This window comes from Promicromonospora vindobonensis (assembly GCF_042685865.1).
Classification (GTDB): Bacteria; Actinomycetota; Actinomycetes; order Actinomycetales; family Cellulomonadaceae; genus Promicromonospora; species Promicromonospora vindobonensis.
Genome location: NZ_JBHUOG010000002.1, coordinates 3,646,787 through 3,704,457 on the forward strand (window position 1 = coordinate 3,646,787; position 57,671 = coordinate 3,704,457).

Sequence of the window (57,671 nt, forward strand, 5' to 3'; positions counted from 1 at the left end):
CGACATGTTCGCGCGCCGCCGGGTCGTCGATCTTGCGGTATCCCGGGAGCTGGTCGGCCTTCTGGCCGTGCTCGCGGCCGCCCTGCCCGTTGCCCTGCCCCGTGATGGCGCCGTACCCGGAGCCGATCCGGCCCGGCAGGCCGAGGGCGAGCGCCAGGTTGATCGACGCGGTGACCGTCGCGGTGCCCTGCGTGGACTGCTCGACGCCCCTGCCGGTCAGCACGTACACGCCGCCTCCGCCGTGCACCGGGGCGGCGGCGGCCAGCAGCCGGGCCACCCGCCGCAGCTCGCCGGCGGCGACGCCCGACACGGACTCGACCCGCTCCGGCCACCAGGCGGCGACGGACCGGGCGACGTCGTCGAACCCGGTGGTGCGCTCCTCGAGGTACTCGCGGTCGGCGAGGCCTTCCGCGAGCACCACGTGCAGGAGCCCGAGCAGCACCGCGAGGTCCGTGCCGGGGACGGGGGCGAGGTGCACGCCCTCGGCGGGCTGCGCCGAGGCGGGACGCTGTCCCGAGCCTGTCGAAGGGTCCCCCGTGAGCCGTGCCGTCGCAGACCGCCGCGGGTCGACGACGACGAGCCCGCCCGCTGCCCGCGCCCCGGCGAGGTGCTGCACGGCCGGCGGCATGGTCTCGGCGAGGTTGGAGCCGAGCAGCAGCACCGCCTGCGCGCCCCCGACGTCGGACAACGGGAAGGGCAGGCCGCGGTCGACGCCGAAGGACCGGTTCATCCCGGCCGCCGCGGAGGCCATGCAGAACCGGCCGTTGTAGTCGATGTTCGGGGTGCGCAGCACCGTGCGCGTGAACTTGCCGAGCGCGTAGGCCTTCTCGTTGGTGAGCCCGCCCCCGCCGAACACCGCGACCGACCCGGGCCCGTGCTCGGCGGCCAGGGCGGCGAGCCGTGACGCGACCAGGTCGAGCGCCACGTCCCAGCTCACCGGCCCCAGCTCGCCGGACTCGGCCCGGACCAGCGGGGTGACGAGCCGGTCCGACGCCCCGAGCACCGCCGCCGACGTCCACCCCTTCTGGCACAGCCCGCCCCGGTTGGTCGGGAAGTCGCGGGGCTGCACCTCGGGTGCGCCCGCCACGTCCGCTCGGGGCCGCGTCAGCGACATCCCGCACTGCAGGGCGCAGTAGGGGCAGTGCGAGTCGACGGTGGTTCCGGGGGAAGCGAGCATGCTCAGACCCGAGCCTCTGCCATGGCACCGCGTCCGTAGACGAACCAGCAGACGAAGGCCATCACGGCGTACACCCCGATGAACAGCCACAGCGCGGGCACGAGCGACCCGGCCACCGTGGTGGACAGCGCGAACCCGCGGGGGATGAGGAACCCTCCGAACGCGCCGATCGCGCCGGCGATGCCGATGCACCCGGCGGCGGCCTTCACCGTCCCGCCGCTCACCCGGAAGACCGCGGGGATCATCCGGTAGACGGAGCCGTTGCCCACGCCCGTGGCCACGAACAGGATGAGGAAGGAGCCGAAGAACACGGGGAAGCTGCCGGACCCGAGGGCCCAGATCGCGCCAAGGGCGCCGAGCGCCATCACACCGAACGAGGCGATGGTCATGATCATGCCGCCCACCCGGTCGGCGAGGATGCCGCCGAGCGGCCGGGCGACCGACCCGACGAGGGCGCCCAGGAAGGCCAGCGGCAGCGCGACGTCCGGGAACTCGCCCTTGAGCAGCGTCGGGAAGGCGCCCGCGTACCCGATGAACGAGCCGAACGTGCCGATGTAGATGAAGCTGATGATCCACGTGTGCTTGTCGTGGACCGCCACACCGAACGAGCGTGGGTCCGCCTTGGCGGTGCTGAGGTTGTCCATCCAGCGCCAGGCGAGGAACGCGGCGAGCAGGATGAACGGGATGAAGATGAGCCCGGCCCGGTCGAGCGCGACGCCCGCACCGGTCACGATGACGAGCGGGACCGCAAGCTGGACGGCCGCCGTGCCGATGTTGCCGCCGGCGGCGTTCCAACCGAGGGCCGCACCCTTCTCCTTCTCGGGGAAGAAGAACGAGATGTTCGCCATCGAGGACGCGAAGTTGCCGCCGCCCAGACCCGCGAGCGCCGCCGCACCGAGCAGCACGGGGAACGGGGTGGTCGGGTCACCGACCGTGAGGATCAGCGCGCCGATGGGCAGCAGGAGCAGCAGCGCCGAGACGATCGTCCAGTTGCGGCCGCCGAACACGGGGACGGCGAACGTGTAGGGGATGCGGAGCGTGGCGCCGACGAGAGCGGGCACCGAGATGAGCCAGAACATCTGGTCGACCGTCAGGTCGAAGCCCGCAGCGGGCAGCTGCGGCACGACGATCGACCACAGGGCCCAGGCACCGAAGCCGAGGAACTCGGCGAAGATCGAGAGCACGAGGTTGCGGCGGGCGGTCCGGCGTCCGCCGTCCTCCCACAGGGTCTTGTCCTCGGGGTCCCAGTGGTCGATCCAGCGTCCGGTGTGCCGCTGGACGGCCGATCGTGATGCCGTCCCGGGGGTGCCTGCCGTGGTGCCGGTGGGGGTCGAGCCGGCGGGCTCGCTCGCGGCCTGGGCCTGGTCGTCGCGTGTTGTCGGAGTGGACACGTCGTCCTCCCTGCATGGGCGAATGCCCGACGACGCCGGGCGCACCCGGACCGGCAGGTGCCGGGTCCGGGACCGGCCCGACGTCGGACCGACGCCATGAACCTAGGGAGGCGGTGTTTCATCGCCTGACAAAGAGCAGTTAATCGACCGTAAGGAAGAACGCACAGGGCGGCACTTCACAGTGTGAGAGGTTGCCCCGTCATCCCGGTCGCGATCTCACCGCACCCAGGCGAAACTGAAAAATATGGCCAGCGAGGACGCTCTCATCAGCCTGGGTCGGTACCTCCGCCGCGGGGAGGTGTCCGAGGACCTGCGTCGCCTCTATCTGGAGGGCGGCCGGGGCGGTGACTCGTTCTACCGGGACCGGTGGTCGCACGACAAGGTGGTCCGGTCGACGCACGGCGTGAACTGCACCGGTTCGTGCTCCTGGAAGGTGTACGTCAAGGACGGCATCATCACGTGGGAGACCCAGCAGACCGACTACCCGTCGGTCGGCCCGGACTCCCCCGAGTACGAGCCCCGCGGCTGCCCGCGCGGTGCGGCGTTCAGCTGGTACACCTACTCGCCCACCCGGGTCCGCTACCCGTACGTGCGCGGCGCGCTGCTGGAGGCCTACCGCGCCGCACGTCGGCAGGGGAACGACCCTGTCGAGGCGTGGGCCGAGCTCACCGCGGACCCGGTGACCGCCGACGCCTACAAACGAGCACGCGGCAAGGGCGGGCTGGTCCGGGCCTCGTGGGAGGAAGCGGCGGAGATCGTCGCCGCCGCTCACGTCCACACGATCAGGAAGTACGGCCCGGACCGGGTCGCAGGGTTCTCGCCCATCCCCGCGATGTCGATGGTGTCCCACGGGGTCGGAGCCCGGTTCGTGCAGCTGCTCGGCGGCACGATGCTCAGCTTCTACGACTGGTACGCGGACCTCCCCGTCGCGTCACCGCAGGTCTTCGGGGACCAGACCGACGTGCCGGAGTCCGCGGACTGGTGGAACGCGGCCTACCTGATCATGTGGGGCTCCAACGTCCCCGTGACACGCACGCCGGACGCTCACTTCATGACCGAGGCGCGGTACCGCGGTCAGAAGGTGGTGGTGGTCTCCCCCGACTACGCGGACAACACGAAGTTCGCCGACGCCTGGCTCGCCCCGCAGCCCGGCACGGACGGCGCGCTCGCCCTGGCGATGGGGCACGTGATCCTGCGCGAGTACCTGGTGGATCAGCGCACCGAGCGCTTCGAGCGATACCTGAAGCAGTACAGCGACTCCCCGTTCCTGGTCCGCCTGGAGCCGGCGCCCCGGTCCTCGGCCGGCTCAGAGCACGCCGGCACGTACGTCCCCGGCAAGTTCCTGACGGCGGCGGACCTGGCCGACGACGTCCTGCCCGGTGCGGCCGACGAGGCGAACCCGCACTTCAAACCCGTGCTGCTGGACTCGGACGGGCGGCCGGTCGTGCCCAACGGAACGCTGGGCCACCGCTACGGCGAGGCTGACGAGGGACGCTGGAACCTGGACCTCGGTGACGTGGACCCGGCGCTGAGCATCGCGGACGCCGCGTCGGTCGAGCCCGTCGAGGCCGCCACCGTCGCCCTGCCGCGGTTCGACGTCGTCCCGGGGGACCCGGCGGGCCGGCCCGACGGGCCGGGCTCGCCCGGCGGGACGGGTGATCTGCACACCGGCGGCAAGGGCGTCGTCGTGCGCGGGGTCCCCGTGCGGCGGGTCGGCGGGCACCTGGTGACCACCGTGTTCGACCTCATGCTGGCGCAGTACGGGGTGGCTCGTCCCGGGCTCCCTGGTGAATGGCCCGACGGGTACGACGACCCGGCGCCGGGCACCCCGGCCTGGCAGGAGGAGATCACCGGCGTGCCCGCTGCAGCCGCCGCACGGATCGGGCGGGAGTTCGCGCAGAACGCCGTCGACTCCGGCGGCCGCTCGATGATCATCATGGGCGCGGGGACGAACCACTGGTTCCACTCGGACACGATCTACCGCGCGTTCCTCGCGCTCACGACCATGACCGGCTGTCAGGGTGTGAACGGTGGCGGCTGGGCCCACTACGTGGGGCAGGAGAAGTGCCGCCCGGTCACGGGCTGGGCACAGTACGCGGGCGGCCTGGACTGGGTGCGTCCGCCGCGGCAGATGATCGGCACGGCCTTCTGGTACCTCGCCACCGACCAGTGGCGGTACGACGGCCTGCCCGCCGACACCCTCGCCTCGCCTCTGGCGCCCGGGACGTTCGCCGGCCGCACCACGGCGGACACGCTCGTCGATTCGGCCCAGCGTGGCTGGATGCCGAGCTATCCCACGTTCGACCGCAACCCGCTCGACCTCGCCGACGAGGCACGGGCCGCCGGCCGGAAGCCGGCCGAGCACGTGGTGGACGAGCTCAAGGCCGGGCGGCTGCGGTTCGCCGTCGAGGACCCGGACGATCCCGCCAACTTCCCGCGCGTCCTGACGGTGTGGCGGGCCAACATCCTCGGGTCGAGCGGCAAGGGGAACGAGTACTTCCTCAAGCACCTGCTGGGGACCGACTCGGCGGTGTTCGCGGAGGAGTCCGCCCCGGACCGGCGGCCGCGGAGCATGACCTGGCGGGAAGAGGCCCCGCGCGGCAAGCTCGACCTGCTCGTCACGATGGACTTCCGGATGACGAGCACGACGCTGTTCTCCGACGTCGTGCTGCCCGCCGCGACCTGGTACGAGAAGCACGACCTGTCCTCGACGGACATGCACCCGTTCGTGCACGCCTTCAACCCGGCCATCGACCCGCCCTGGCAGACCAGGACCGACTTCGCGGCGTTCCACGCGATCGCGCGAAAGATCTCCGCGATGGCGGTGCACCACCTGGGCGTGCGGCACGACGTCGTCGCGTCACCGCTTGCGCACGACACCCCCGACGAGATGGCAGTGCCCCACGGCACGCTGACCGACGCCGACGTCCCCTTCCGGGAGCGCCACCTGGTCCCGGGCAGCAACCTGCCCAAGATCGTGGAGGTCGAGCGCGACTACCCGGCCTTCGCGGCCCGGATGTCCGCCCTCGGCCCGCTGACCGAGGGCGCAGGCATGGTCACCAAGGGAGTCTCCTTCTCGCCCGGCGACGAGGTGCGACGGCTCGGCGAGATCAACGGGCTGGTCCCCGACGGGCCGGCGGCAGGACGTCCACGGCTCGACCGGGACACGCACGTGTGCGAGGCGATCCTCGCGCTGAGCGGAACCACGAACGGCCGCCTGTCGGTCCAGGGCTTCGAGCACCTGGAGCGCCGTACCGGAAGACCCCTTGCTGACCTCGCCCGCGGGGAGGAGGGCAGGCGGATCACCTTCGCCGACGTCCAGGCCCGACCCACGCCGGTGATCACGTCGCCGGAGTGGTCGGGCAGCGAGCACGGCGGACGCCGGTACAGCGCGTTCGTCGTGAACGTCGAACGGCTCAAGCCCTGGCACACGCTGACGGGGCGCCAGCACTTCTACCTGGACCACGACTGGCTGGTGGAGCTCGGCGAGCAGCTACCGGTGTACCGGCCGCCGCTGGACCTGCACCGGCTGTTCCCGGACTCGCCCGCGCTGAGGTCCGGCGGGTCGCGGACCGAGCAGGCGGGGACGACGGAGGCCGAGGTCGTCGTCCGGTACCTCACGCCACACTCCAAGTGGTCCATCCACTCCGAGTACCAGGACAACCTGTTCATGCTGTCGCTCTCGCGCGGCGGCCCCAACATCTGGATGTCCCCTGCCGACGCCGCCCGGATCGGCGTGGTGGACAACGAGTGGGTGGAGGCCGTGAACCGCAACGGCGTCGTGGTCGCGCGGGCGGTGGTGAGCCACCGCATGCCGGAGGGCACGGTCTACATGCACCACGCCACCGACCGCACGGTGGACGTGCCGATCGCGGAGGCGTCGGGCCTGCGCGGCGGCATCCACAACTCGCTGACGCGGATCCTGCTCAAGCCCTCCCACCTGGCCGGCGGGTACGCCCAGCTGTCCTACGCCTTCAACTACCTGGGGCCGACGGGCAACCAGCGCGACGAGGTGACGGTGGTCCGGCGGCGGTCCCAGGAGGTGCGCTACTCATGACCGAGCGGCGCAGACGAAGGCGCGCCAGCGCCTATGGCACGAGCCCGCAGAGGAGCGCGACCACATGAAGGTCATGGCCCAGATGTCGATGGTGATGAACCTCGACAAGTGCATCGGCTGCCACACGTGCTCGGTGACCTGCAAGCAGGCGTGGACCAACCGGTCCGGCACCGAGTACGTCTGGTTCAACAACGTCGAGACCCGCCCCGGCCTTGGCTACCCCCGCACCTATCAGGACCAGGACACGTGGCAGGGCGGTTGGGTACGCACCGGGCGGGGCAAGCTCAAGCTCCGCGCCGGCGGGCGGCTCAAGAAGCTCGCGACCATCTTCGCCAACCCCAAGATGCCGTCCATCCAGGACTACTACGAGCCCTGGACGTACGAGTACGACATGCTGCTGTCCGCCCCGCAGGGCGCGCACACCCCGGTCGCCCGGCCGAGGTCCCTGCTCACGGGCAAGGACATGAACATCGAGTGGTCGGCCAACTGGGACGACAACCTCGCAGGCTCGACGGCCACGATGCAGGACGACCCGATCCTCAAGCACATGAGCGAGCACGTCGCCGAGGAGCTCGAGCAGACGTTCATGTTCTACCTGCCCCGGATCTGCGAGCACTGCCTCAACCCCTCGTGCGTCGCGTCGTGCCCGTCCGGCGCGATGTACAAACGCACGGAGGACGGCATCGTGCTCGTGGACCAGGAGGCCTGCCGTGGCTGGCGCATGTGCATCACCGGCTGTCCGTACAAGAAGGTCTACTTCAACCACAAGACGGGCAAGGCGGAGAAGTGCACGCTCTGCTACCCGCGCATCGAGGTAGGCCTGCCCACCGTCTGCTCCGAGACGTGCGTGGGGCGCCTGCGCTACCTCGGCCTCGTGCTGTACGACGCCGACCGGGTCAGCGAGGCGGCGGCCGTCGAGGACGAGCACGACCTGCTGGCCGCGCAGCGCGCCGTCTTCCTCGACCCGAACGATCCCGAGGTCATCGCAGCGGCCCGGAGCGAGGGCATCCCGGAGGACTGGATCGACGCCGCGCAGGCCTCCCCGATCTGGAGGCTGATCAACGACTACGAGGTGGCGCTCCCGCTGCACCCCGAGTACCGGACGCTGCCCATGGTCTGGTACATCCCTCCGCTGTCCCCCGTGGTCGACGTCGTCGCGAGCTCCGGGAACGACGGCGAGGACCCCCGGACCCTGTTCGCCGCGATCTCACAGCTGCGCATCCCACTGGAGTACCTCGCAGGGCTGTTCACCGCCGGCGACACCCGCCCTGTCGAAAAGGTGCTGCGCCGGCTCGCCGCCATGCGCTCCTACATGCGCGACGTGAACCTGGGCAACGCCCCGAACGAGGACGCGGCAGGCGCCGTCGGCATGACCGGCACCCAGATCGAGGAGATGTACCGCCTGCTCGCCATCGCGAAGTACCAGGACCGGTACGTGATCCCGACGGCGCACGCCGAGCAGGCCCGCGACCTGGAAGAGATCGCCTGCTCCCTGGACTACGAGGGCGGGCCCGGGATGGGCGGCGCCGGTCCGCTCGGCGAGTCCTCGGGCCAGCCGGTGCCGGTAGCCGTGGAGAACTTCCACGCGCTGTCGTCCAGGCAGACCGCCGACACGCCCAACGGGCCCTCCACGCCGGGCCGCGTGAACCTCCTGAACTGGGACGGGAACGGCCGCCCGGCGGGGCTGTTCCCGCCGTCGGGCGACTCCGACAGGCCTGGCGCCTCTGCCGAGGAGACCTCATGACGCCCTCCTTCCTGCCCTGGCCAGGGTTGCGCGGGTCGCGAAGGCCTCGACCGCCGAACGCCCCGGCCGGGAGTCCGGAGCCCCTCGCTTCCGTCCCGCTCTCCGACGCCGATCGCCGGCTCGCCCACATGGCCGCGTCGATCCTGCTCACCTACCCGGACGAGGAGACGGTGACGGCCGCGCGCGAGGTGCGCTCCGCCGTCGGGCAGCTGCCGGAGCCCGTGGCACAGCGGCTCGTACGCCTCGCCACCACCCTGGTCGACGGCGACCCGCACGACCTCCGGGCCGCCTACGTCGCCACCTTCGACCTCAAGAGACGCTGCACGCTGTACCTGTCGTACTACGCGGCCGGCGACACCCGGCGGCGGGGCGCCGCCCTGCTGCGGTTCGCGGAGGCGTACCGCGCCGTCGGGTGGGAGATCAACGGGGGCGAGCTGCCCGACCACCTGGCGAGCGTCCTGGAGCTGTCCGCACGGGCCGACGCCGGCGGAGCGCGCATCGCCGGGGCGCTCCTGACCGCCCACCGCGACGGGATCGAGGTGCTGCGGGCGGCGCTCGCCGCCGAGAGCTCGCCGTGGGCAGCCGCCGTCGAGGCCGTCCGTCTCACGCTGGCGCCCGTCGACGCACGCACGCTCGACCGGGTGGCCACCCTCGTGGCGGAGGGACCGCCCGCCGAGCTGGTCGGCCTGTCGGGCCTGCCAGGGCTGCCCGGTTTCGGGGGCGACACAGGAGGAAGGGCTGTGCCATGGACGTGATGCTCTGGGTGGTGCTGCCCTACGTGACCTTTGCCGTGCTGGCCGTCGGGTCCCTCTGGCGCTACCGGTACGACCGGTTCGGCTGGACCACCCGCTCCTCGGAGCTGTACGAGAAGAAGCTGCTGCGCCTCGGCTCGCCGCTGTTCCACCTTGGTCTCCTCGTGGTGATCCTCGGACACGTCGCCGGGCTGGCGGTCCCGGCGACCTGGACCGCTGCGGTCGGTATCTCCGAGGAGGTGTATCACCTGGTGGCGGCGCTGGCCGGCGCCGCAGCATCCGCGGTGCTGGTGCTCGGCCTGCTCATCCTCATCTACCGCCGACGGGTCTCCAGCGCGGTGTTTCTCGCGACCACCGTGATGGACAAGGTCATGTACGCGATGCTCGCGGTGTCCGTGCTGTCCGGGGCATGGGCCACCACGGCCACCCAGCTCGTGACCGCGCACGGGTACGACTACCGGCAGTCCATCTCGCCCTGGTTCCGCTCGCTCTGGTACCTGCAACCGCAGCCCGATCTGATGGCCGGGGTGCCGGTGTCCTTCCAGGTGCACATCGTCGCGGCGTTCCTGCTGTTCGCGCTCTGGCCGTTCACACGGCTGGTGCACGCGTTCTCCGCGCCGGTCGGGTACCTGTTCCGGCCGTACGTCGTCTACCGCTCGCGCGACGCGACGAGCCCGGGCGCCACCTCGGGCGGGTCCGGCTCGCACAGCCCGCGACCCGGCTGGGAACCGTCCTCCGGACCCCGGAAGAGGAGCTGACATGGAGCAGGCACTACCCGTCCCGCCAGGCCGACGCACCGGGGTCGCCGGGACGTCGTCGAGCATCCAGCTGGCGCTGGCCACCGTGGGCTTCGCGATGAACTTCTGGGCGTGGGCCCTGATCAGCCCGCTCGGAAAGGCGTACGGCGTCGAGTACGGGCTGTCGGAGATCGAGCAGTCGGTGCTCGTGGCCGTGCCCGTGATCGTCGGGTCCGTGGGCCGGATCCCGGTGGGCGCTCTCACGGACCGGCTCGGGGCCAGGGTGATGTTCCCGGTCGTGAGCGCGCTGACGATCATCCCGGTCCTGTTCGTCGGGCTGCTGGCCGACTCGTACGCCGCGCTCCTCGTCGGTGGGTTCCTGCTGGGGCTCGGCGGCACGACGTTCGCGGTGGGCGTCCCGTTCGTCAACGCCTGGTTCGCGCCCGAGCGTCGGGGCACGGCGCTGGGAATCTTCGGGGTCGGCATGGGCGGCACCGCCGTCTCGTCGTTCACCACGGTGCCCCTGGCCGACGCCCTCGGCCGCTGGGCACCGTTCGTGCTGGTCGCGGTGCTGCTCGCGGTCTTCGCGATCAGCTCGTGGTTCCTGCTGCGGGACGCCCCTGGACACACTCAAGGGGAGGCAGGCGGGATGTGGGCGCGCACGTGGTCGATCCTCACGATTCCCGCGACCCTGCAGCTGTCGTGGCTGTACACGGTCGGGTTCGGCGGGTTCGTCGCGTTCAGCGTGTACCTGCCGACGTTCCTCGCGAACGCCTATGACCTGGCGGCCTCCGACGCGGCGGCCCGCACCGCCGGGTTCGTGGTGCTCGCCGTGGTGATGCGACCCGTCGGCGGGGTGCTGTCCGACCGGCTCGGGCCGGTGAACGTGTCTCTCTGGTGCTTCGCGGTGGTCACGCTGCTGGCCGCTGTCGTCGCGTTCCAGCCAGGGCTCGTCCCCGTGGGCACGATCGCGTTCCTCGGCCTGGCAGCGGCACTGGGCGCGTCGTCGGGTGCCACGTTCGCGCTGGTGGCGAAGGTCGCGCCCGCCGAAAAGGTCGGGGCGGTGACCGGCGTCGTCGGCGCCGCCGGCGGGCTCGGCGGGTTCGTGCCGCCCCTCGTCATGGGCGCGGTGTACCAGTTCGAGGGCGACTACGGCATCGGCTTCGCGCTGCTCGCCGCGACCGGCCTGGCGACGCTGCTGTTCACGCTGGGCCCGGTGCGCAGGGGTGTGCAGGGCTGAGGATCCACCACGCCTGGCAGTTTCGACACTGGTGACGAAGCTGCCTTGAGCCTCACCCGACCGGTGCCAGGACCTCCACGCGGTTGCCCGCCCCGTCGAAAGCGTGGAAGCGCTCGTAGCCGTCGAACGTGTGGCGGTCCTTCCAGGTGACCTCGAACCCGAGGCGCGCCAGGCGGGCGCCGACGGACTCGAGGTGCGCGACGTCGTCGGCCACGAGGGCCGGGTGCGCCTTGCGGGCGGGCGCGAACGGCTCCTCGACGCCGACGTGGATCTCGGCGATCGTGCGGCCCTCCTCGTCGAAGTCCCGGAACCAGCAGCCGCCGCGACCGGCGAGCGCCTCCGGCTTGGGGACCTCGGTCAGGCCGAGGCCGTCCCCGTAGAAGCTGCGGGCGGAGTCCTCCCCGTCGCGCGGGCAGGCAACCTGGATGTGGTGAAGGCGCATGCGCGAGATTATCGCTGCTCACCGTGCGCGACGGCAGGCTGTGCGGGCCCGGAAACGACTGCCGCCGCCGACTGTCCTATGGTCGGACCCATGGAGCCGCAGGCGCGCAGCGTGACCGAGCATGTCGAGCGCGTGCTCGCCCTGGTCACACCACTGCGATCCGAGGAACAGGAACTCGAGGACGCGCTGGGTGCGGTACTCGCCGAAGACCTGTACGCCACGGCCTCCGTCCCGCCCTTCGACGGTGCGGCGATGGACGGGTACGCCGTGCGCCTGGCGGACCTGCCGCCCGACGGCAGCCCGGTGACCCTCCAGGTGACGGGCGACGTCGCGGCGGGCGAGAGCGGCCCGGCCACGGTCGGCCCTGGACAGGCCCTGCGGATCATGACCGGTGCCCCGCTCCCGTCCGGCGCGGACGCGGTGGTCCCCGTCGAGCACACCTCGACCGGCCGGTTCGTCGCGGGCGCGCCCCGCACGGAGCCGTCGGTGACACTCGCCCGACAGCCCAGGGCACACGTCAGGGGCGCGGGTGAGGACGTCCGTCAGGGGGAGCGTCTCGCGCGCGCCGGGACAGAGGTGACGGCCGCGCTCGTGGGCGCCCTTGCGGCGTCGGGCACGGTGCGTGTCCCGGTCCGACGCCGGCCACTGGTCGCCGTCCTGTCGACCGGGTCCGAGCTGGTGCCGGCGGGCGAACCGCTCGGGCCAGGGCAGATCACCGACTCCAACGGGCCGATGCTCGCGGCGGCAGCCCGAGCGGCCGGCGCCGACGTCGTCCGGCTGGGACCGGTGCCCGACGACCCGGCGGCCCTCCGTGGCGCGCTCGACGAAGCGGTGCGCTCGACCGGGGCAGGGCGCCCGGGAGCCGACCTGATCGTGACCGCCGGCGGCGTCTCGGCGGGCGCGGCGGACGTGGTGCGAGAGGTCCTTGCGGCGTCGGCTCCCGGCGCGGACGGCGGCTCCTCCACTACCGACGTCGACGTCGCCACCGTCGCGATGTCCCCCGGCAAGCCCCAGGGCCTGGCACGCTGGCGCGGTGTGCCGTGGCTGGCACTGCCGGGCAACCCGGTGGGGGCGTACGCGTCGTTCGAGCTGTTCGCCCGCCCGGCGATCGACCGGCTCCGAGACAAGCAGGGCCCGGTACGACACCACCCGACGTTCGCCGCCGCGGCCGGCTGGTCCGGCTCTCCCGGACGGTTGCGTGTCGTCCCGGTCCGGCTGGTCCCGCTCGCCGACGACGGCGCGACCGACAGCACCGCACCGAGCGCCGTCGGCGTCGTGCCCGCCGGTTCCAACCACGCCCTGTCCGCGCTCGCCGCCGCCGACGGCCTTGCCCTCGTAGCGCCCGACGTGGAGAAGGTGCGCATCGGCGATCCCGTCCGGGTGCTGATGCTGCGATGACCGGACCGCTGCCCCTGGTCGAGTACGACGCCGTGGTACTGGCCGGTGGACGAGCCACCCGGCTCGGCGGTGCGTCCAAGGCACGCCTCGTCGTCGACGGCGCGCGACTCCTCGACCGGGCGCTCGCCGCGAGCGAGCGCGCCCGGACGGTTGTGGCGGTAGGCCCGCCCGAGCTCGCGGGGGTGCTGCCGGCGGCCTCTGCGGGCGGCGCCGGACCGCGGACCGTGCTCACGCAGGAGGATCCGCCGTTCGGCGGGCCGGTCGCGGGCCTGGCGGCAGGATTGCGCGCCCTGCCTGCCCCGAGTGCGTCCTGGACGCTGCTCCTGGCGGTGGACGTGCCACATGCCGCCGGGGCGATCGCGCTCCTGGAGCAGGCAGTTTCACGTGAACCCTCCGACGGCGCCTACCTGGTACGCGACGGGCGGCCCCAGTGGCTGGTCGGGCTGTACCGGCGCGCGGCGCTCGACGTCGCCCTCAGAGAGATCGAGGCGGACGGCGCCCCCATGAAGCGGCTGGTGAGCGGGCTGCACTGCACACAGGTGCCGGACCCGACAGGCTGGAGCGACGACATCGACACCCCCGCCGACGCGGCCAGGCTGGGCGCCGCGACCGGCGACGACCGAAAGGATCCGAGATGACAGACCTCGACGGCTGGGTGGAAGCCCTGGAGACAGAGCTCGGCCTCCCCCCTGGCACCATCGACGTCCCGGCGGTGCTCGACCTGGCCCGTGACGCCGCACACGCCGTCGCCCGGCCCGCCGCACCGGTCACCACCTACGCGGTGGGCTTCGCGGCAGGGCTGGCGGCGGCCGGCGACCTCGCGGCGTCGGCGAGCAGCGGGCCCGACGCTGCGGAGAAGGCGAGCAGCCTCGCGGCCCGCTGGGCCACCGGCTGACCGGACGGTCGTCGGTCTCGGGAGCGACGACCATCCTGATCCCTGTCAGTGGTGCGGCCTATGGTGTGGCGCATGGATCGCAACACGTTCGAGTTCGCGGTGATCCCGACGGCGATCGGTGAGTGCGCGCTCGTCTGGAACGAGAACGCGGAGATCGTCGGCTCGGCACTGCCCCACGGCGGCGCCGACCAGGTCCGGGGCGCCGTGCGCGGCTGGTACCCGGGCTCCGTCGAGGCCCCGCCGACGCCTGTCGCCGCCGCGGTCGCGGCGCTGACCCGCTTGCTCGACGACGGCGTCGGGGACCTCGCCGAGATCCATCTGGACATGAGTGCCGTCCCGGACTTCGACCGCCGCGTGTACGAGGTGGTACGCGCCATCCCGCCGGGCGAGACCCGCACGTACGGCGAGGTGGCCACCGAGCTGGGTGCACCCAGAGCAGCCCAGGCGGTCGGGCAGGCGATGGGCCGCAATCCGTTCCCGCCGATCGTGCCGTGCCACCGCGTGCTGGCGGCAGGCCGGCGGGTCGGCGGCTTCTCGGCCCGCGGCGGCCCGCGCACCAAGCTACGCATGCTGGCGACGGAGGGTGTCTACTTGGAGCAGCCAACGCTCTTCGACCTGTGACGTCCGCAACGATCGATGGCCGTATCTCATATGTGAGTTACAGTCGTCCTCGTGACTATCGCCAGCCCCGACCGCCCACTCACCGGATCGATTCCCGTGGTGGATGCCGCACAGGTAGGTTCCCTGGTCCGCGGTGCCCGCCAGCACCGGGGCCTCACCCAGGCGCAGCTCGCCGAAAGGCTGAACACGAGCCAGAGCGCCGTGCACCGGATCGAGCAGGGTGCGCAGAATCTCAGCCTTGAGATGATCGGCCGGATCAGCGCCGCTCTCGACTCGGAGCTCATCACCGCCGGCGCCGCCAAGCGGACCCACCTTCGCATCGAGGGCGGACACCAGCTCTCGGGAACCATCGAGGTGAACTCGTCCAAGAACGGCGCGGTGGCACTCCTGTGTGCGTCGCTCCTCAACCACGGTCGCACGGTGCTGCGCAACGTCGCCCGGATCGTCGAGGTCGACCGGATCCTCGACGTGCTGCGCTCCATCGGAGTACGCGCCACCTGGGCGCCGAACGGACGCGATCTCGAGATCGTCCGCCCCGAGAAGCTCGACCTGGCGGCCATCGACGTCGACGCAGCGGTGCGCACCCGTTCGATCATCATGTTCTTCGGCCCGCTGCTCGGGCTCGAGCCCTACTTCGAGCTGCCCTACGCCGGTGGCTGCGACCTCGGCACGCGCACCGTCGAGCCGCACATGATCGCGCTGCGCCCGTTCGGGCTCGACGTCGTCGCGACCTCCGGGCACTACCAGGCGACGGCCACGCCCGGCAGCGGTGACCTCTCGATAGTCCTCACCGAACGCGGCGACACCGTCACCGAGAACGCGCTGATGGCTGCCGCCGGCCGCGACGCCGTGACCACCATCCGCAACGCGAGCCCGAACTACATGGTCCAGGACCTGTGCTTCTACCTGGAGCTGCTCGGCGTGCGGATCGAGGGCATCGGCACCACCACCCTGCGCGTGCACGGGCGCACCCGGTTCGAGACGGACGTCGAGTACACGGTCTCCGAGGACCCGGTCGAGGCGATGAGCCTGCTGACCGCCGGGATCGTGACCGGGTCGGAGATCACCGTGTCGCGGGTGCCGATCGAGTTCATGGAGATCGAGCTCGCCACCCTCGCCGAGATGGGCCAGCAGTACACCCTGAGCCCGGAGTACGTCGCGTACAACGGCCGCACCCGCCTGGTCGACGTCACGGTGCACCCGAGCGATCTACGCGCCCCGATCGACAAGATCCACTCCATGCCGTTTCCCGGCCTGAACATCGACAACCTGCCGTTCTTCGCCGTCATCGCGGCGCGGGCCACCGGCAGCACGCTCATCCACGACTGGGTCTACGAGAACCGCGCCATCCATCTCACCGACCTCACCCGCCTGGGCGCGGACGTTCAGCTCATGGACGCCCACCGGCTCCAGGTCACCGGCCCGACGCGCTGGCGCGGCGCCGAGGTGAGCTGCCCCCCGGCCCTGCGGCCGGCCGTCGTCATCCTCCTCGGGATGCTCGCCTCGACGGGGACGTCGGTGCTGCGCGACGTCGACATCATCGCGCGCGGCTACGAGCAGCTGGCCGAGCGCCTCATCGAGCTCGGCGCACGGATCGAGACCTTCCGCGACTGACCGCGGAGGGCTCCGCTGGACCGGAGCGGCCCGTGCGGTCGCTCCGGTCCAGCGGTTCCGGGTGCGAGACTGTCCAGCGTGCCCGACGTCCCCACCCACCCGCTTCTCGACGTGCTCCTCGCCGGCGGCGCACGCGCCGAGCGGCTGACGGCCTCCCGCACGTTTCCGGAGCGCACGGCGGAGCACGCGGACTGGCCGCGCTGGGCAGACGCGACGGTGGTGCAGGGATACCGGCGGCTCGGCGTCGACCGGCCGTGGACGCACCAGGCCGTCGCCGCCGACCTCGTCCACCAGGGCCGGCACACCGCGCTCGCGACGTCGACGGGATCAGGCAAGTCGCTGGCGTTCTGGCTGCCGGCCCTGTCCGCCGTCCGGACCGCCGCGGCGGCCGCCACGCTGGACCCCGGCAACATCGAGTCGGCGCACGTCCGTCCCACGACGATCTACCTCAGCCCCACCAAGGCGCTGGCCGCCGACCAGCTGAGCGCGCTCGAACGCGTCCTCGACGCTGCGGGCACCCGGGACGTCCGGGTCGCGACGTGCGACGGTGACACCTCGCGCGAGGAGCGCTCCTGGGTGCAGGACCATGCCGACGTCGTCCTCACCAATCCGGACTTCCTGCACTACTCCCTGCTGCCGAACCATCGCCGCTGGACGCGTCTGCTGAAAGGGCTCCGTTACGTCGTCGTCGACGAGGGGCACGCCTACCGCGGGGTCTTCGGAGCCCACGTCTCCCTGGTGCTGCGGCGGCTCGCGCGCCTCGCGGCGCGATACGGGGTGGGGTCGCCCACGTTCGTCGTCGCCTCGGCGACGACGGCGGAGCCCGCGGTCAGCGCGGCCCGCCTCATCGGCGTGGCGCCCGACGACGTCACCGCGGTCACCGAGGACGCCTCGCCTTCCGGACGCCGCACCGTGGTGCTGTGGCAGCCCCCGGAGATCACGGGCTGGCGCCCGCCGGCCGACGCCGACCTCAGCGCCGAGGTCGGCAGCCTGCACCGAGATCGGTCCAGCGATGAGCCGATCTCGATGCGACGTGCCGACCTCACCGAGCCGGACCCCTGGGCCCTGCCCGCGGCAGAGCCCGACCCCGAGGCCGCGCCGGTCGCCACCGAGGCCCCGCCGGAGCATCCCCGCCGGTCCGCCACCGCGGAGGTCGCAGACCTGCTCGCCGACCTGTCCGCGGCCGGAGCCCGCAGCCTCGCGTTCACCCGGTCGCGCCGCGGCGCGGAGTCGGTGGCGCAGCAGGCTCGCGACCACCTGCGGCACGCGGCCCCCGACGCCGCCCGCCGGATCGCCGCCTACCGTGGCGGCTACCTGCCGGAGGAGCGTCGCGAGCTGGAGCAGGCGCTCCGTAGCGGTGACCTGCTCGGCCTGGCGACGACCAACGCGCTCGAGCTCGGCGTGGACATCTCCGGCCTGGACGCGGTGCTCATCGCAGGCTGGCCGGGCACCCGCATGTCCCTGTGGCAGCAGGCGGGCCGGGCCGGCCGGGCGGGCGCCGACGGCCTGGTCGCCTTCGTCGCGCGCGAGGACCCGCTGGACACCTACCTCGTGACCCATCCCGAGGCGGTGTTCGACGCCCCGCTCGAAGCGACGGTGTTCGATCCAGCGAACCCGCACGTGCTCGCACCCCACCTGTGCGCGGCGGCGCAGGAGGCGCCACTGCGCGCGGAGGACCTCTCGGCCTTCGGCGAACCCGCCCACGTACGCGGGATCCTGGAGGTGCTGGTCGCACGGGGAGCGCTCCGGCGTCGGACGTCCGGGTGGTACTGGACCCACCACCAGGCCGCGACCGGGCTCACCGACCTGCGCGGAGCCGGCGGGTCGCCCGTGCGCGTGGTCGAGCAGGGCACCGGGCGCATGCTGGGCACCGTCGACGCGGCGTCGGCGGACGGCCAGGTCCATGACGGCGCCGTCTACGTGCACCAGGGCACCACCTACGTGGTGGCGCACCTCGACCTGGCCGACCACACCGCCGTCGTGCAGCGACGGCGGCTCGACTACGGCACCTGGTCGCGCTCGGTCATGTCGGTGGCCATCGAGGGCTGGGGCGAGGACGTCGAGGATGCCGACGCCGGCGCGCAGGGCGGGGACGGCCCCGGCCACGACCTGGTCACCCGGGAGTGGGGGCCCGTCACGTGGGGCCTCGGCCCCGTCGAGGTGACGTCGCAGGTCGTGAGCTTTCAGCGCCGCCGGGTACCCGACATGCAGGTGCTGGGGACCGAACAGCTGGAGCTGCCCGAGCACACCCTCGGCACCGTCGCGGTGTGGTGGTCGGTACCGGAGTTCGTGCTGCGGGCCGCCGACATCTCCCCCGAGGAGGCGCCGGGTGCGCTGCACGCCGCCGAGCACGCGTCGATCGGTCTGCTGCCGCTGCTCGCGACGTGCGATCGCTGGGACCTCGGCGGGGTGTCGACCGAGCTGCACCCGGACACCGGCGAGGCCACCGTGTTCGTCTACGACGCCTATCCGGGTGGTGCGGGCTTCGCGGAGCGTGCCTACGACCTGGGCGCCACGTGGCTCCGGGCCACCCGCGACGCGATAGCGGCGTGCCCCTGCGCCGACGGGTGCCCCGCGTGCGTGCAGTCGCCGAAGTGCGGTTCGTACAACGCGCCGCTCGACAAGGCCGCGGCGGTGCGGCTCCTGGACGCGGTGCTGTCGCACGACCCGGCGTATCTCGGCGTGGCTCCCGGCTGAGACCGGAAGAAGACGCACGCAGCATTTCCATTCCCGCAGGAACATGCATTCAACTGCGTTTGCGCCATTCGTCGCTGGCGGGCCCAATGGAGAGGCGGCTGTGAAATTTCACGGCTGTCGTCTCACTTCGGGCCACGAGGAGCCAGCTGTGCCGAAGCCGTCACGTCGATCCGGAACCACCCCGACCGGAGGCTGGTCACTTTCCCGCGTTGCGCGGTCGTTGCTCGCGATGTCCCTGGTCCTCGGGCTGAGCGGGGTGGTGGCTCCCCCCGCTCAGGCGAATGCCACCGGCAACGTGGTGATCGGCGACTTCGAGATCGACGGCAACTTCTACGAGGGTTTCGACAACAGCACGACGTCGACTGCCCCGGTCGACCCGCCAGGGGACGACTGGGGAACGCCGGCTGTCGAGGGTGCGGCCGCGCACGTGGTCGACGGCATCGGCAGCGGAGACACGACGGTCCTCGGCAGCGGCCACGAGGACCGGCCGCTCTCCGAGTGGAGCAACGCGGCGCAGGGCAACGCCCCCGGCGCCTCGGACATCCAGAACGTCTGGGCGTACGACCGCGTGGTGGACGGGGACCTCTACGCCTTCTTCGCCTGGAACCGGGTCGCGACGCAAGGGCAGGTCACCTGGTACCTGGAGCTCAACCAGCGGCAGAACACGGTCAACGGCAACAACGTCTCGGTACCGAACCGGTCGGAGGGTGACCTCCGGGTCACCCTCCGACGCTCCGGTTCCGAGCTGTCGGTCCTCGCGGTCGACCGCTGGGTCGGACCAGCGGACACCGGCTGGGAGAGCGCACCCGCGACCGACATCGAGGGCCGCGTGAACGACTCGGCCATCACCCTGCCCGACGGGGAGCGCGCGGCACAGCTCTTCCTCGAGTTCGGCATGAACATCAGCGCGCTCTTCGGCGAGGAATCGTGCGGGTTCGGCGACTTCATCGCCATGAACGTGCGGTCGACGGCGGGCGGGGCGACCGCTGAGCTCAAGGACTACCTCAACCAGCCCGTCGCCATCGAGTCGACCTGCGCCGCGCTGACGATCGAGAAGAACGACGAGCAGGGCAGGCCTGTCGGCGGCTCGACCTTCACCGTGTCCCCCAATCCCCTTCCGGGCGGGACCGGCGACGGCCTGGAGATCGCCGACAACGACGAGAACGACGCCGATCCGGCCGACGGCGTGATCCGGGTCCCCACCGTCGAGCCGGGCGTCGAGTACACGGTCACCGAGTCGGGCCCGCCGCCCGGCTATCTCGGCGCCGACGCGCAGACCGTCACACCCAGCGAGTCGGCGGACGAGACCGTCACCTTCGTGAACTCGCTGGGCTCCATCTCCTGGCAGAAGCGCGACGCCGCCACGGGCGAGCTGATCTGCTGCGCCACGTTCCGGGTCCAGGGCACTGCCGGTGCCGCCGCCCAGGACCCGTGGAACGTCGACTTCGAGATCACCGACAACGACGGTTCGCCGGGTGCGAACCCTGAGGACGGTCTGCTCACCGCCGCCAACCTGCCCACGGGCACGTACACCGTCACGGAGATCGTCCCGCCGGCCGGATACGAGCTGCCGCCCGGGGAAGAGGCGTCGGTGAGCGGGATCGAGATCACTGCGGCGAACCCGGACGCGACGATCACCGCACCGTTCGAGGACCCGCAGGTCCTGACCGACCTCACCCTGCGCAAGACCGATGCCGAGAGCGGCGACCTCCTAGACGGCGCCGTCTTCCAGCTCTACCGCGACGACGGCGACGGCGTGGGTGACGAGCCCGACGAGGGAGACGAGCCGGTCGGTGAACCCTGCACCACCGGGCGCGACGGCACCGGCCTGTGCACCGTCACCGACCTGCCGTTCGGCGCGTACTACTGGTACGAGGTGTCACCACCTCCTGGCCACGTCGCGCCGGACGACCGGACGAGCCCGCTGATCCCGGTCACTGCGGCGAACGCGGGCACCGAGCAGACGTTCACGTACGCCAACGGACGGTCGCCGGGAACCATGCAGGTGGAGAAGCTCGATGCGGTCGGCGGGGAGCCGCTGGGTGGCGCCGTCTTCGAGCTGTTCCTCGACGACGGCGACGGCGTGCCCTCCGACGGTGACACGCTCGTCGGCGGGTGCGTCACCCTCGCTCAGACCACCCGGCTGGGCCCCGGTGCCTGCCAGGTCGAGGGCCTCGACTACGGGACCTACATCTGGGTCGAGGTCCGGGCCCCACGGGGCTTCACGCTCCCGGACCCGCCGTACAGCGCACCGGTGACGATCACCGCCGAGAACGTGGACGAGGTTCAGGTCTCCACCTTCGAGGACCCGCGCGAGCTGTCCGAGCTGACGGTGCAGAAGCTCGAGGCCGGCGACGGTGCACCCCTGGCGGGTGCCACGTTCGACCTGGTCGAGGACACCAACGCGAACGGCGCGTACGACCAAGGGGCTGACGAGGTGGTCGGCTCGTGCGAGACCGCCGGTGCAGACGGCACCTGCTCGGTCGGCAGCCTGGACTTCGGCACGTACTTCTGGGTCGAGACGGCCCCGCCGACCGGGTACGGTCCGGCGAACCCACAGGTCTCCGGTGCCATCACGATCAACGCCCAGATCGCTGGCACGGACCTCCCCGTGGCGACGTTCGAGAACCCGCGCCTGCGCTCGGAGCTCGTGGTGGGCAAGGTCGACGGGAGCACCCAACAGCCGCTGGAGAACGGGCACTTCGCCCTGTTCCTGGACGACGACGGTGACGGTGAGGACGGCGTGACGGACGGCGCGCCCGACGTGGACGACACCCTGATCGGCACGTGCAGCACAGGCCTCCCCGCAGGGACCTGCTCGGTCGGCGACCTCGACTTCGGCACCTACTACTGGTTCGAGACCGCCGCACCCGCCGGATACCAGCTGCCCCAGGACCGCACCAGCCCCATGATCACCGTCGACGCCACCAACGCGGGCGGCCAGATCGAGCCGACGACGTTCGCCGACCCGCAGGTCGCCTCGACGCTGGCGGTCCAGAAGGTCGACGAGTCCGACCAGGAGACGACTCTGGCCGGGGCCGAGTTCGCGCTGTACCTCGACGACGACGGTGACGGTGCGGACGGCGTGACCGGCGGAGCGCCCGACCCCGACGACACGCAGGTCGAGACCTGCACCACCGCAGGCGCTGACGGCACGTGCTCGATCGACGACCTGGGCTTCGGCACCTACTACTGGTTCGAGGTCACCGCCCCGCCCGGCTACGGCCTGCCGACCGACCGGACGAGCGCGATGATCGTCGTCGACGCCTCCGACGCAGGCGGCACGTTCCCCGTCACGACGTTCGCCGACCCGCGCCTGCTCACCGACCTGTCGGTGCTCAAGGTCGACGCGGAGGGGGGTGCGCCGCTCGACGGCGCGGTGTTCCAGCTCTACCAGGACGACGGCGACGGCGTCGCCGACGGTCCCGCCGGTGCCGACCAGCCGGTGGGCGACGCGTGCACCACCGGGGACGACGGCGACGGCCTGTGCACCGCCGGCGACCTCGATTTCGGGGAGTACTACTGGTACGAGGTCGACGTGCCGCCCGGTTACGAGATACCGGACGACCGGACCAGCGAGATCGTCACCATCGGCCCCGCCAACGCCGGCGAGGCGCTGACCGTCCAGTTCTCCAACCCGCGAACCCTGTCGCGGCTCGACGTGCAGAAGCTGGACGCGTCGGACCAGGCGCCGCTGGCCGGCGGCGAGTTCGCCCTCTACCTCGACACGGACGGCGACGGCGCGGGTGGCGTCACGGACGACGGGCCCGACCCGGACGACACGCGGATCGCCACGTGCACCACCGAAGGCACGGACGGCACCTGCGGGTTGGCCGGGCTGGACTTCGGCACCTACTACTGGTTCGAGGTCGCCGCACCTGCCGGATACGACCTGCCCGACGACCGTACGAGCGCGATGGTCACCATCGACGCCTCCACCGCCGGTACCGAGCTGCCGGTGACCGCGTTCGCGGACCCGCGCCTCCTCTCGGCGCTCACGGTGCAGAAGCTCGACGCGGAGACCACGGACCCTCTGCCGGGTGGGGTGTTCCGCCTGTATCGCGACACCGACGGCGACGGGGTCGGCGCGGGACCGGACCCTGACGACGAGCTCATCGACGAGTGCACCACCACAGGTGATGCCGGCAGCTGTTCGATCGGCGCGCTGGACTTCGGTGACTACTACTGGTTCGAGGCGGCCGCGCCGCCGGGCTACGAGCTGCCTGCGGACCGGACCGGTGGCGTGATCACCGTCGACGCGACGAACGCAGGTACCGAGATCGAACCGTTCGTGTTCGAGGACCCGCAGGTCCGCTCGATGCTCGTGGTCGAGAAGCTGGACGCCGCGACCGGTGCCGCTCTCCCAGGCGGCGCGTTCGATCTGGTGCGCGACGACGGTGACGGCACCTACGAGGAGGGCGTCGACCCGGTCGCTGGATCGTGCGAGACGGCGGGCGACGATGGCACCTGCTCGATAGGCGACCTCACGTTCGGGACGTACTGGTGGGTCGAGACCGCCGCACCGCCGGGCTACGAGCTGCCCGACGCTCCCGTCAGCGACGCGATAGTCGTCGACGCCGACAACGCGGGCGGCGAGCTCGCGGTCACCACCTTCAGGGACCCGCAGCTGCTGACGGCGCTCTCCGTGCGCAAGCTCGACGGCGAGGGTGGAGAGCCGCTCGCGGGCGCCGTCTTCCTGCTCTACCTGGACGACGGCGACAGCGTCGCCGACGGACCCGAAGGCTCCGACGAACCGGTCGGCGAACCGTGCACCACCGGCGAGGACGGTGTGTGCACGGCGACCGGGCTGCGCTTCGGCGACTACTACTGGTACGAGGTCGCCGCACCGCCGGGCTACGAGGTGCCGGCGAGCCGGACCAGCGTGATCGTGACGATCGACGCCGAGAATGCCGGCGACGACCTGACGGTCGACTTCTCCAACCCTCGGGTCCTGACCGAGCTCACGGTGCAGAAGGTCGATTCCGAGGATGGGCAACCGCTGGCCGGCGCGGGGTTCGACCTGGTGCTCGACACCAATGACGACGGCGGGCACGACGAGGGCGACACCGTCGTCGGCTCGTGCGACACCGGGGACGACGGCACCTGCTCGGTCGCGGGCCTCGACTTCGGGACGTACTTCTGGGTGGAGGTGGAGCCACCGGCCGGCTACCCGATGCCGGACGACCCCGTCAGTGACGCGATAGTCGTCGACGGCGACAACGCGGGCGCCCCGAACACGTTCACCTTCAGCAACCCGCGGCTGTTCTCGGAGCTCAGCGTGGTGAAGCTCGACGCGCAGACCGACGAGTCGCTGGCAGGCGCCGAGTTCGACCTGGTGCTCGACAACGGTGACGGGACCTACGACCCGGGCGTCGACCAGTCCGTCGGCTCGTGCACCACGGGGGAGGACGGCACCTGCACCATCGGCGAGCGCGACTTCGGCACGTACTTCTGGGTCGAGACCGCAGCGCCGCAGGGCTACGAGCTGCCCGACGCTCGGGTCAGCGACCCCGTCGTCGTCGACGCGAGCAACGCGGGCACCACGATGCCGCCGTCCACCTTCCGAGACCCACAGGTGGCCTCGACGCTGACGGTCCTCAAGCTGGACGCCGAGAACGACGGGGTCCTGCCGGGCGGCGAGTTCGACCTGGTGCTGGACGACGGCGATGGTGCCCACGAGCCGGGCACCGACGAGGTGGTCGACTCGTGCACCACCGGAGACGAGGGCACCTGCTCCGTCGACGGCCTGCTGTTCGGGACGTACTTCTGGGTCGAGACCGCCGCACCGGACGGCTACCTGCTGCCGGAGGATCCGGTCAGCGACCCGGTGGTGGTCGACGCAGGCAACGCGGGCACCGACTTCGCGCTCGTCACGTTCCGTGACCGGCGAGCCACGGGCCCGACGTGGACGGTCGCCAAGGACAGCGACCCGGCGTCCGGCACGTCGGTCCAGCCTGGTGATCTCATCACCTACCGGATCACCGCGAGCGAGCTTGCGAACGGTCCCATCACCGACGCGGTGGTGCCGGACGACCTCTCGGAGGTGCTGCCGCACGCCGACGTCGTGCCAGGGAGCATCAGCACCACCGCGGGCACGGCGGTCCTCGAGGGCACGGTGCTCACGTGGACCATCCCGGGTCTGTCCGGGGACGAGGTGCTGACCTACCAGGTCCAGGTCGACGAGGACGCGGCAGGGGCGACGATCCGCAACCGGCTGACAGTCGCGGGTTCTGCGCCCTGTGCCCCGGACGGCTGCCCGTCGACCGTGCACGACGTCGCGTCGGACAGCTCGCCCCCGCTCGCGGTGACCGGCGGTATCGCCTGGCAGATCCTGCTCGCCGCCGCGTTCCTCGTCGCGACCGGCGCGCTGCTCTCCCGGTTCGCCCGGTCCGCCCGGGCTCGGGCGGGGACGAAGCCCTGAGGCCGGCCGTCCTGCCGCCGCGGCGAGGTCGACGACCTCGCCGCGGCGGCAGGACGCTTACGCCGATGTAACAAGGTGGCATTCCACCCGCGACGTCCGGCCGGTACGGTCCCTGTGACCAGGCCGTTCGTCGCGAAGGAGCACGCCGATGCGAGTCCACCACGTCCGGGCGAAGCAGGTCGCCGCAGTCGCCCTCGCCGCACTCACCGGACTGGGTCTGACGGCCGGGGCGCTCCCTGCCGGCGCAGCCCCTCCTGCCGCGGAGGCACGGCAGGCCACGGTCACCGAGCCGAACCCGATGGCCGATCCTGTCGAGACCCACCCGCTCACCGACGACGGCGTCACCGAAGCCGTCTACGACTACGCCGGGGCGATCCGCGAGTCGGTGACCGTGATCGCACCGGACCTCGACGGCGACGGCGATCTCGAGGAGATCCGGGCCGACATCATCCGGCCGGCCGAGCTCGACGGCGTCGCAGAGGTACCCGTCGTGATGGACGCAAGCCCGTACTACGCCTGCTGTGGCCGCGGCAACGAGAGCGAGCTCAAGCAGTACGACGAGTCCGGCGACCCCACGATGTTCCCGCTCTACTACGACAACTACTTCGTACCCCGCGGGTACGCGTACGTGGCGGTCGACATGGCCGGGACCGGGTGGTCCACGGGCTGCACGGACCACGGCGGGCGCTCCGACGTGCTGTCCGTCAAGGCAGTGGTGGACTGGCTGAACGGGAACGCGAGCGCCGTCGACCCGGACACCGGGGAACCGGTGGTCGCTGACTGGACCACCGGAAAGACGGGAATGCTCGGCAAGTCCTACGACGGGACGCTCGCCAACGGCGTCGCCGCGACCGGGGCGGAAGGGTTGGAGACGATAGTGCCGATCGGTGCGATCAGCTCCTGGTACGACTACGACCGAGCCCAGGGCCTGGCGTTCTCGGCGAACTACCCGCGCTACCTGATGAGCTACGTGGCCCGGAACCGCCACATCCCGACGGACTGCGCGGCGATCACGGAGGAGCTGAACGCAGCGGGCGACGACGCGTCCGGCGCGCACAACGCCTTCTGGGACGAGCGCGACTATCGCTCCGGCCCGGTCTTCGACGCGTCGCAGGTGACGGCCAGCGTGTTCATCGTGCACGGCGCGCAGGACACCAACGTGGACACGCCGAACTTCTCCCGCTGGTGGACGGCGCTCGGTGAGCAGGGGGTCGAGCGCAAGCTCTGGCTCACGCGGCTCGGCCACGTCGACCCGTTCGACTCGGATCGCGACGAGTGGGTGGACACGCTGCACCGCTGGTTCGACCACGAGCTGCTCGGCGTGGACAACGGGATCACCGACGAACCCGCCGTACGGGTCGAGGTGGCGCCGAACGAGGTCGTCACGTCGGACACGTGGCCGGTCACCGACCGCACCGCGCGACTGCGCCCCGGCGCCGACGGCAGCCTCGCGCTCGGCGCGCGCGGCCGGGCCACCGACGTCGGCTGGGTGAACGCTCCTGGCCAGAACTTCAACTCCGCCCTGACCGCGGACCCCAACCCGAACCGCCTGCTGTTCCGCACCGGGACGCTGACGTCGGACCTGCGCCTGTCGGGTGCGACGTCGGTGACCACCACGGTGACGCACGGCGCGCCGACCGGGCAGATCACCGTGGGTCTCGTCGACTACGGCGTGCTGGACCGGGTGCTCGGCGCGGGCGACGGGGCCATCACGCTCGCGACCGAGTCGTGCTACGGCGAGTCGGCCGGGATCGACGACGCCTGCTACCGCGACGTCATCCGGAACATCGGGTCCACCGAGCTCCAGGTCCTCGGGCGCGGGTGGGCCCGGCTCGACGGCGCGGGGACGCACACCCTGACGGTCGAGATGCAGACCAACGACGTGGTGGTTCCGGCGGGGCACCAGCTGGGGCTGGTGATCATGGGTACTGACCGGGGTGCCACCGTGACTGTTGACGGTGCCGCCACGCAGTACTCGATCGATCTCCGACGGACCAGCCTGAACCTGCCGGTGTCCGGGCCGATGGCGAGCTTCGCGCCGGGCCGCAGCCTGGTGCCTGCCGCGAACGAGGTGAGCCAGGAGTCGCTGCTCCCGAGGCAGTCGGTGGTCGTCCCCCGCTGACCCACCTTGGTTGTGGGCGTGATCATTGCGCCTATAACGGACACATGTGCGCAACGATCGCGCCCACAACCAAGGGCTATTCGCCTAGGCGCTTGAACGGGGTCGTCGAGAAGACGACCTCGACGGCGACGTCGAAGTACTCAGCGATCCGCAGCGCGAGGTACAGCGACGGGCTGTACTCGCCCCGCTCGAGGTACCCGACCGTCTGGTAGTGCACCCCGAGCGCCTCGGCCAGCTCGCGCCGCGAGACGCCGCGTTCGGCGCGCAGCATCGCGATGCGGTTGTGGACGACGTCGGACTGGTCTGCCACTGCTCACCACCCCTGGCTCATGTAACGCTCCCGGGCGGCCGCCACCGTGGAACCCGACTCTCGACGCGCCATCCTACGAAGAACGATCGGCGCGAGCACCAGACCCAGCACGGCCCAGACGCCGAGGACCGCGAACGTCTCGGCCGTACGCCAGGACTCGCCGATCTCCACCGACGCCATGGCGTCCGGCAGCATCGCGGACCGGGCGCCCAGCCCGAGCCAGTAGTAGGGGAACGCCTGCCCCACCCACTGCAGCCACTCAGGCAGCGCGGTGATCGGGTAGAAGATCCCCGACGGCGCGATGAGCAGCATCGAGCCGAGCAACAGCAGGCCGGTCTGCGAGGCTCGCTTGATCAGGGAGCCGAGCGCGACACTGATCGGCACGGTGGCGACCATCCCGACGAGGAAGAGCAGGACCAGCAGCACGGCGGTACGAGCGTCCAGGCGCAGGTCTCCCGCCACGGCGAAGGCAGGGATGACGAGGGCCACCAGGGTGACCGCCGTGGTCAGCGCGAACATCAGGATCTTGCCGACGAGGTAGCCGATCATCCCGTTGGGCGTCGCCTTGGCCCGCAGGAGCGTGCCGTCCTCCCGGTCGACGGCGATGGTGCTCGCTGGACCGATCAGCCCGCCAAAGGCGATCGACATGCCGACCAGGCTCGGCAGGATCATGGCACCGAGCGCGAAGTCCGTGCCGGGAACCGTGGTGCCCCGCACGAAGAGGAGGACCACCAGGTAGATGACGGGGAACGCCAGGGTCCAGACAACGTCGCCCGGCTCCTTCAGGGAGTACTTGGTCTCGAGCCAGCCGCGGGACAGCCCCGCGCGCACGGCCGCCCAGCGGGCGTCGGACTGCGTGGTCGTGGTCATGACTGCCCCTCGTCGGTCTGCTCGGTCGTGCTCGTCGGCACTGCCTCGTCGCGCGGCTCCGCCTGGTCCGTCTCGGCCCGGTGCACGAGTGACATGTAGGTGTCCTCGAGGCTGGCCCGCTTGACCTCGAGGTCCGTGACGCCGCTGTCGTGGGCGAGGAGCTCACGGACGAAGCCGGTGGGGTCGCCCTCCGTCACGGCATGGACGTGCCTGCGTCCCTCCGCCGTCCAGCGCACCTCTGCCTGGGTGGTCAGCTCCCGCGCGAGCTGTTCCGCGGAGCCGTTGGCGACGATCGTGCCCTCGTCGAGCACGAGGATCCGGTCGGCCAGCTTCTCCGCCTCGTCGAGGTCGTGCGTGGTGAGCAGGACCGTCGTGTTCTCGAAGTCGGCCAGGCGGTGCACCAGGTCGTGGAACTCCCGCCGGGCGTGCGGGTCGAAGCCCGCCGTCGGCTCGTCGAGGAACACGAGCTCGGGCCGCCCGACGATCCCGATCGCCACGTCCAGGCGCCTGCGCTGCCCGCCCGAGAGCGTCTGGACCTTCGCGCGAGCGTGGTCCGTGAGACCGACCACCTTGATCAGCTCGTCCACGTCCCACGGCCGCCTGACCTCTGCGGTCGAGTAGGGGCCGTAGAACCGCGCGAGGTAACCGAGCAGATCCCGCACCCGCCACCTGCCGTGGTCCCGCCACGACTGGAGCACCACGCCCAGCCGGGCACGCCAGGCCTCTCCGGCATGGGCCGGATCCTCTCCGAGCACCGACACCTCGCCGGCCGACCGCATACGGAAGCCCTCGAGGATCTCGATGGTGGTGGTCTTGCCGGCGCCGTTGGGACCGAGCAGAGCGAGCACCTCACCCCGCCCCGCCGTGAACGAGACCCCGGTGAGCACGTCCTTCGTCCCGTATCGCATCCGTAGGTCACGCACGTCGAGCACCACGTCGCCCGACGGCGGAGGCACCTCCGGTGCGCTCATCGCATCCTCCATACTTTTCATAGCAGAGATACTACGACTCGTACTGGAGATGTGTCACGCCCTTTCTCCGGTCGGCGTCGGCGACCCGCCGACCCGCGGCCCGGCCCGCGCGGACGCCCTGGCCTCCCCCAGCGCACCTCCTGGACCGCTCGCCTGCCGCGTCGCCACGACGCGGACGACCCCTCCACCAAGTACCTCGCACGACGCGATCTCGGCCCCGTTGCGCGTCACGGCGCCACCCGCCGTGCCGCACGGGTCGAATCCGTCCCGCAGGGCGGTGGCCCCGGCGAGGGCCCCGAGGTCGGCTGCGGCCTGGGCAGCACCGCGGGCGTTCTGGGCGGCGCCGAGGGCGGCGATCCCGACTGCGAGCAGCAGGACGGCTGCGACGATCCCGAGGACCAGGACCGTACCGGCGCCCCGCTCGGGACCGGGCTCGGGACTGGGCTCCTCGGGACCAGGCTCGGTGCAGCGCTCGGAAGCGGGCCGGCTGTCCCTCACGGCTCGACCCATGCCGCCGCCGTCCCCGTAGCCCGCAGCGGCCCGGACAGCCACCCACCCGCAACGGGCCGGGTGACGGTCACCCGGACCCACTCGCCGTCGTGCGCGAGCGCCAGCTCCGCCTCCGGGCCGGCGACCCTTGCCACGGCCGTGCTCACTGCTGCCTCCTGTTCGCCGATCGCGACCGCCCGAGCCCCCGCGCGGGCCGCGTCCATGGCACGCATCTGTGCCGTGGACGCGGCCGCGAGGGTGAGCACGGCGACGAGCACGAGGATCACGACGGGCAGCCCGATGGCCAGCTCTGCCGTGACCGTCCCCCGCTCCGACTCACGCTCCGCCATGAGTCAGCCGATCGAGAGCGCCGACTGGACCAGCGAGGTGAGCATCGCCTTCACGTCGCCGCCCTTCAGGATGGCCAGCAGCGCACCGGCGAACCCGGCGGCGGCGAGCGTCGCGATCGCGTACTCAGCGGTCGCCAGCCCTTTCTCCGACTCGCGCTCGTCGACCTCCGCCTGCGGGCGGTCCTCCGGTTCCGGGCAGGCCACCGCCGTCGTCATCGTCATGTCTCTCCTCCGTCTCTGCCCGTGTCCGGGCATCTCGGCCCGCACGCGGGCCCCTGGTACGGCCCGCTGGAGCGGGCCCCGACCGCCGTGCGGCGGCCGGCGTCGGCACACGTCAGTACGCCGAAGTTCTCTTCGCGGTGCGGCTGGGTTCAGCCGCCGAGCAGATCGATCCCCAGCGCCAGCAGCACGGGGACCAGGCCGACGAGCACGAACGCGGGCAGGTAGCAGGTGCCCAGCGGGAGCACGAGCCGCACGCCGAGGCGAGCGGCCGCTGTCCTGGCCACGCCCCTCCGCTCGTGCCGTACCTCCTCGCCCGCAGCCCGGAGCGCCTCGCCCGGCGCGGCGCCGTCCAGCCAGGCGCCGCGCAGCGCCCGGACCATCGGGCCAAGCGCCGCCGGGGTGCCGGCCCACGCGCGCTCCCAGGTGGCTCCGAGCACGAGGGCGTGGGAGGCCCGCGTCAGCACCGCGCCGTCAGGTCCGCCGACCGCCGCGCCGGTCGCCTCCAGCGCCCTCGGCACGCCGGCTCCGGAGCGCACGGCAGCAGCCACGAGCTCCAGCACGACCTGAAGGTCCACGCCAGGCCGATCGACACCCCTGGCTGCCGCCACCAGTCGGTCCGACCAGATCCGACCGGTCACGAGCAGCACCAGTCCGAGGCTCACGGCCACGGTGCCGAACCCGCCGTCCGTCGCCGTGGCGACCGGGTCGGCGCCGAGCCCCCACCCGAGGAACCCTCCGGCGATCGGCAGCCACATGAGCAGCCGTCCGGTCGTCCGAGGGCCGGCGAGCGCCGCGTCCCGCTCCGCTCGCGACTCGGCCTCTGCGACGAGGGTTCCGCCGACCTCCTCAAGGACCCGCCCGAGCGGCGCGCCGACGTCGAGCGCGAGCCGGGTCGCCGCGACCACGGCCTCCGCATGCCGGGTGCCGAGCACCCTGGCGAGCCCTTCGACGTCCGGCACGCCCGTGAGATCGGCACCGACCCCAGCTGCGCGGGACCAGGACAGCCCCGGCGACGAGCCGGCCTTGAGCAGGGCGACCACCTGCATCACGACCACCCGGACGTCGCTGCCGGGGCCGCGCTCGGCTCGGAGCCTGCGACTCTGCCGCACCGCGGAAGCCTGGTCCGGTCCGACACCCGCGTCGGTCAGCGCCGCGACGTCGCTGCCCGGCACCTTGCCCGGGGCCTCGAGCACCTCCCGCAGACGACGCCCACCGCGTGCCAGCAGCAGCCAGGCACCGATCGCGACCAGCAGCCCCACGCCGAGCGACTCCACCGCCCTCACCACGGCCCGTACCTGTCGGCCAGCTCGGCCCACCCGTTCGGCTCGACCTCGCAGCCACCACTGCCGTCCCACCGTGCGACCGTCCGGACCTCGAGCTCCCCGCCCGGTGCACGCCCCACCAGCCCGACCTCCGCCAGGTAGCGGGCACCGTGCGACCGTCGGAGGTGCAGCACCACGTCCAGCGCGCCGGCAGCCTGGGCGGCCACCGCCTCGCGGGCCATCCCGGCCAGTCCGGCCAGCGCCTCCAGCCGGGCCGGCACGACAGCAACGGCGTTGGCGTGCAGGGTCGCGAACCCACCGTCGTGGCCCGTGTTCATCGCCATGAGCACCTCGCGTACCTCGGCGCCCCTGCACTCGCCGAGCACTATCCGGTCCGGCCGCATCCGCAGCGCGTTGCGCACGAGGTCTGCGAGGTCGACCGCGCCGGCACCCTCGACGTTGGCGCGCCGGGCGGCGAGGTGCACCGCGTGCGGGTGCGCGGGCCGCAGCTCGCGGGCCTCCTCGACGGTCACCACCCGCTCGTTGTGCGGCACCACGGACAGCAGGGCAGCGAGCAGCGTGGTCTTTACCACCTGTCGGATCTGACAGCACTACCCGGCTCACCCACCGTGCAGCCCGCAGGTCAGACGCACCGTGGATGGGTGCCGCTCCGATCAGACCCGTGGACAACACGCCCAGCGATCGACCATCCCTTACATTGATGCTTATAATATGAGCACTCATACCAAAGGAGCTGGTCGTGGCGTCGCAGGACACTGTTCGCGAGTTGGTCGAGCCCGAGATCCAGGCCCTTGGAGGCCTGCTCCACACAGGTATGAGCACAGCGCTTGAGCAGGCCGAGAAGGTGCTCGGCCATCTCGACCACTCGAAGTTTCCGCATTTGCGGCCCATCCATGCGCGTGCGGAGTTCCGGGAGCAGCTGGACGCATCGCAGTTGCCGAACGGCTGGCTTGTCACGGGCAATCCGCGGGCGATGGGCCAGACGGGACTCGTGCACGAGAGCTCAGGCATCCGGATGCGTTTCCTCAAGGAACGCCGGCGGAACTATCCGGGTGGCGTGCCTGTAGCCGGGAGCACCCGTGCACGCCGTGACTACTGGCAGAGCGAACCGCTGTTCGACCTGCCGACCAAGGGCCCCGCGCCGGCCGGAAGCCAGGAGGTCCAGCTCCTTCTCCTCTGGGACTACACGAACGCCGCAGTTCGTGACGAGTTCACCCTCCGGGTCGTGCACACGCTTGCCCCCGGCGACTACGGGCTCGCGGTACCGGTCGACCTGGTCTTCGAAGTGCTTCCCGGTGGGGGCTTCACTACACACCTGAAGTTCACCGGCGACCCCCAGGACGAGGATCTCTTCCATGTCGACATCGACGAGCAGAGCAACCGGCTTGACGGCTGATCTGCTGCTCCATGCCCACGGACCTCGGCTGACCGCCCTGCGCCACCTTCATGACCTGACTCAGACTGACCTCGCCGGACAACTCGGAGTCACGCAGTCGTTCCTCTCACAGGTCGAGAGTGGCGCGCGCCCCGCACCCGAAACTCTCGTCGTCGACGCGAGTGCGATGTTCAACCTGCCGCTGTCGTTCTTCAGCGTGGAACCTGACGAGAGCAGGACCGGAACCGTCACGTTCCGGAAGAACTCGAGGGCCACGGCGCGCGACGAGAACCGCGTGGTCGAGTTCTATAACGAGGCGTCACGACTGTTTCGTCACGCCTCGATCGCCTCGGGCTATCACACGGCGCGCCTCCCCGATCCCGAGGACTACGACCACGACACCGAGCGGGTAGCGCGTGCCTTTCGACAGGCAGTTGGCCTGGACGACGTCGCGCCGCTCCTGAACGCGACGCGTGCACTGGAGCGGCTGGGAGTCGGTGTTGTCGACAACCTCGACCATCTCTCCGACGAGGTCCGTGGGCACACGGCGTGCTCTCGACCGTCACCCTTGAACGATCGCCCACTAGTCGCACTCGCCGCCGCCGTCCCGGGTGGAGTCAAGCGGCTCACCCTGCTGCACGAGGTCGGCCATCTGATCTTCGATCGGGGGCTCATGAACCCGATAAAGAGCACCCGTAGCCCCGAGGAGCGCAGGGCCTACAAGTTCGCCGGCGCGTGCCTGCTGCCGCCCGAAGTGGTTCGTTCGCGGATCTCAGAAGGCCTGACCCTTCACGGCTATCTCGCGATCAAGGCCGAGTACGGGATCACCGTCGGGGCGGCCGTCATGCGCGCCCGAGACCTGGGCGTGATCAGCGAACAGCGTGCGCGAAGTCTTCAGATTCAAATCTCGTCGCAAGGCTGGCGAACAAGCGAACCGATTCCGGTAGCCGACGAAACACCGCTACTTCTCGGACAAGCTCTTGATCGGGCGTTCGGCAAGCAAGCGGCCGCCAAGGCGTCCTACGACGTCGGTACAAAACCAGAGTGGATCAACACCTGGGCACGTACAGCCAACGTGAAGGCAGGAGAACACAAGACCGCAGAGGTCCTCGACCTCGCGAGCGCCCGTAGGAACTCACGACGGCGATAGGAGTGCCCCTGCGAGAACTACCAACGCGCGCGCTCTATGGATTTGTCCGCCGTTCCCGGTGTGTGGCGAGTGCGGCTCGACGCGCCAAGTGGACGAGTAACGTTCCAAGACATCGCGCCCGTTGACCGAAGCCAGATCGAGGAAGCCGCCGCTGATGCCGGATACGAGCTGCGAGCGTGTCTCTAGCCTCGATCATTCACTTGGTGGGTAGCCCGGCCTGAGCGGTTCGTCCGATTTGGTGGTTGGCGCGTCTTGGGCATGGTTGCCGTGCGCGTGTCGCTGCGTGCGCCGGTTCCGGCCGGGGGTTGTGCGGTCGCTCCGTTCCGGTTCGTGGGAACAGTCGTCGGGCTGGTCAGGTCACGGCGGGTAGAGCCGCGAGGCGGTGCCAGGCGGTGGTGATCGCGTCGGTGTGCGGGTGGTCGCGGTCGAAGCGCAGCCACCTTTTGCGGGCGTGGTGGGCCAGGCGGGCGGGCAGCCAGTAGACGAGCTCGCGCATCGTGGCTGGCTCGGCCTTCGCCAGGAGCTCGTGGTCGTGGAAGGCGAGCAGCCGGGTCCAGACGTCGAGGTCACGGGCGATGCCGGTCAGCAGGACCCAGGCGGTGTTGATCCGCCAGGACGCCGAGGGCAGCAGGCCAAGGCCCGTGGTCTTCGCGGCCCGGACGTGGTCCTCGACGACGGCGTGGTGACGGTGCAGGACATCGAGCCACTGCGGCTGGTTCGTCCCGGGGATGCCGCGCATCCGGCCGATGTTCGTCGCGGTGATCGCGTATTTCCACCCGGTGGCCTTCTCCAGGGCGGTGACCTTCCCCGCAGCCTGGTCGCGTGGCGCGATCGGGACCCGGCGCACGATCAGCCGCATGCTGGTCGGCCAGCCGGGCCGCTTCGCCAGCCCGGTCAGCTCGGCGACATGCCCGTACTCAGACCCGGGCCCGCCGCAGCCGTGGGTCTCGTCGCTGGTCGCGTCGTCGTAGTCGACGGGCGGGGCGATCGTGCCGTCCTGGTCGAGGTAGGGCACCCATACCCGCTCGGGCAGAGCCTTGATCGCTGCCTCCTCAACGCTGGTGATGGTCCAGCCGATCGTCCAGGCCACCCGGCGCCGGGTGGTGCCCAGCCGTTCCAGGTGGCTGACCGTGTCGTGGGACGCGCCGGCGCCGTCGATCCGCACCAGCAGCTTGGAGTGCCGGCCCTCGTCAGGGATCTGCGCGAGGACCTCGTCCAGCACGGTGACGTGGTCGGTCGCGGTATTGCTGCCCGCGTTCCCCGGTCGGGGCAGGATCGACAGGGACTCGCCGGTGTTCGCGATCCACCCGCCGAGGTGGTGGTGCCCGAACCCGCCCTTGTAGGTCCCCGTCGCGTTCTGCTTACGGGAGTGGCAGCCCACGATCGTGGCGTCCAGGTCCACCACGACCCACCCCTCCAACCGTTTGCCGCCGACCCGCAGCCACGGGAAGCCGCCCGGCCGCGCGGCCAGCATCCGCCACAACGTCCTGCGACTTCTGGCACGAGCGCGCGACAAACGCCTCAAGACCCGCTCGTCGATGGAGTCCAGAGTCCGCCACAGCGTCGAGTCCGAACCGCACGACCCGAACGTGCCGGCATGGCCGGCGAGCATCCGCTCGACCTGCGACAAGTTTCTGGCCCCCGCAGCGATCGCCGACGCCGCACCCACCAGCACCGCCCCGCGGCAGATCCGCTCGACCCTGCCCGGCCCGAACACCTCCGAGATCCGAGCGGTCAGGCCGACAGCGTCGGCGGTCTTACGCAGCAGCACCACACCCACGTTCGCGACCAGCCCTTTACCGTCAGCGGTCAGTTCCAAACGCGCATCCCACGCGGTAGTCTCGCCCACCAGAAAGGTGCTCCGATCCTCAGCCCGACACGTCCCTCGACAAGACGTATCGTGCCAGTTCAGAGCACCTTTCCTATGCCTTGACTCACCTCACCCACGAAGGATCGAGGCTAGGGCCGCCGCTACCGCCGTGCGCTACGAGTCGCGACGACTTGCCGCCCCGCGTTGACGTCAGAGCAAGCCGGCCAGCCCCAGGCCGAGCCCGACCACCGCGCACACGCCCAGCGTGCGCAGCACCGACCAGCGCACCACGAACAGCAACACCGCCGCCAACACCGCGATCCCGACCGCGGCAGGCTGGATCGTGGCGAGGTCGGGAACATCGAACGACAGCGGACCAGCGGTCCAGGGGTTCGAGGTGGCGAAGAGCGTGTGCGTGGTGAAGTAGAGCGCGAGGTTGGCGATGACACCCACGACCGCCGCGGTGATGGCCGTGAGGGCCGCGCTCAGCGTCCGGTTGCCCCGGAGCCGCTCGACGTAGGGCGCGCCGAGGAAGATGAAGAGGAACGACGGCACGAAGGTGACCCAGGTGGTCAGCAGCGCGCCCAGCACGGCAGCGGCCCACGGGTCGAGGTCGCCCGGGTTGCGGTAGGCGCCGAGGAACGCGACGAACTGCACGACCATGATCAGCGGCCCGGGCGTGGTCTCGGCCAGCGCCAGACCGCGCGTCATCTCGCCCGGCGTGACCCACGCGTAGGTCTGCACCGCCTGCTGCGCGACGTAGGCCAGCACCGCGTAGGCACCGCCGAACGTCACCAGGGCACTGCCCGAGAAGAACAAACCCTGCTGCGTGAACACACTGTCCACACCGGTCAGCAGCGCGACCGCGCCGAGCGGGATGCCCCATGCAAGCAGACCCAACACGAGTACCCGCAGAGCCCGGCGCCCGGACGGCTTCTCGGCGTGCAAGGCGTCGTCCGGGATGAGCGGGGCAGGGCCGTCGCTCTCCTTTCCGTGCCCGGCGGAAGTCGCGATCCAGCTCGGCGCGTACCGGTGTACGAGCCACCCGATCACACCGGCGCCGAGCACGACGAGGGGGAACGGCACCGCGAAGAATGTCAGTGCCACGAAGGCGACCACCGCGAGGACCACCAGCGCTGGGCTGGTCAGGGCCCGCTTGCCCACCCGGAGCACCGCCTGGACCACGATCGCCAGGACGGCCGGCGCAAGGCCGGCGAACACCGCCGAGACGACGGTGGTCTCGCCGAAGGCGACGTAGATCGCGGACAGCACCAGCAGGGCGAGCATCCCCGGCAGCACGAACAGGCCGCCCGCGACCAGGCCCCCGCGCCAGCCGTTGAGCAGCCAGCCGGTGTAGACGGCGAGCTGCTGCGCCTCGGGTCCGGGTAGGAGCATGCAGTAGTTGAGCGCGTGCAGGAACCGGCCCTGCCCGATCCACCGCTTCTCGTCCACGAGGGTGCGCTGCATGACGGCGATCTGCCCAGCGGGGCCGCCGAACGTCTGCCACGAGATCGCGAACCAGGCGCGCACCGCGGTTCGGAACGGGATCAGGTCTCCCTGGACGGCAACTGGCGGCGTAGCGCCGTCGTGCTCGGTGCTCATGTCTCTCCTATGGTCGGCTTTCGAGTGTGGTCGTGTGGGGTCTGCAGGTCAGGCGGGTTCGCGGCCCAGCAGGTAGGAGCGCCGGAAGAACTCGTAGAGCCCGTCGAACAGCGGCCCGGTAAGGGCCAGCGTGCGTTCGTCGTCACCGGTCATGGACAGCCCACGCAGCACGACGTCCAGGCCCGGCGCCTCCGGCGCGTCGTACCTGCCGTCGTCGAGATCCGCCTCGTGCACGATCTGGCCGATCCGGACCAGTACGGGGTCGGTCAGCTCGTACCGGACGAGGATCGTCTCGAAGCTGCAGTCGCTGCCGTGATGGCCTAGGTCGACGCCGCGCATGTCGAACGGTGTCGCGTCGTCAGGGACCTCGGCAGGGTCGGCGACGAACACGAACTCGGCGTCGGGGTCGACGAACCGACGGATCAACCACGCGCACGCGGCTCGGTCGATGTGCACCCCGGCACGGGTCGCCCACCTCATCGCGCACCCGCTGCGCGCCGGCTCGAGGCCTGCTTGCCCCGTGTGTTTGGCTGCGCTGCCGGTTCGGGAACGGCGCCATCGGCTGATCGCTCTTCGAGCAGACGCAGCGCGGCCTGTGCGCGGTCCCGTTCGTCGGGCGGGAAGAAGTCTCTCCGGGATATCTCCCGGAGAGTGCGGCGCAGCTTGACGAGGACCTTGCGCTGCTCGACCGGTTGCTCGGTCATGGCCTGACGCGCGGACGTCTCCAGATCGACGTACTCGGCGGCGCGGTCCGCCGCCATCGCGGTCGCCAGCTCGCGTTCCTGCGCCACCGACATGGGTCGCGCCAGCCAGACGCTGGACGTGCCGCCGTGCTCGACCACCTCGCCGGCTGCCCAGTCCAGCTGCTCGCGGGTGCGGGCGTCGGCGGGCAGCGCGACCAACCCGTCCGAGATCTGGGCGACGCCCAGCCGCTTGAGTCGTCGCCACAGAGCCACGCGCGGCGAGGACGGCTCCCTCGGCAGGCGGTAGCTCAGCAGCACCCATTCCTCTGTCACGGCGGACATGTAACCACGGTTACATCGGCTCGTGCAAGACCCGTCCGCCTCGACGGTCATGATGTTGACATCCATTATCAATTGCACAACTATGCGGGCATGCAGATATCACGGTTGCTCTCCATCGGCTCCATCGCCGCGCTCGCCCTCACGGCGACCGCGTGCGCCCCGACCGCCGAGGGCGGCGCCGACGACGGAACCGTCCAGGTGCTCGCGTCCTTCTACCCGCTGCAGTACGTCGTCGAGCGAGTCGGCGGCGAGCACGTGGACGTCAACAACCTCACCCCGCCGTCCGCGGAGCCGCACGATCTGGAGCTCTCCCCGGCTCAGGCCCGCGCGATCGGAGATGCCGGCCTGGTGGTCTACCTGTCCGGCTTCCAGCCGGCCGTGGACGAGGGCATCGAGCAGCGCGCTCCCCAGCACGTTGTGGACGCCGCCGATGCTGCCGATCTTGAGGAGGACCCGGCGGGCGGGCACGAGGGCGAGACCGCCGAGGAGCACGCGGACGAAGAGGCCGCGGAAGAGGCGCCCGCGGAGGAGGACGAGCACGGGCACGGCGCGGCGACCGACCCACACTTCTGGCTCGACCCGGTCCGGCTGACCGCCGTCGCACAGCAGGTGGCGGACGAGCTGGCCGCCGTCGACCCGGACAACGCCGACTCCTACGCGGCAGGCGCCTCGGCACTGGAGGCGGACCTCACCGCGCTCGACGAGCAGTACACGGACCAGCTCGCACCGTGCGCCGACGCAACCCTGGTCACCTCCCACGAGGCCTTCGGCTACCTCGCCGGGCGGTACGACCTGAACCTGGTGGGCATCGCCGGCATCGACCCCGAGTCCGAGGTCGCGCCGGCCCGCCTGCGCGAGATCCGCGAGATCGTGCAGACCAACGACGTCTCGACCCTGTACCTCGAGACGGTCGCCGCCCCCCAGACGATCGAGACACTGGCCTCGGACCTCGGGGTCGGCACCGCGACCCTGGACCCGCTGGAGAGCCAGGCCGACGCTGACGCCGACTATCTCGACGTCATGGAAGCGAACCTCGACGCCCTCGCCGGCGGCCTCACCTGCTCCTGACCGACCCGCCACACCGAGGTCCCGCACTGCCCTCCGGCTGTGCGGGACCTCGCCTACACACACTTGCGTATACGCGCAGATAAGCAGATGATGGCCGGATGCTGCGCGTCCTGAAGTACCCCACATATCGCCGTCTCTTCACCGCCCAGGTCGTGGCGCTGGTCGGTACCGGTCTGGCCACGGTGGCCCTGGGCCTGGTGGCCTACGACCTGAACCCGGCCGACGCCGGCGGGGTGCTGGGCACGGCGCTGGCGATCAAGATGGTCGCCTACGTGGTCGTGGCGCCTCTGGCCGCCGCAGCCGTGGCGCGGCTGCCGCGCAAGTGGGTGCTGATCGGTTCCGACGCGCTGCGCCTGGTGGTCGCGGCCTCGCTACCGTTCGTCGGCGAGGTCTGGCAGGTCTACGTGCTGATCTTCGTCATGCAGGCCGCGTCTGCCACTTTCACCCCGACGTTCCAGTCGGTCATCCCCGACGTCCTGAAAGACGAGGACGACTACACCGTCGCCCTTTCCCTGTCGCGGCTGGCCTATGACCTCGAGTCGATCCTGTCCCCGGTCTTCGCTGCCGCGCTCCTGCTGCTGGTGCCCTCCTCAGCGCTGTTCTTCGGCACGGCGGTCGGGTTCGCAGGCTCGGCGCTGCTGGTCGCCGCCGCCATCATCCCGCGACGGGGTGGCGAGGATGCCGGTGAGCGGCCCCAGCTGCCGTTCGGGAACCGTGCCAGGCGCGGGGCCGAGCTCTTTGTCCGCACCGCCGAGCTGCGCCCGATCCTGCTGCTGAACCTCGCCGTCGCGGCGGCCGGGGCCTTCGTCCTGGTGCAGACCGTCGTCATCGTGCGCACGACCTTCGGACAGGACGAGAACGTCGTCCCGCTGCTCCTGGCCGCGAACGGCCTCGGGTCGATCGCCGCCGCGATCGCGCTCCCGCGCGTCCTGCGCCGCCTGCCGGAGCGGCGGGTGATGCTCACCGGCGGTGTCGCGCTGACCGTCGCGGTCGGGCTCGCGCCGCTCGCGCTCGGCATCGCCCAGCCTGCGTGGGGGCTGGTCGCTGTGGGGCTGCTCTGGTTCCTGGTCGGCCTGGGCTGGTCCACGGTCGAGACGCCGGTCGGGCGGATCATCCGCCGCAACGTGCCCGCTGCCGACCTGCCCGACGCCTTCGCCGCCCAGTTCTCCCTGTCCCACGCCTGCTGGCTCATCACCTACCCGCTGGCCGGCTGGCTCGGCACCACCGGCCTGTCCGCCACCGCCCTGGTCCTGACGGGCGTCGCGGGCGCCGCCACACTGGCAGCCGCCCGCCTGTGGCCCACCACCGAGCCCGCCCGCGACACCGCTGACGACACCACGCAGCAGGACACCACGTCGCGGGACACTGCCGCAGGCTGACCGCGGATGCGATGATGTCGTTCGTGGCCACCACCCAGCGCACCACGCCCCCGGAGGCAGACCTCGACCACGCTGTCGACGTCCTGCGGCTTCTCGCCGACCGCACACGGCTGGCGATCCTGGCGATGCTCAACGGTACCGAGATGTCGGTGACGGCCATTGCCGAGGCTCTGGGGCGGCCCGGTGCGGGCGTGTCCCAGCACCTGGCCAAGCTGCGCGCCGGGCACCTGGTCACCTCCCGCCGGGAGGGAACCACCATCTACTACGGGCAGCCCGACGAACACGTCGCGGCCCTGGTCGCCAACGTCCTGCAGCACACCGAGCACATGCTCTACGACGTCCCGCCCCACCACCGCTGAGCGCTCTCGTCTGCTGCGGTCACTCGGCGGAGTAGCGCCGGCGAACAAACGCGACGACCACCACGACCACGACGACCAGCACGATCGCCCCGATGGCCACGGCGAAGAGCGAGGAGTCGCCGGAGGTGTCGGAGCTGCGGTCTGCTGCCGGGGTGGCGGACGCGCTGCCGGACGCGTCGGTCGGTGCGCTCACCTCGGATGTGGTCCCGGACGGGGACGCGCTGGGCGACGGGCTCTCCTCGTCGGCCACCGGAGCGACTTCGACGTCGAAGGCGTAGGAACCGGAGATCGGGTGCCCGTCACCCGACACGACTCGCCACTGCACCTCGTAGGTGCCACTGGGCAGCTCGGAGGTCAGCGGCTGGGTGATCGTGGCGCCGTCATGGGTCGCCTCACCACTGCTCCAGTCGGTGCCGTCCTGGTCCATGACCAGGACCTCCGTCCCGGTTTCCAGGGGTTCGGCCACGAACGTGAGCTGCACGTCCTCGAGTGCCTCAGTCACGGTGGTGTCGGCCTCGGGGCTGGTCTTGGCCAACGCGTCGTGCGCGGACGCAGGAGCGGCAGCCCCCAGCATCGTCACGATCACCACGGCAGCGGCGACCAGGCCGGCGACGCCACAGGCCAAGGCGTGGCGGGTCCAGCGGGCGGGCCGGGCAGCAGGCTGAGCGGGGACTGTCATGTGTGTCCTTCGGGAGAGTGTGCGACGACGGTGTGAGTGATCGCCGCAGGAATACATTCGTATATGCGCAACTAGTAGATCATGTGCGAGCATGCTCCCAGAAGCAGGCGACACGCGCATTCGACAGCGGTGCCGCACCAGCGGTGAGATTCGGGGGTGGGAGCGTTGCGGAATCACGTAACGCCTCCTGCCGCGCCGACCGGGGCCCCTGCGAGCACGGGTGGGATGATGTTCGCCGCGGCGACGCTCCTGGCGATGCACTGGCTGCTCGGAGGCATGCTGGAGCATGCCGGGCTGGTGTCCTCGGCGACGTCGGGCACGCTGACGATGCTGGGCCCGATAGTCCTTGGTGTCCTCGTCCTTCTCGTGGCGCCCGCGAGCCGGCGGTTCGCGGGCGACGGTTCCAGGCCCGGACACCAGGGCTCGTTCGACGAGACACGGTCGGCCCGGGACGTCGCCGCGCTCGCCCTGGTCACCGCGTTCGTGCTGGACTCGCTCTACATTGCGGACGGCGTCGCCGCGCACGCCGCACCGCTCGTACTGGTGCTCACCGGCGCGGCCATGGTGCAGGCGTGCGGCGCCGCCGTCGCCTATCTGGCCTGCCAGCACATCGGTGCGGTGCTGCGCCGCGCCCCGGCCCCGGCCTGCGCCCTCCCGGGCGAGCAGACCCGCCGGGTCGCCGACCCGCGGCCCGCACACCTGGCCACCCTCTGGACCGGCACCGTCGCCGGCTCCCGTGCGCCACCGCGCGTTCCTTCCTTCGCCTGACCTGACCCCCAGCCCTCGCGTGCCTGCCCGGTAGCACCGGAGCGGGCGCGCCAGTCGTGCACGGACGGGCACCGCCGAGCCTGGAGCCCTCCTGCGGCGTGCCGGTCCGAGGAAGTGAACACACGTGAACCAAGAACCACCGCGAGCCCGGAACAGCGGCCTGGACGCCGCCCGCGGACTCGCCCTCATCGGCATGATCATCGTCAACGTCGGCCCCGCCGACTCCCAGTCCCTGCTCCACCGCCTCTACATGCTGCCCTTCGGGCGAGCGTCCGTGCTCTTCGTCGTCGTCGCTGGCATCGGCATGGGCTACCTTCTGGCCCGCCGAACCGAACGGGACCGGTGGGCGACCGTCACCTGGCGGGCAGCGCTCCTGTTCGCGGGAGGCGTCGCTCTGCAGGGGCTGACCGAGCAGGTCAACGTCATCCTGCCCACCTACGCCATCCTGTTCCTACTGGCACCGCTCCTGTGGCGGCTGCCCAGCCGGGTCCTGCTGCTGGGCGCCGGTGCCAGTCTCCTGCTGGTCGGGCCGGTCATGATCGTGACCCACGACGCGATCGAACCGGCCACCCACTGGCTCGACCCGGTCAGCTTCGGCACCCAACCATGGGAAGCGGCGCACTCGCTCGTGCTGACCGGCCCGTATCCGCTCGCCAGCTGGACCGTGCCGTTCGTGGCCGGTCTGTGCCTGGCCCGGCTCGACCTGTCGGACACCCGGCTCCTGCGGCGCCTGGCGATCAACGGCGCGGCGGTTGCCGTCGGCGCGGCGGTCGTCTCGCAGGTCACCTACGCCCTCATCGGGCCGGACGCCGACCGTGGGCCGTGGCGCCTGCTGACCGGCGCCGCGCACGGACAGATGCCGCTGTGGCTGGCCAGCAGCATCGGCGGCGCCGTCGCCACGGTGGCGCTGTGCTCGCTGGCCGGGCGACGTTACCCCGATTCCGCCGTCCTGGGCTGGCTGGTCGCGTCCGGCCGGCTCGCCCTGACCCTGTACGTCCTGCACTTCGTGGTGATCGCCGCGATCAAGCCGCCCGAGGGCTTCGACGTGGAGCAGGGCGTCCTGATCAGCGCCAACCTCATCGCCGTCGTGCTCACCGCCGCCGTCCTCTGGCGCAGGACCGGGTGGCCGGGACCGCTCGAACGGCTCCTGCGCCAGACCTGGCTGCGCCCCACCGCACCTCGCCCACAGACACAGACCACCCCCGCAGCAGAAAGGGCCGAACGATGACCGACACCCCGAGCAGGAGGCTGCGGCCCTCGGCCACGGTCCGGGCCTCCCTCACGGCCGCAGCGGCCGCCCTGATCCTCGGTGCCTGCACGACGGCGGAGCCTGCCCCCACCCCGGACGACTCACCGACGCAGCCCGGGGCGGCCTCCGCGGCGCCACCCGGACCCGCACTTGGCGGCTACGGCGTCAGCGCCGGCCACCCGCTGGCCGCAGAGGCTGGCGACCTGATGCTCGAGCGCGGCGGGAGCGCTGTGGACGCGGCGATCGCCGCCGCGTTCGCCGACGCCGTGATGCAGCCGGCCAGCTCCGGCATCGGTGGCGGCGGTGTCTCGATCGTCGTGGGCGACGGGGAGGCGACCAACTACGAGTACCGCGAGGTGGTCAACCAGGCCGGCCAGATCCCCGACGGCGGGGCTGGGATCCCCGGGTTCGTCGCCGGGATGGAGCGCCTCCACCGTGACCACGGGAACCTGCCGTGGGCCGACCTGCTCGCTCCCGCCATCAAGATCGCCGACGAGGGCGGGCCGGTCTCGCGCTACCTCGCCTCCTCGATCAACAGCCCCTACGGCCAGGACATCACCGGCGCCCTGCCGCAGTTCCGGCGGGCGGACGGCACCCCGCTGCAGGAGGGCGACACGCTGGTCCAGGCGGACCTGGCCGAGACCATGCGCAACCTGGCCGAGGAAGGCGCCGGCTCGTTCTACACCGGCACCCTCGCCCAGACGCTGGCCCAGACCCCCGGCATCGACCACGAGTCCCTGGCCGCCTACCAGGTCGACACCTTCGAACCCGCGTCCGGTCCGGTCGGCCGGTACACGATGCTCTCGGGCGCACCCGCGCTGCCGGGCGCGGCCATCATCCAGATGGTGCAGATCGCAGAGGCCGCCGGGATCGCCGACGTCGACCCCGACTCGCCCGAGTTCGTGGACCTGCTCTCACGGGCCTGGCAGGTCGCCGACACCTCGGTGCAGCAGCACTTCGGTGACCCCCGATACGTGAACGTCCCGGTGGACCGGCTCACCGACCCCGGCCAGAACGCACAGATCGCCGCCACCCTCGTGGACGCCGCCCAGGCGAGCAAGAGATCGGCCGCGCAGGGCGGCTACGAGAGCGCACCAAACACCACGCACATCTCGGTGATCGACGCCGACGGGACAGCGGTCTCGATGACCAACACCATCACCAACTATTGGGGCAGTGGCCAGTACGTCGCCGGGTTCTTCCTCAACGACCAGCTCGAACGGTTCAGCGACATCGGCGCCATGAGCGCGAACCTGCCCGAGCCCGGACGCCGTTCGGTGACCTGGAGCTCACCGTCCATGCTGCTCGACGACCAGGGCCGCCCCGTACTGGTGATCGGCACCCCGGGCGGCCGGCAGATCCCCAGCACCACCGCGAACGTCGTCGTCCGCTGGGCCCTGCACCGGCAGAGCCTGGAAGACGCCGTGCGCGCCGGCCGGTTCATCCTGACCGACGGGCAGCTCCGCCTGGAGACCCGCGGGCTCGCCGACCCTATGGCCGCCCTCGGGTACGACGTGGTCGTCAGCGACCAGGCCGAGCTGGCCAACTACGGCTCCGTCCAGGCGCTGGCCGTCGACTGGGACGAGGGCAAGGTCACCAGCTTCGCCGACGAACGACGCTCGGCCGGGTTCGTGGTCGGCCGCTGAGCGAGGCGCCGCCGGGCTACCGCTAGCCGGTTCAGGCCTGGCAGCGCAGGAGGCGCAGACGGTTGAGCGCGACGATGACCGCTGAGCCCCTCCTGGCCGGCGACGGCCAGCGGGAGAGGCAGCGTCGCGACGAGGTCCCGCGTGACCAGGACGGCGATGAAGGTCGCAGCGATGGCGAGGTTGGCGATCACGTAGCGCCGGGCGCGCCGGGAGATGTGCGCGAGGTGCGAGATCGTGGACAGCTCGTCACGTACAACGATCACGTCCGCGGTCTCCAGCGCGAGGTCGGATCCGTCACCAAGGTCGAACATCTCGACGTTCATCAGCCCGAACGACTTCTAGAACGGGGCTTCACCCCGTTTGGTGGACACGCTGATACTGGATCGTGGATCCAGAGGAAGCGAGTTTGATCCGCATGGCTATGAAGAACTATCCGGAGGAGTTCAAGGCCGATGCTGTGGCCTTGTACGAGTCCACACCCGGGGCGACGATCAAGGGGATCGCCCGGGACTTGGGCGTCTCGCGAGAGACGTTGCGGTTATGGGTGCGCCGCGCGGCTGAGCAGCGCGGGCAGGCCGCCGTGACGGCCGGTCCGGCAGCGGGCACGACGCCCGGCGAGCCGGCGGTGCGTTCCGGTGGCCGGGTCGGGCAGCTGGAGGCACGGGTCGCCGAGCTCGAGGCAGCCAACGCTCGCCTGGAGGCTGACAAGCGCAAGCTCGCCACCGAGCGGGAGATCCTGCGCAAGGCCGCGAAGTATTTCGCGGGAGAGACGACCTGGTGAGCCGCTTCCAGTTCGTCGCCGAGCACCATCCCACCTACTCGGTGAAGCGGCTGTGCCAGGTTCTTGAGATCAACCGGTCGAGCTACTACAAGTGGCGCGACGGTGCCGCTGGTCGTGCCGCCCGGGCCAGGGCTGATGCCGGGCTGGCGGCACGGATCCGGGCCCTGCTGAAGGAGGATCCGGCTCTTGGCTCGCCGCGGGTCACGACCGAGCTGCGTAAGACCGACCCGGTCGGGCCGCCGGTGAACCACAAACGGGTCGCTCGTGTGATGCGCGAGCACGGCATCGCGGGGATCCGGCTGCGCCGACGGGTACGGACCACGGTCCCGGACCCGTCCGGGCAGAAGGTGGCCGACCTGATCAAGCGGGACTTCACCGCTCCGGCACCCAACCGCCGGTATGTCGGCGACATCACCTACCTGCCGATCGGTGGCGGGCAGTTCTTGTATCTGGCGACGGTGATCGACCTGTACTCGCGCCGTCTCGTGGGCTGGTCGCTGGCCGATCACATGCGCACCGAGCTGGTCACCGACGCCCTGCAGGCCGCCGTAGCCGAGCGGGGTTCGCTGGCCGGAGCAATCTTTCACAGCGACCACGGAGCCCAGTACGGATCGAAGGACTACGCGCAGCTGTGCGGCCGGCTGCAGGTGACTCAGTCCATGGGCGCGGTCGGCACCAGCGCCGACAACGCCCTGGCCGAGTCGTTCAACGCCACGCTGAAACGCGAGACCCTGGCCGGCGCACCCGCGTTCGACGATGCCCGCGCCTGCCGCCTCGCAGTGTTCCGCTGGATCACGCGCTACAACCTGCGCCGACCGCATTCCCGGCTCGGGAACCAGAGCCCCATCGACTACGAACACGAAACCGACCCGGCTACGCTACGGCTGGCCGCCTGACCACACGAAGACGTGTCCACTTCTCGGGGCGAAGGCCCAAGGGCAGCACCCGCAGGCAGGCACCAGCCGTTGCGCGACCAAAACCCCGCCCATCGACAAGCGCACGCTGCCATAGACGAGACGGTCCCTGCCGAAAATGCGTAGCAAGGGGGCTGCTGACCCGGACCGCCGGTCTGAAACCTGCACCGTCTGCTCGCCCTCGGCCTCGAACACCGATCCGGGACCTGGGCGCTGGCCTGACAGCCGGCCCGCCGCCCGCAACCTGTGGACAACCGTCCCGTCACGGGCTCACGATGGGTTCAGGCGGGCGGACCGACCCACGCAGTCGCACCCTCGGGGTGCTGACCTTGATGCCGCACAGACTGCCGTATCGTGGCGATCCGCCCGCCGCCCACATCCCCTGCGGACAGAAACACCGGTTCTTCAGCAGTCTCCTCGTGAGTAGCCGGGAGGTGAAGCTCCTCCCGGCTACTCACTACCCAGATAAACTTTGAAATGACCCTGGGGGAGTAGGGGTGCCTGCTGCCGACCGACGCTCGTGCATGGGGCCAGGTTGAGCCTCGGTCGCGAGGCTGCCACATGCCCGAACACATGTCAGTTGATATGCGAATCGAGTTTCGCGATTTGCATGGTGGGTGGTGGTGGCTGTCTCGTGGGTGTCAGGGGTTGCAGAAGGGGCAGCCCGCCGGGTCGGCGAGTTCGTGACGCTTGATTCTGGTGCGGTGTTCGCAGCGGGCGCAGCCGTGGATGTCTGCGGCTGGCTGCGGGGTGGCGGTGAGGCAGAGCCTGCAGGGGAGGCCGGGTTCGGTGGCGACGCGACCGAACCCCGGGGCGCCGCAGCTCTGGCAGAGCCGGTCGAGGCGTTCGGCCAGTTCGGTGGCCAGTCGTGCGATGCTGCGCATGCGGGTGGGGTTGAGGTGGGCGCGCATGTCGGTTTCGATGCGCGCGTGCCCGTCCGAGGACGCCGCCGCGCAGCATGCGAGGGCTGCGGCGAGGGCGGAGCTGGTGCGGATGCCTTTGTAGAGTGCCTCGTCGGTTGTGGCGGTGTTCGGCCGCACGGTCACCGCGTGGCTGCCGAACTGGGCGGATTGCAGGAACTGTGAGGTTCGTTCGTCGAGTTGGTCGGTGACGGTGTGGCCGAAGTTGGTGTCACACTCGAGATGGTGCACGACGAGTTCGAGGCCGAGGTCCTCGTCGACGAAGGCGAGGAATTCCAGTCCTGCGGGGATGAATCCGGCGATGGGGTGGGGGCCGAAGGCGCCCTCGGAGGCCAGGCCACGGGGCAGTCTCAGGGCCTGCATGGCGAGGCGGGCTTTCCTCAGCGCTGTCTCGCGTGGTGGTGCCGGGCGTTCGATCTCGCCGGTGAAAGTGCCCAGTTGGTCGGTATCGACCTCGGTAGCGACCTGGACCATCAGGCCGGGCCGCTCGGCCAGGGCGGTGGCCAGCACCCGCTCCTTGCCATGTTTGGTCGCTAGGGCGACTTCGCGGTCGCGGTAGGGGTGTGGTGCGCTCATGCGCTACGGCCGGGGGCGGTCTTCGGCTCGGCTGTCAGGACGGTGAGGATTTCCCCGACCGCGTGGTCGCGGTCGAGGGGGTGCCGCAGTGGCAGTTCCTGGTTCAATCGGTAGCGGTTGCGGCGCCCGTCGCGGACGCGTTCGAGGTAGCCTGCCTGTTCCAGTTCGGCCACGATCCGCTGAGCCGCGCGTTCGGTGATGCCGACCGCGTCGGCGACGTCGCGTAGCCGCATCCCGGGGTCTTGTGCGATGCACAACAAGACATGCGCATGGTTGGTGAGAAACGTCCAGTCCGCCACCGTGATCACCCTACAATCTACGATCCCTGTTTGCCATTTTGTCTTACGTGAGTTCATTTGCACATGTAGTTGGTCGCGCTCGACTCGCGTCGTTGACACAGATCCTCTCCTACTCGGCGCATGTGCTGGTCGACGCGGTTCCTGCGGGGCGAGGGGCGGATGCGCGGGTGAGGCGGTCCGCGATGGCCAGACCGACACCCGCGGGGGTAGGGAGTGAGGCGATGACGACCTCGCAGTCGTGACGATCGAATTCGCGCAGGAGTCGATACAGATCGCGGGCGTAGTCGCCGATTGCCGTCGGCACGTCGATCACCAGCGCGCTGTCGATGGTGATCGATGCCGTGCTCGCGGGTGGTCGCAAGACTCCGACTCGCAGGCCGTGTGACTGCTGTCGATCGGCCTCGGCGACGATCTCGCTCTCCTCGACCAGGACCACGCGCGCGCGGGGGGCGTAATGCGAAGGATGCTGCCCGGGCGCGCGGTGCCCGGGCAATGGTGTGGTTGTTCGGATCGGCCGGCCCAGTGCCCGGGCGAGATCATCCACCCCGACCGCGCCCGGGCGGAGAAGGATCGGCTCGTCGCCGGTGACGTCGATGATCGTCGATTCGATCCCGACCGGGCAGGGGCCGCTGTCGAGGATGAGGTCCACGGCGGGGCCGAGTTCGTCGGCGACGTGTTCGGCGCTGGTGCAGCTGACGGCACCGAAACGGTTGGCCGACGGCGCCGCGATCGCCCCGCCGAATGCAGTGAGCAGGCGCTGGGCGACGGGATGATGCGGGACCCGCACCGCGACGGTGTCGCATCCACCGGTGACAACGGACGGAATGCGGGGACTACGCGGCAGGACCAGGGTGAGCGGCCCCGGCCAGAACCACTCGGCGAGCACCCGAGCGTAACCCGGTGTTCCCGTGACCCAGTCGCCGAGCTGGCCGGAGTCGGCGAGATGGACGATCAGCGGGTGCGTCACGGGCCGCCGCTTGACCTCGAAGACTCGGCGGACCGCCTCGGCGTTCTCGGCATCGGCACCGAGCCCGTACACGGTCTCGGTCGGGAAGGCGACTAGACCGCCTCGGCGCAGGATTTCCGCAGCGCCGCGGACGACCCCCTGCACCTGGGCCGGAGCGGGCCGGGCGGCGGCTGCGGGGGAGATCGTCCCAGGGCCGGTGAACGTCGTCGGTCGGGCTGTGTGCGTCATCGGTCGACTCCGGAGTAGGTGATCAGCCTCTGGATGCCCTGATCGTCGTCGACGACGAACCACCGATCGGCCACCAGACGCGGATGGCGGGCACGCAGATCCGCGACCTCGGCGGCCATGAACTTCGAGGGGCGGCTCGCGGCGAAGCTGGCGTAGAAGATGCCGCCCAAGCGCGACCCTCGCGGCTCGGAGGTAGCCGCGACGAACGTGTCGAGAACGTGCCGACGGGCCTGATCGGTGGTGTCGGTCGCACGCAGCAGGGGACCGTCGATCCAGCACAGCGTCCAGAGTCCCGACAGTGACACCGACCTGCGGACCCCGACCATGGCCTCAGCCACGGCCGCCTGCGAGGTCTCGTCCTGGGCCGCCGCAGGGGTGGCCGACTCGTAGTGCAGCCATTCGGGCAGTCCCTCTTCGAGGTCGCCGCGGACCCAGATGCCCAGCAGCGTGCTGTCGTGCCGACTGGCAGGCGAGAGGCCCTCACGCAGGTGGTTCAGGTAGTCGTTCACCGCGGGCACGGCCGCGTCCAGATCGTCGACGCTGCGCACCAGCAGCACCATCCACGCCGACGTCGTGCCGACCAGCCGCGGCTCCAGTCGGGCTACCGAGGCCACGGACCCGTCGTCTCGGGTGGGGTGTTCGAGCAGGTCGAGGACCTCGCCCACGGCGACGTCCCGGTCCGTCCGTGGCCGGAAAGGTAGCTCGCCGTTGAGGCGGTAGCGACCGGTCAGACCGTCGCGGTTGCGCTCAAGGTACCCCGCGCGTTCGAGTTCGGTGATTATGCGCTGGGTCGCCCGCTCGGTGATGCCGGCCTCGTCGGCGATCTGGGGCAGGCGCATCTGATCGTCGCGGGCGATGCACAGCAGCACCCGCGCGTGGTTGGTGAGAAACGTCCAGTCCGTCACGCATCACACGCTACAACATGCGACAGTGATTTAACACATCCGAGAACGTGTTTTATATTTCGTGTATTGTGAGTCGCGTTATGTCGTGATCGACGGCGTCCGATCGCGTTCCCCGACCGCTCCCGGCAATCCGGTGGCAACCGGGCGGTGTTCGGGTGGTCGCCGACAACAGGTGATCGCGTCGGTGAGTGATCAGCGGGTCGTCCGCTGGGAGGGAGAGGCCAGTGAGTGTGCTGCTGCTGGTATCGGTACTGCTGCCGGCGATGACCGGTCCGCTGTTGCTCGCGGGATGGCGCACCGGTCGCTGCGGTGTCGCGGTGACGACGTTCGCTGCCGTGTCGGCTGTCGTGGTCGCCATAGAGGTGGCGGTGCGCGGCCCGGTCGCCGCGGTCATGACCACCGGCCCGGACGGGTCGGCGGTGGCCGGGTTCTATGCCGATCGAGTGTCGGTGCTGTTGCTGTTGCTGGTGCTGGGCGTCAGTGCCGTGGTGCAGGGTTTCGCCACGCGGTACCTGCGCGGAGACGCTCGGGCGGCCCGCTTCGCCGCGCTGACCGGGTTGCTCACCACGGCCACCGCGGCGATGGTCACCGCCGCCACGCTGATCGGGCTGGCTGTGGCCTGGTCGGCGATCGGCCTCGGGTTGTGGTGGCTGTTGCGGGTGTACCGCGCCGATGCGTGGGTGCCGGTGGCGGTCGCGCGGACCGCACGCATGGTGCTCGTCGGCGACATCGCGCTGTGGACGGCGGTGATCGTGGCCACCGTGCAGTGGGGGAACGTGGACCTGCGCGCTCTCGAGCTGCCGACGACCACATCGGCGGCGGGTTCGATCATCGCGGGAGCGCTCGTGATCGCGGCGGTGGCTCGCTCCGCGCTGGTCCCGATAGCGGGATGGCTTCCGGCCACCGTCGCCGCGCCGACACCGCTGTCAGCTCTGCTGCACGCCGGCATCGTCAACGGGGGCGGCGTGCTGCTGCTGCGGTTGCACCCGATGATCGACTCCTACGCCACGGCGACGGGTCTGGCCTTCCTCGCCGGCGCGCTCACCGCAGTCTACGGCACCGCGCTCATGCTGACCCGGCCCGACGTGAAGTCCGCACTGGCCTACTCCACCGTCGGCCAGATGGGATTCATGGTGATGACGTGCGCTCTCGGCGCCTACTCCGCCGCGCTGTTCCACCTGATCGCACATGGCATGTACAAGGCCACGCTCTTCCTGGGGTCGGGGTCCGCGGTCGGCGATCACGTCAAAGAACGCACCGCACCACCGCGACCATTGGGCAGTCCGGGTGCGCGGCGCGCCTTCGGAGCGCTCGCCCTCCTGGTGCCCACGGTGGCGCTCGCCGGTGCGGTGTGGCTGTGGGAATCGGTGTTCGGGCTCGCCCATTCCGGGACGGTGTTGCTGCTGGCGTTCGCGTGGGTGACGGGCACCCGCCTGATGTGGGGCTGGGCCCGACGCGTGACGAAACCGGGGCCCGCCAGCGCGTTCATCGCAGTGCTCATCGCCGTGATGGTTGCCTACCTCGGTGCGCTGTCGGTCTTCAGCGCCTTCACCGAACCCACTCTGCGGGCCGCGGGCCCCGCGGTAATGAGCGCGTGGACGCTGATCCCGGTCTTCGTGGTGGTCGCGGCGCTCACCACCGTACGGGTCACCACCGTCCCCGCTCTGACCTCGCTGCACAAGACCCTGTATGTGGTGTGTCTGAGTCTCGGTGATCTCGGTCCGCGCGCTCGCAGGACCGCGTTCACCAGGGGCGCGCGCAGTGCCGCGCCTACCAGATCGTTCGTTCCCGTTGTGGTAGGAGAATCATGACAGTCACCGTCGATTCGGTCCCCGTCGATCAGCGCGCGATCGAGCGCGCACAGCTGCGAGCCGAGATCAGTGTGGCCGCCCGCGTCCTCACCCCCGTATGGCCGTTGAGCAGTTTTATCGCGGTCAACCCACTCGGCGGGCTGGAACATCGGCCCTTCGACGACGCTCTCGCCATCGCCGGTGACCTCTACGGCCTCCGAGGCACCCTCGACGAGGCCGAGTTCCGCGCCGCCCACACCACCGGCCGAATCACGAAGGCCGATCTGAGCGAGGCTCTCGAGCGCCGACTCCCAGACGCCGTCACCGCGGCACCTGTCGAGGTCGACGGACGCGTCTACACCGCCGCCGAGATCCTTCTGGCCGACCTTGTCCACGGATCGACCCCGCCACCCCCCACCCGCCGGCTGCTCACTCTGAGCGAACGCGTGTGCGCGCGCACCGCGGCAGCGATCGACGCTCAAACCGTCAAATGGTGCTCGGCGTATCTGGATCCCGGCCAGGCCAGCTGGACAATGCCCGGCCGCGACCGGGGCTTCTACCCGGCCTGGGCCGATCTGGCGCCACGCGATCCGCGGCTCCCCGCAGCCGCTCGCCGCGCGCTGCGCGACCTCCCCTCCGATCCCGCTGATGCCATCTCGCACGCACTGGCACGACTCGGTGTAGGACACGGTGGTGAACGCATCGCCTACCTGCGCGCCCACCTGACGCGGCTGCCGGGCTGGGCCAGCCACATCCTGTGGCACAGCAACACACCCGGCTCCACAATCGACCTGGTCGACTATCTCGCCGTCCGGCTCAGCTACGAGGCGCACCTGCTCGACACCACCGAACTACCCGCGAGGACGGCTCCTGGTCCCGCTCACCCATCGGGCACGGCCACAGACCGTGCCCATCGCGCGGCACAGGCATTGGGCACGACCGGTCTCGATGCCGCCGGCGAGGCGTCGATCCTCCGGATTCTCGACCATATGCCCGTCGATTCGCGGCCACTGGTGTGGCTGGACGCCTACGAGACGCACTATCGCCGCGGTCTGCTGGAGGAACTGGACAAACCCGTCCCCACCCCGAACTTCACCCGCGCCGACGCGCAGTTGGTGCTGTGTATCGATCCCCGCTCGGAAGGACTGCGCCGGCACCTCGAGGCGCTGGGCAGCTACGACACGTTCGGATTCGCGGGGTTCTTCGCTGTGGCCAGCCGCATCCACGCCCTCGCCAACGGCGATCCCGCGATCGCGGCGCCGGCTCTGGTGACACCTCACATCGACCTATATGAACAACCCGACCCGGCAGCGCTCGTCGCGGCGCAGCGCCACATCGCCGGACTGCACACCCTCGCAGCCACCGCGGACGCGGTCCACACCGCCAAAGCCGACCTGGCGGCACCGTTCGCTCTCGCCGAGATCCTCGGCTGGGCGAGCGGGCCCGTGGCCGCCGCGAAAACCCTGGCACCTCGCCGCTACCGGCGATGGCGCACCCGCACCCGGACCCGGATCGCGCCCCCTGCCCGCACCGTGATCGACACCGCCGGCGGGCTCGGTCTCGACCAGCGTGTGCAGATCGCCGAAACCGCCCTCACGGTCATGGGACTCACCAAGGGTTTCGCTCGGCTGGTGGTGTTCTGCGGACACAGCGCCAGTACCGAGAACAACCCCTTCCATTCGGCCCTGGCCTGCGGCGCCTGCGGTGGCAACCCTGGCGGGCCGAACGCTCGCGCCGCCGTGGACATCCTCAATGACACCGAAGTGCGCGACAGGCTCGCCAGCCGCGGCATCGACATTCCCGACGACAGCTGGTTCGTCGCCGCCGAGCATGACACCACCAGCGACCGCGTCACCATCCTCGATCGCTACCGGGTGCCCGACACACATCGGCACGACCTCGATCGGCTCACCGCCGACCTGGCCGAAGCCGGACGTCGCCTCGCTGCCGAACGAACCACCCTGCTTCCCGGCGCGCCCGACCGACCGAGTCCGCACACGGCGGCACGCCACGCCGGGACCCGTAGCGCGGACTGGGCACAGGTGTATCCCGAATGGGGCCTGGCCGGCAACGCGGCATTCATCATCGGACCACGCACCTTGTCCGCAGGCGTCGATCTGCGCAGCCGCTGCTTCCTGCACTCCTACAACCCCGACGACGACCCGACCGCGACCGCGCTGGAAACGATCTTCACCGCAGCGATGATCGTCGCGCAATGGATCAACTGTCAATACTATTTCTCCACCGTCGCCCCCGACATCTTCGGCGCCGGCACCAAAACAACCCACAACGTCGTCGGCGGAATCGGCGTTCTCACCGGCCCGTCCGGAGACCTGCGAACGGGCCTGCCCTGGCAATCGGTGGCAGTCGGGAACCGCCTCGTGCACGAACCGATGCGCCTGCTCGTCCTCGTCCACGCCCCGCACGAGCGAATCGACACCATCGTGGCCCGCAACCCCAAGGTGCGCGATCTCGTCGACAACCACTGGATCACTCTCCTCGCCCGCACCGACCAGAGCTCCCCCTGGCAACACCGCGCCCGCGGGGGATGGATTCCCTACCCCACCTCGAACGGAGTGCAGCCATGACCCGCACCAACCTCGCGAAAATGACCAGAATCGAGGTCATCGTCTCGGGAACCGACGCCCCCGACGTTCGCCGCATCATCGAGCACTCCGGCGCCACCGGATACACCACTATCTCCGGCGTCTCCGGTCTGGGCCACAGCGGATACCACGAAGGACGGCTGCTGTTCAACGAACAGGACACCCTCGCCCTGCTCATCACCGTCATCCCCGACCACCGCGCCGACGCCCTCATCGCCGGCCTACGCCCTCTGCTCGAGAACTCCTCCGGAGTCATGTTCGTCACCGACACCTATGTCAGCCGACCCGACTACTTCACATGAAATCCAGGGTCGTTGCAAAGACGCTTCTATGTTCGTCAAGCCGTAGCGGCGAGTGCGTTTGTCCTGGTCAGGAGCCTGTGCAGGTTGCGGGTGAGGTAGCGCTTGAGCTGGCGGCGGATTGACCGGATTGTCTTGCCTTCGGCGGTTCGGCGTGCGGCGTAGTCCTGGGTCGTGTCGTGCATGCGTAGTCGTGTCATGACCACGACGTGCAGGGCGTGGTTGAGCCGTCGGTCGCCGCCGCGGTCGAGGCGCTGGTAGTCGCTGTGGTTGCCGGAGGCGGCGGGGATCGGCGCGGTGCCGGCGATGCGGGCGAACGCGGCTTCGGAGCGGACGCGGCCGGGGTAGGCCCAGGCGGCGAGGATGACGGCGGCGCAGTAGGGGCCGATGCCGGGCTCGTCGAGCAGGTCGGGGGCGTGTGCGGCCACGAGGTCGCGCAGGGTCTTCTCGTTGTCCTTGAGCTCGTCGTGCAGTTCCAGGGCGCGCGCGGCGAGACGGGCTGCTTCGGTCCGGGCGTACTGCTGGTCGAGGGGGTCGGTGGTGCGCCTGCGCCAGGCTTTGACGGCGCGGATCTGGGCCATCGTGAGCGGCTTGCGGGCGTCGATGCCCAGGTCATGGGTGCGCAGCAGCGCGGTGAGCGCGTTCAGGTGCGCGGTCTTGTCCTTGGCGAGCCGTTCGCGGGCGGTGGTCAGGACCTGCATCGCGCCGGCGACTTCCCCGGCCCGGTAGTCGCGCAGCAGGTCAGCGGGTTGGCCGAGGACGGAACGCGCCGCGGCCTGGGCGTCCAGGATGTCCGTCTTGGCCTTCCCCTTGCCGCGGACCGGGGTGGGCGCCTCGACCACGCGGTAGCCCAGGCCCGCGAGGTGCCCGGCGGCCAGGCGCCCGTAGGAGCCGGTACCTTCCATGCTGATCAGCACAGCCTGCGGTGTGTCGATCGTGCGGCGGGCGACCCAAGCCGACGCGCGGGCCAGGCCGGCCGCGGTGGTCGGGAACTCCTGGGTGTCGACCACCGCGCCCGTGAGGGTCTCGATGATCGCGTAGACGTGGTTACGGGCATGGGTATCGATCCCGACGACGAACAGGTAGACCTGCGCGACGGGTACTGCTTCTGCGAGCATGGACACTGCGATGTTCCTCCCGAGCGTGGACGTCGTGACCGGCGTCGGCCTGGGTAGGAGTCACCTGGAGGCGTAACTGTCATGGGCCACAACCCGTGCAGGACACAGGTCGGGCATGCTTCTGATCAAGCCATCAAGGGGGCTTCACCCCGTTTGGTGGACACGCTGATACTGGATCGTGGATCCAGAGGAAGCGAGTTTGATCCGCATGGCTATGAAGAACTATCCGGAGGAGTTCAAGGCCGATGCTGTGGCCTTGTACGAGTCCACACCCGGGGCGACGATCAAGGGGATCGCCCGGGACTTGGGCGTCTCGCGAGAGACGTTGCGGTTATGGGTGCGCCGCGCGGCTGAG

Annotated in this window: 48 protein-coding genes (2 of these 48 running past the window's edge); 26 read left to right on the plus strand and 22 right to left on the minus strand. The window is 70.7% G+C overall.

What is annotated here, in order from left to right:
• On the minus strand, window positions 1-1,177 hold the 5' portion of the coding sequence (locus tag ACFS27_RS29420) for a molybdopterin oxidoreductase family protein (RefSeq protein ID WP_377190969.1). The gene continues 1,133 nt to the left of window position 1, outside the view; only the first 1,177 of its 2,310 coding nucleotides appear in the window; its start codon is at window positions 1,175-1,177; the stop codon falls past the left edge of the window.
• Between the two features lie 2 nt (window positions 1,178-1,179).
• Complete coding sequence (locus ACFS27_RS29425; RefSeq protein WP_377190971.1) at window positions 1,180-2,568, minus strand: MFS transporter; 1,389 nt, start codon at window positions 2,566-2,568, stop codon at window positions 1,180-1,182.
• Window positions 2,569-2,812: 244 nt separating this feature from the next.
• Between ACFS27_RS29425 and ACFS27_RS29430 the strand changes: the two genes are divergently transcribed.
• The 5 genes from ACFS27_RS29430 to ACFS27_RS29450 all read left to right on the plus strand — a co-directional run bounded on the left by ACFS27_RS29430 (window position 2,813) and on the right by ACFS27_RS29450 (window position 11,098).
• Window positions 2,813-6,625, plus strand: a complete 3,813-nt coding sequence (locus ACFS27_RS29430) for a nitrate reductase subunit alpha (protein WP_377190973.1) — start codon at window positions 2,813-2,815, stop codon at window positions 6,623-6,625.
• A gap of 64 nt (window positions 6,626-6,689) precedes the next feature.
• Complete coding sequence (gene narH / locus ACFS27_RS29435; protein ID WP_377190975.1) at window positions 6,690-8,369, plus strand: nitrate reductase subunit beta; 1,680 nt, start codon at window positions 6,690-6,692, stop codon at window positions 8,367-8,369.
• The gene (gene narJ, locus ACFS27_RS29440; protein WP_377190977.1) at window positions 8,366-9,124 is read left to right on the plus strand and encodes a nitrate reductase molybdenum cofactor assembly chaperone; all 759 of its coding nucleotides are present in this window, start codon (window positions 8,366-8,368) and stop codon (window positions 9,122-9,124) included. The genes narH and narJ overlap by 4 nt, the downstream gene beginning before the upstream one ends.
• Entirely contained in the window at window positions 9,115-9,879 is a 765-nt protein-coding gene (gene narI, locus ACFS27_RS29445) for a respiratory nitrate reductase subunit gamma (RefSeq protein ID WP_377190979.1), read from the plus strand. The genes narJ and narI overlap by 10 nt, the downstream gene beginning before the upstream one ends.
• A gap of 1 nt (window position 9,880) precedes the next feature.
• The gene (locus tag ACFS27_RS29450) at window positions 9,881-11,098 is read left to right on the plus strand and encodes an MFS transporter (RefSeq protein ID WP_377190981.1); all 1,218 of its coding nucleotides are present in this window, start codon (window positions 9,881-9,883) and stop codon (window positions 11,096-11,098) included.
• A 52-nt stretch (window positions 11,099-11,150) separates the two neighbouring features.
• Here the strand turns inward: ACFS27_RS29450 and ACFS27_RS29455 are convergent, their stop codons facing one another.
• Entirely contained in the window at window positions 11,151-11,540 is a 390-nt protein-coding gene (locus tag ACFS27_RS29455) for a VOC family protein (protein WP_377190983.1), read from the minus strand.
• Between the two features lie 90 nt (window positions 11,541-11,630).
• On the opposite strand from ACFS27_RS29455, the gene ACFS27_RS29460 reads away from it, so the two are divergent.
• From ACFS27_RS29460 to ACFS27_RS29495, 8 genes are all read left to right on the plus strand, one after another.
• A complete protein-coding gene (locus ACFS27_RS29460) occupies window positions 11,631-12,938 on the plus strand; it encodes a molybdopterin molybdotransferase MoeA (protein WP_377190985.1) in 1,308 nt (435 codons plus the stop codon).
• Window positions 12,935-13,576: a molybdenum cofactor guanylyltransferase gene (mobA, locus tag ACFS27_RS29465; protein ID WP_377190987.1), complete on the plus strand. Its 642-nt coding sequence runs from the start codon at window positions 12,935-12,937 to the stop codon at window positions 13,574-13,576. The genes ACFS27_RS29460 and mobA overlap by 4 nt, the downstream gene beginning before the upstream one ends.
• Entirely contained in the window at window positions 13,573-13,833 is a 261-nt protein-coding gene (locus ACFS27_RS29470; protein ID WP_377190989.1) for a DUF6457 domain-containing protein, read from the plus strand. The genes mobA and ACFS27_RS29470 overlap by 4 nt, the downstream gene beginning before the upstream one ends.
• A gap of 72 nt (window positions 13,834-13,905) precedes the next feature.
• A complete protein-coding gene (locus tag ACFS27_RS29475; protein ID WP_377190991.1) occupies window positions 13,906-14,454 on the plus strand; it encodes a methylated-DNA--[protein]-cysteine S-methyltransferase in 549 nt (182 codons plus the stop codon).
• A 51-nt stretch (window positions 14,455-14,505) separates the two neighbouring features.
• Complete coding sequence (locus ACFS27_RS29480) at window positions 14,506-16,068, plus strand: UDP-N-acetylglucosamine 1-carboxyvinyltransferase (protein ID WP_377190993.1); 1,563 nt, start codon at window positions 14,506-14,508, stop codon at window positions 16,066-16,068.
• Window positions 16,069-16,146: 78 nt separating this feature from the next.
• The gene (locus ACFS27_RS29485; RefSeq protein ID WP_377190995.1) at window positions 16,147-18,765 is read left to right on the plus strand and encodes a DEAD/DEAH box helicase; all 2,619 of its coding nucleotides are present in this window, start codon (window positions 16,147-16,149) and stop codon (window positions 18,763-18,765) included.
• Between the two features lie 229 nt (window positions 18,766-18,994).
• Window positions 18,995-25,186, plus strand: coding sequence for an MSCRAMM family protein (locus tag ACFS27_RS29490; protein ID WP_377190997.1), 6,192 nt, complete (start codon window positions 18,995-18,997; stop codon window positions 25,184-25,186).
• A 148-nt stretch (window positions 25,187-25,334) separates the two neighbouring features.
• Complete coding sequence (locus tag ACFS27_RS29495; protein WP_377190999.1) at window positions 25,335-27,308, plus strand: CocE/NonD family hydrolase; 1,974 nt, start codon at window positions 25,335-25,337, stop codon at window positions 27,306-27,308.
• Between the two features lie 76 nt (window positions 27,309-27,384).
• Here ACFS27_RS29495 and ACFS27_RS29500 read toward each other — a convergent pair whose 3' ends face one another.
• The 8 genes from ACFS27_RS29500 to ACFS27_RS29535 all read right to left on the minus strand — a co-directional run bounded on the left by ACFS27_RS29500 (window position 27,385) and on the right by ACFS27_RS29535 (window position 32,375).
• Window positions 27,385-27,618: a helix-turn-helix transcriptional regulator gene (locus ACFS27_RS29500; RefSeq protein ID WP_377191001.1), complete on the minus strand. Its 234-nt coding sequence runs from the start codon at window positions 27,616-27,618 to the stop codon at window positions 27,385-27,387.
• 3 nt (window positions 27,619-27,621) lie between these two features.
• Window positions 27,622-28,488: an ABC transporter permease gene (locus ACFS27_RS29505; RefSeq protein WP_377191003.1), complete on the minus strand. Its 867-nt coding sequence runs from the start codon at window positions 28,486-28,488 to the stop codon at window positions 27,622-27,624.
• On the minus strand, window positions 28,485-29,459 hold the full coding sequence (locus tag ACFS27_RS29510) for an ABC transporter ATP-binding protein (protein WP_377191005.1): 975 nt from the start codon (window positions 29,457-29,459) through the stop codon (window positions 28,485-28,487). The genes ACFS27_RS29505 and ACFS27_RS29510 overlap by 4 nt, the downstream gene beginning before the upstream one ends.
• A 54-nt stretch (window positions 29,460-29,513) precedes the next feature.
• Window positions 29,514-29,957, minus strand: a complete 444-nt coding sequence (locus ACFS27_RS29515; protein WP_377191007.1) for an Rv3654c family TadE-like protein — start codon at window positions 29,955-29,957, stop codon at window positions 29,514-29,516.
• Window positions 29,954-30,298, minus strand: a complete 345-nt coding sequence (locus ACFS27_RS29520; RefSeq protein ID WP_377191009.1) for a TadE family type IV pilus minor pilin — start codon at window positions 30,296-30,298, stop codon at window positions 29,954-29,956. The genes ACFS27_RS29515 and ACFS27_RS29520 overlap by 4 nt, the downstream gene beginning before the upstream one ends.
• Before the next feature lie 3 nt (window positions 30,299-30,301).
• On the minus strand, window positions 30,302-30,520 hold the full coding sequence (locus ACFS27_RS29525; protein WP_377191011.1) for a DUF4244 domain-containing protein: 219 nt from the start codon (window positions 30,518-30,520) through the stop codon (window positions 30,302-30,304).
• A gap of 149 nt (window positions 30,521-30,669) precedes the next feature.
• Complete coding sequence (locus ACFS27_RS29530; protein WP_377191013.1) at window positions 30,670-31,806, minus strand: type II secretion system F family protein; 1,137 nt, start codon at window positions 31,804-31,806, stop codon at window positions 30,670-30,672.
• Entirely contained in the window at window positions 31,800-32,375 is a 576-nt protein-coding gene (locus tag ACFS27_RS29535) for an ATPase, T2SS/T4P/T4SS family (protein WP_377191015.1), read from the minus strand. Before ACFS27_RS29535 ends, ACFS27_RS29530 begins: the two co-directional genes overlap by 7 nt.
• 167 nt (window positions 32,376-32,542) lie before the next feature.
• Here ACFS27_RS29535 and ACFS27_RS29540 point away from each other — a divergent pair, with 167 nt between their 5' ends.
• Both ACFS27_RS29540 and ACFS27_RS29545 read left to right on the plus strand, forming a co-directional pair.
• Window positions 32,543-33,199: a hypothetical protein gene (locus tag ACFS27_RS29540; RefSeq protein WP_253877672.1), complete on the plus strand. Its 657-nt coding sequence runs from the start codon at window positions 32,543-32,545 to the stop codon at window positions 33,197-33,199.
• Entirely contained in the window at window positions 33,159-34,328 is a 1,170-nt protein-coding gene (locus ACFS27_RS29545; protein ID WP_253877670.1) for a helix-turn-helix domain-containing protein, read from the plus strand. The genes ACFS27_RS29540 and ACFS27_RS29545 overlap by 41 nt, the downstream gene beginning before the upstream one ends.
• 352 nt (window positions 34,329-34,680) lie before the next feature.
• Here the strand turns inward: ACFS27_RS29545 and ACFS27_RS29550 are convergent, their stop codons facing one another.
• From ACFS27_RS29550 to ACFS27_RS29565, 4 genes are all read right to left on the minus strand, one after another.
• Complete coding sequence (locus tag ACFS27_RS29550; protein ID WP_377191017.1) at window positions 34,681-36,147, minus strand: IS1380 family transposase; 1,467 nt, start codon at window positions 36,145-36,147, stop codon at window positions 34,681-34,683.
• A 201-nt stretch (window positions 36,148-36,348) separates the two neighbouring features.
• Window positions 36,349-37,740: a chromate efflux transporter gene (chrA, locus tag ACFS27_RS29555; RefSeq protein ID WP_253877664.1), complete on the minus strand. Its 1,392-nt coding sequence runs from the start codon at window positions 37,738-37,740 to the stop codon at window positions 36,349-36,351.
• 48 nt (window positions 37,741-37,788) lie between these two features.
• Window positions 37,789-38,220 carry a chromate resistance protein ChrB domain-containing protein gene (locus ACFS27_RS29560; RefSeq protein WP_253877662.1) on the minus strand — a complete coding sequence of 144 codons (432 nt, stop codon included), beginning with the start codon at window positions 38,218-38,220 and terminating at the stop codon, window positions 37,789-37,791.
• Window positions 38,217-38,765, minus strand: coding sequence for a Chromate resistance protein ChrB (locus ACFS27_RS29565; protein ID WP_253877660.1), 549 nt, complete (start codon window positions 38,763-38,765; stop codon window positions 38,217-38,219). The genes ACFS27_RS29560 and ACFS27_RS29565 overlap by 4 nt, the downstream gene beginning before the upstream one ends.
• 90 nt (window positions 38,766-38,855) lie before the next feature.
• Here ACFS27_RS29565 and ACFS27_RS29570 point away from each other — a divergent pair, with 90 nt between their 5' ends.
• The 3 genes from ACFS27_RS29570 (at window position 38,856) to ACFS27_RS29580 (ending at window position 41,571) form a co-directional block, all read left to right on the plus strand.
• Window positions 38,856-39,833: a metal ABC transporter substrate-binding protein gene (locus tag ACFS27_RS29570; RefSeq protein ID WP_253877658.1), complete on the plus strand. Its 978-nt coding sequence runs from the start codon at window positions 38,856-38,858 to the stop codon at window positions 39,831-39,833.
• Between the two features lie 98 nt (window positions 39,834-39,931).
• The gene (locus ACFS27_RS29575; protein ID WP_253877649.1) at window positions 39,932-41,212 is read left to right on the plus strand and encodes an MFS transporter; all 1,281 of its coding nucleotides are present in this window, start codon (window positions 39,932-39,934) and stop codon (window positions 41,210-41,212) included.
• Between the two features lie 23 nt (window positions 41,213-41,235).
• On the plus strand, window positions 41,236-41,571 hold the full coding sequence (locus tag ACFS27_RS29580; protein WP_253877647.1) for an ArsR/SmtB family transcription factor: 336 nt from the start codon (window positions 41,236-41,238) through the stop codon (window positions 41,569-41,571).
• Window positions 41,572-41,590: 19 nt separating this feature from the next.
• Here ACFS27_RS29580 and ACFS27_RS29585 read toward each other — a convergent pair whose 3' ends face one another.
• Complete coding sequence (locus ACFS27_RS29585; RefSeq protein ID WP_253877645.1) at window positions 41,591-42,250, minus strand: copper resistance CopC family protein; 660 nt, start codon at window positions 42,248-42,250, stop codon at window positions 41,591-41,593.
• Window positions 42,251-42,475: 225 nt separating this feature from the next.
• On the opposite strand from ACFS27_RS29585, the gene ACFS27_RS29590 reads away from it, so the two are divergent.
• The 3 genes from ACFS27_RS29590 to ACFS27_RS29600 all read left to right on the plus strand — a co-directional run bounded on the left by ACFS27_RS29590 (window position 42,476) and on the right by ACFS27_RS29600 (window position 45,913).
• Window positions 42,476-43,018, plus strand: a complete 543-nt coding sequence (locus ACFS27_RS29590) for a hypothetical protein (protein ID WP_377191020.1) — start codon at window positions 42,476-42,478, stop codon at window positions 43,016-43,018.
• Between the two features lie 124 nt (window positions 43,019-43,142).
• Window positions 43,143-44,246, plus strand: a complete 1,104-nt coding sequence (locus tag ACFS27_RS29595; protein ID WP_253877641.1) for an acyltransferase family protein — start codon at window positions 43,143-43,145, stop codon at window positions 44,244-44,246.
• Window positions 44,243-45,913 (plus strand): gamma-glutamyltransferase, encoded by a 1,671-nt coding sequence (locus ACFS27_RS29600; RefSeq protein WP_253877639.1) that lies wholly within the window; start codon window positions 44,243-44,245, stop codon window positions 45,911-45,913. Before ACFS27_RS29595 ends, ACFS27_RS29600 begins: the two co-directional genes overlap by 4 nt.
• On the opposite strand, the gene ACFS27_RS29605 is transcribed toward ACFS27_RS29600, so the two are convergent.
• Window positions 45,814-46,236 carry a hypothetical protein gene (locus tag ACFS27_RS29605; protein WP_301313107.1) on the minus strand — a complete coding sequence of 141 codons (423 nt, stop codon included), beginning with the start codon at window positions 46,234-46,236 and terminating at the stop codon, window positions 45,814-45,816. The two genes, ACFS27_RS29600 and ACFS27_RS29605, sit on opposite strands and share 100 nt — an antisense overlap.
• Window positions 46,237-46,328: 92 nt before the next feature.
• On the opposite strand from ACFS27_RS29605, the gene ACFS27_RS29610 reads away from it, so the two are divergent.
• A protein-coding gene (locus ACFS27_RS29610) for an IS3 family transposase (RefSeq protein ID WP_377183469.1) occupies window positions 46,329-47,590 on the plus strand; the annotation gives its coding sequence in 2 pieces (ribosomal slippage) (window positions 46,329-46,674 and window positions 46,674-47,590; 1,263 coding nt in all).
• Window positions 47,591-48,249: 659 nt separating this feature from the next.
• On the opposite strand, the gene ACFS27_RS29615 is transcribed toward ACFS27_RS29610, so the two are convergent.
• The 4 genes from ACFS27_RS29615 to ACFS27_RS29630 form a co-directional block, all read right to left on the minus strand.
• A complete protein-coding gene (locus ACFS27_RS29615; protein WP_253878229.1) occupies window positions 48,250-49,104 on the minus strand; it encodes a DUF6671 family protein in 855 nt (284 codons plus the stop codon).
• Window positions 49,101-49,403, minus strand: coding sequence for a helix-turn-helix transcriptional regulator (locus ACFS27_RS29620; RefSeq protein ID WP_242136446.1), 303 nt, complete (start codon window positions 49,401-49,403; stop codon window positions 49,101-49,103). The genes ACFS27_RS29615 and ACFS27_RS29620 overlap by 4 nt, the downstream gene beginning before the upstream one ends.
• Before the next feature lie 109 nt (window positions 49,404-49,512).
• Window positions 49,513-50,598 (minus strand): L-threonylcarbamoyladenylate synthase, encoded by a 1,086-nt coding sequence (locus ACFS27_RS29625; protein ID WP_242136445.1) that lies wholly within the window; start codon window positions 50,596-50,598, stop codon window positions 49,513-49,515.
• Window positions 50,595-51,503, minus strand: coding sequence for a MarR family transcriptional regulator (locus ACFS27_RS29630; protein WP_242136444.1), 909 nt, complete (start codon window positions 51,501-51,503; stop codon window positions 50,595-50,597). Before ACFS27_RS29630 ends, ACFS27_RS29625 begins: the two co-directional genes overlap by 4 nt.
• Window positions 51,504-51,727: 224 nt before the next feature.
• On the opposite strand from ACFS27_RS29630, the gene ACFS27_RS29635 reads away from it, so the two are divergent.
• From ACFS27_RS29635 to ACFS27_RS29645, 3 genes are read left to right on the plus strand one after another with little or no spacing between them, the layout of a single operon-like run.
• Window positions 51,728-53,314 carry a proton-conducting transporter transmembrane domain-containing protein gene (locus ACFS27_RS29635; RefSeq protein ID WP_253878233.1) on the plus strand — a complete coding sequence of 529 codons (1,587 nt, stop codon included), beginning with the start codon at window positions 51,728-51,730 and terminating at the stop codon, window positions 53,312-53,314.
• Complete coding sequence (locus tag ACFS27_RS29640; protein ID WP_253878235.1) at window positions 53,311-55,881, plus strand: DUF2309 domain-containing protein; 2,571 nt, start codon at window positions 53,311-53,313, stop codon at window positions 55,879-55,881. The genes ACFS27_RS29635 and ACFS27_RS29640 overlap by 4 nt, the downstream gene beginning before the upstream one ends.
• 20 nt (window positions 55,882-55,901) lie before the next feature.
• Window positions 55,902-56,201 carry a P-II family nitrogen regulator gene (locus ACFS27_RS29645; RefSeq protein ID WP_377191023.1) on the plus strand — a complete coding sequence of 100 codons (300 nt, stop codon included), beginning with the start codon at window positions 55,902-55,904 and terminating at the stop codon, window positions 56,199-56,201.
• Between the two features lie 35 nt (window positions 56,202-56,236).
• Here ACFS27_RS29645 and ACFS27_RS29650 read toward each other — a convergent pair whose 3' ends face one another.
• Window positions 56,237-57,316 (minus strand): IS110 family transposase, encoded by a 1,080-nt coding sequence (locus ACFS27_RS29650; protein WP_253878237.1) that lies wholly within the window; start codon window positions 57,314-57,316, stop codon window positions 56,237-56,239.
• Window positions 57,317-57,524: 208 nt separating this feature from the next.
• Between ACFS27_RS29650 and ACFS27_RS29655 the strand changes: the two genes are divergently transcribed.
• Window positions 57,525-57,671, plus strand: a protein-coding gene (locus ACFS27_RS29655) for an IS3 family transposase (RefSeq protein WP_377183469.1); it runs 1,115 nt beyond the window's last position. Within the gene, window positions 57,525-57,671 belong to an annotated coding region that runs on past the window's edge; the region does not span the whole gene.

Excerpts from the sequence above, each read along its gene's own strand:
- ACFS27_RS29505 (WP_377191003.1), bottom strand. The coding sequence starts at position 28,488 with ATGACCACGACCACGCAGTCCGACGCCCGCTGGGCGGCCGTGCGCGCG.
- ACFS27_RS29510 (WP_377191005.1), bottom strand. The coding sequence starts at position 29,459 with ATGAGCGCACCGGAGGTGCCTCCGCCGTCGGGCGACGTGGTGCTCGAC.
- ACFS27_RS29605 (WP_301313107.1), bottom strand. The coding sequence starts at position 46,236 with ATGAACGTCGAGATGTTCGACCTTGGTGACGGATCCGACCTCGCGCTG.
- ACFS27_RS29575 (WP_253877649.1), top strand. The coding sequence starts at position 39,932 with ATGCTGCGCGTCCTGAAGTACCCCACATATCGCCGTCTCTTCACCGCC.
- narJ (WP_377190977.1), top strand. The coding sequence starts at position 8,366 with ATGACGCCCTCCTTCCTGCCCTGGCCAGGGTTGCGCGGGTCGCGAAGG.
- ACFS27_RS29450 (WP_377190981.1), top strand. The coding sequence starts at position 9,881 with ATGGAGCAGGCACTACCCGTCCCGCCAGGCCGACGCACCGGGGTCGCC.
- ACFS27_RS29650 (WP_253878237.1), bottom strand. The coding sequence starts at position 57,316 with ATGCTCGCAGAAGCAGTACCCGTCGCGCAGGTCTACCTGTTCGTCGTC.
- ACFS27_RS29430 (WP_377190973.1), top strand. The coding sequence starts at position 2,813 with ATGGCCAGCGAGGACGCTCTCATCAGCCTGGGTCGGTACCTCCGCCGC.
- ACFS27_RS29460 (WP_377190985.1), top strand. The coding sequence starts at position 11,631 with ATGGAGCCGCAGGCGCGCAGCGTGACCGAGCATGTCGAGCGCGTGCTC.
- narH (WP_377190975.1), top strand. The coding sequence starts at position 6,690 with ATGAAGGTCATGGCCCAGATGTCGATGGTGATGAACCTCGACAAGTGC.
- ACFS27_RS29560 (WP_253877662.1), bottom strand. The coding sequence starts at position 38,220 with ATGAGGTGGGCGACCCGTGCCGGGGTGCACATCGACCGAGCCGCGTGC.
- ACFS27_RS29490 (WP_377190997.1), top strand. The coding sequence starts at position 18,995 with ATGTCCCTGGTCCTCGGGCTGAGCGGGGTGGTGGCTCCCCCCGCTCAG.
- ACFS27_RS29475 (WP_377190991.1), top strand. The coding sequence starts at position 13,906 with ATGGATCGCAACACGTTCGAGTTCGCGGTGATCCCGACGGCGATCGGT.
- ACFS27_RS29520 (WP_377191009.1), bottom strand. The coding sequence starts at position 30,298 with ATGGCGGAGCGTGAGTCGGAGCGGGGGACGGTCACGGCAGAGCTGGCC.
- ACFS27_RS29470 (WP_377190989.1), top strand. The coding sequence starts at position 13,573 with ATGACAGACCTCGACGGCTGGGTGGAAGCCCTGGAGACAGAGCTCGGC.
- ACFS27_RS29585 (WP_253877645.1), bottom strand. The coding sequence starts at position 42,250 with ATGACAGTCCCCGCTCAGCCTGCTGCCCGGCCCGCCCGCTGGACCCGC.
- mobA (WP_377190987.1), top strand. The coding sequence starts at position 12,935 with ATGACCGGACCGCTGCCCCTGGTCGAGTACGACGCCGTGGTACTGGCC.
- ACFS27_RS29645 (WP_377191023.1), top strand. The coding sequence starts at position 55,902 with ATGACCAGAATCGAGGTCATCGTCTCGGGAACCGACGCCCCCGACGTT.
- ACFS27_RS29525 (WP_377191011.1), bottom strand. The coding sequence starts at position 30,520 with ATGACGATGACGACGGCGGTGGCCTGCCCGGAACCGGAGGACCGCCCG.
- ACFS27_RS29570 (WP_253877658.1), top strand. The coding sequence starts at position 38,856 with ATGCAGATATCACGGTTGCTCTCCATCGGCTCCATCGCCGCGCTCGCC.
- ACFS27_RS29590 (WP_377191020.1), top strand. The coding sequence starts at position 42,476 with ATGATGTTCGCCGCGGCGACGCTCCTGGCGATGCACTGGCTGCTCGGA.
- ACFS27_RS29625 (WP_242136445.1), bottom strand. The coding sequence starts at position 50,598 with ATGACGCACACAGCCCGACCGACGACGTTCACCGGCCCTGGGACGATC.
- ACFS27_RS29545 (WP_253877670.1), top strand. The coding sequence starts at position 33,159 with ATGTCGACATCGACGAGCAGAGCAACCGGCTTGACGGCTGATCTGCTG.
- narI (WP_377190979.1), top strand. The coding sequence starts at position 9,115 with ATGGACGTGATGCTCTGGGTGGTGCTGCCCTACGTGACCTTTGCCGTG.
- ACFS27_RS29615 (WP_253878229.1), bottom strand. The coding sequence starts at position 49,104 with ATGAGCGCACCACACCCCTACCGCGACCGCGAAGTCGCCCTAGCGACC.
- ACFS27_RS29640 (WP_253878235.1), top strand. The coding sequence starts at position 53,311 with ATGACAGTCACCGTCGATTCGGTCCCCGTCGATCAGCGCGCGATCGAG.
- ACFS27_RS29600 (WP_253877639.1), top strand. The coding sequence starts at position 44,243 with ATGACCGACACCCCGAGCAGGAGGCTGCGGCCCTCGGCCACGGTCCGG.
- ACFS27_RS29455 (WP_377190983.1), bottom strand. The coding sequence starts at position 11,540 with ATGCGCCTTCACCACATCCAGGTTGCCTGCCCGCGCGACGGGGAGGAC.
- ACFS27_RS29565 (WP_253877660.1), bottom strand. The coding sequence starts at position 38,765 with ATGTCCGCCGTGACAGAGGAATGGGTGCTGCTGAGCTACCGCCTGCCG.
- chrA (WP_253877664.1), bottom strand. The coding sequence starts at position 37,740 with ATGAGCACCGAGCACGACGGCGCTACGCCGCCAGTTGCCGTCCAGGGA.
- ACFS27_RS29495 (WP_377190999.1), top strand. The coding sequence starts at position 25,335 with ATGCGAGTCCACCACGTCCGGGCGAAGCAGGTCGCCGCAGTCGCCCTC.